This is a genomic window from Kitasatospora sp. NPDC048540, assembly GCF_040651175.1.
Lineage (GTDB): Bacteria > Actinomycetota > Actinomycetes > Streptomycetales > Streptomycetaceae > Kitasatospora.
The window spans coordinates 280046-337184 of record NZ_JBEZIR010000001.1; the positions used below are offsets into that span (position 1 = coordinate 280046).

At 74.0% G+C, this 57139-nt stretch carries 50 protein-coding genes and 1 riboswitch (1 of these 51 only partly in view); of the genes, 36 read left to right on the forward strand and 14 right to left on the reverse strand.

Translation table 11 applies throughout. The annotated features are described in order from the left end of the window. The first annotated feature begins 59 nt into the window (after window positions 1-59). Window positions 60-296, forward strand: coding sequence for a (2Fe-2S)-binding protein (locus AB0D08_RS01455; protein WP_033824705.1), 237 nt, complete (start codon window positions 60-62; stop codon window positions 294-296). 21 nt (window positions 297-317) lie between these two features. Here the strand turns inward: AB0D08_RS01455 and bfr are convergent, their stop codons facing one another. Then, window positions 318-797: a bacterioferritin gene (gene bfr / locus AB0D08_RS01460; protein ID WP_033824704.1), complete on the reverse strand. Its 480-nt coding sequence runs from the start codon at window positions 795-797 to the stop codon at window positions 318-320. A 193-nt stretch (window positions 798-990) separates the two neighbouring features. On the opposite strand from bfr, the gene AB0D08_RS01465 reads away from it, so the two are divergent. Next, window positions 991-1620 carry a sulfite oxidase-like oxidoreductase gene (locus AB0D08_RS01465; protein ID WP_033824703.1) on the forward strand — a complete coding sequence of 210 codons (630 nt, stop codon included), beginning with the start codon at window positions 991-993 and terminating at the stop codon, window positions 1618-1620. Between the two features lie 37 nt (window positions 1621-1657). On the opposite strand, the gene pknB is transcribed toward AB0D08_RS01465, so the two are convergent. The 4 genes from pknB to thiO all read right to left on the reverse strand — a co-directional run bounded on the left by pknB (window position 1658) and on the right by thiO (window position 5679). Then, window positions 1658-3403: a Stk1 family PASTA domain-containing Ser/Thr kinase gene (gene pknB, locus AB0D08_RS01470; RefSeq protein WP_359885927.1), complete on the reverse strand. Its 1746-nt coding sequence runs from the start codon at window positions 3401-3403 to the stop codon at window positions 1658-1660. Window positions 3404-3491: 88 nt separating this feature from the next. After that, window positions 3492-4289, reverse strand: coding sequence for a thiazole synthase (locus AB0D08_RS01475; RefSeq protein ID WP_033824702.1), 798 nt, complete (start codon window positions 4287-4289; stop codon window positions 3492-3494). Between the two features lie 5 nt (window positions 4290-4294). Then, a complete protein-coding gene (thiS, locus tag AB0D08_RS01480; RefSeq protein WP_199520501.1) occupies window positions 4295-4504 on the reverse strand; it encodes a sulfur carrier protein ThiS in 210 nt (69 codons plus the stop codon). Beyond that, entirely contained in the window at window positions 4501-5679 is a 1179-nt protein-coding gene (thiO, locus tag AB0D08_RS01485) for a glycine oxidase ThiO (RefSeq protein ID WP_233289338.1), read from the reverse strand. Before thiO ends, thiS begins: the two co-directional genes overlap by 4 nt. Further along, window positions 5673-5785, reverse strand: a riboswitch (TPP riboswitch). (Overlaps the previous gene by 7 nt.) Window positions 5786-5863: 78 nt before the next feature. Between thiO and AB0D08_RS01490 the strand changes: the two genes are divergently transcribed. The 3 genes from AB0D08_RS01490 to thiE are packed head-to-tail and all read left to right on the forward strand — an operon-like array spanning window position 5864 to window position 8125. Continuing rightward, complete coding sequence (locus AB0D08_RS01490) at window positions 5864-7069, forward strand: FAD-dependent oxidoreductase (RefSeq protein ID WP_359885896.1); 1206 nt, start codon at window positions 5864-5866, stop codon at window positions 7067-7069. Window positions 7070-7115: 46 nt separating this feature from the next. Then, window positions 7116-7481, forward strand: coding sequence for an Rv2175c family DNA-binding protein (locus tag AB0D08_RS01495; RefSeq protein WP_033824699.1), 366 nt, complete (start codon window positions 7116-7118; stop codon window positions 7479-7481). After that, on the forward strand, window positions 7478-8125 hold the full coding sequence (gene thiE, locus AB0D08_RS01500) for a thiamine phosphate synthase (protein WP_033824698.1): 648 nt from the start codon (window positions 7478-7480) through the stop codon (window positions 8123-8125). Before AB0D08_RS01495 ends, thiE begins: the two co-directional genes overlap by 4 nt. A 160-nt stretch (window positions 8126-8285) precedes the next feature. Here thiE and AB0D08_RS01505 read toward each other — a convergent pair whose 3' ends face one another. After that, a complete protein-coding gene (locus tag AB0D08_RS01505; RefSeq protein ID WP_359885897.1) occupies window positions 8286-9392 on the reverse strand; it encodes a polyprenyl synthetase family protein in 1107 nt (368 codons plus the stop codon). A 170-nt stretch (window positions 9393-9562) separates the two neighbouring features. Here AB0D08_RS01505 and metF point away from each other — a divergent pair, with 170 nt between their 5' ends. Both metF and AB0D08_RS01515 read left to right on the forward strand, forming a co-directional pair. Further along, entirely contained in the window at window positions 9563-10477 is a 915-nt protein-coding gene (gene metF, locus AB0D08_RS01510) for a methylenetetrahydrofolate reductase [NAD(P)H] (protein WP_063794515.1), read from the forward strand. 110 nt (window positions 10478-10587) lie between these two features. Next, on the forward strand, window positions 10588-11379 hold the full coding sequence (locus tag AB0D08_RS01515; protein ID WP_359885898.1) for a hypothetical protein: 792 nt from the start codon (window positions 10588-10590) through the stop codon (window positions 11377-11379). A 30-nt stretch (window positions 11380-11409) separates the two neighbouring features. On the opposite strand, the gene AB0D08_RS01520 is transcribed toward AB0D08_RS01515, so the two are convergent. Beyond that, window positions 11410-12837, reverse strand: coding sequence for an FAD-dependent oxidoreductase (locus AB0D08_RS01520; RefSeq protein ID WP_033824696.1), 1428 nt, complete (start codon window positions 12835-12837; stop codon window positions 11410-11412). A gap of 449 nt (window positions 12838-13286) precedes the next feature. After that, window positions 13287-13889 carry a DUF4126 domain-containing protein gene (locus tag AB0D08_RS01525; protein ID WP_359885899.1) on the reverse strand — a complete coding sequence of 201 codons (603 nt, stop codon included), beginning with the start codon at window positions 13887-13889 and terminating at the stop codon, window positions 13287-13289. A gap of 483 nt (window positions 13890-14372) precedes the next feature. On the opposite strand from AB0D08_RS01525, the gene AB0D08_RS01530 reads away from it, so the two are divergent. The 3 genes from AB0D08_RS01530 to AB0D08_RS01540 all read left to right on the forward strand — a co-directional run bounded on the left by AB0D08_RS01530 (window position 14373) and on the right by AB0D08_RS01540 (window position 16488). Beyond that, a complete protein-coding gene (locus tag AB0D08_RS01530; protein WP_359885900.1) occupies window positions 14373-14939 on the forward strand; it encodes an SAV_6107 family HEPN domain-containing protein in 567 nt (188 codons plus the stop codon). 93 nt (window positions 14940-15032) lie between these two features. Beyond that, a complete protein-coding gene (locus AB0D08_RS01535) occupies window positions 15033-15785 on the forward strand; it encodes a methyltransferase domain-containing protein (RefSeq protein WP_033824694.1) in 753 nt (250 codons plus the stop codon). A gap of 319 nt (window positions 15786-16104) precedes the next feature. Then, complete coding sequence (locus AB0D08_RS01540) at window positions 16105-16488, forward strand: DUF3040 domain-containing protein (protein ID WP_033824693.1); 384 nt, start codon at window positions 16105-16107, stop codon at window positions 16486-16488. A gap of 123 nt (window positions 16489-16611) precedes the next feature. On the opposite strand, the gene AB0D08_RS01545 is transcribed toward AB0D08_RS01540, so the two are convergent. The 4 genes from AB0D08_RS01545 to AB0D08_RS01560 form a co-directional block, all read right to left on the reverse strand. After that, a complete protein-coding gene (locus tag AB0D08_RS01545; protein ID WP_033824692.1) occupies window positions 16612-19035 on the reverse strand; it encodes a DUF3488 and transglutaminase-like domain-containing protein in 2424 nt (807 codons plus the stop codon). After that, on the reverse strand, window positions 19032-20369 hold the full coding sequence (locus AB0D08_RS01550) for a DUF58 domain-containing protein (RefSeq protein ID WP_359885901.1): 1338 nt from the start codon (window positions 20367-20369) through the stop codon (window positions 19032-19034). The genes AB0D08_RS01545 and AB0D08_RS01550 overlap by 4 nt, the downstream gene beginning before the upstream one ends. 1 nt (window position 20370) lies before the next feature. Beyond that, window positions 20371-21324 (reverse strand): MoxR family ATPase, encoded by a 954-nt coding sequence (locus AB0D08_RS01555; protein WP_149038591.1) that lies wholly within the window; start codon window positions 21322-21324, stop codon window positions 20371-20373. Window positions 21325-21717: 393 nt separating this feature from the next. Continuing rightward, window positions 21718-22260 carry a carbonic anhydrase gene (locus AB0D08_RS01560; RefSeq protein WP_359885902.1) on the reverse strand — a complete coding sequence of 181 codons (543 nt, stop codon included), beginning with the start codon at window positions 22258-22260 and terminating at the stop codon, window positions 21718-21720. A gap of 521 nt (window positions 22261-22781) precedes the next feature. On the opposite strand from AB0D08_RS01560, the gene rsmH reads away from it, so the two are divergent. From rsmH to AB0D08_RS01635, 15 genes are all read left to right on the forward strand, one after another. Further along, window positions 22782-23750, forward strand: a complete 969-nt coding sequence (rsmH, locus tag AB0D08_RS01565; RefSeq protein WP_033824687.1) for a 16S rRNA (cytosine(1402)-N(4))-methyltransferase RsmH — start codon at window positions 22782-22784, stop codon at window positions 23748-23750. A 154-nt stretch (window positions 23751-23904) separates the two neighbouring features. Next, on the forward strand, window positions 23905-24456 hold the full coding sequence (locus AB0D08_RS01570; RefSeq protein WP_359885928.1) for a septum formation initiator family protein: 552 nt from the start codon (window positions 23905-23907) through the stop codon (window positions 24454-24456). After that, window positions 24453-26519, forward strand: coding sequence for a penicillin-binding protein 2 (locus AB0D08_RS01575; RefSeq protein ID WP_359885903.1), 2067 nt, complete (start codon window positions 24453-24455; stop codon window positions 26517-26519). Before AB0D08_RS01570 ends, AB0D08_RS01575 begins: the two co-directional genes overlap by 4 nt. Before the next feature lie 176 nt (window positions 26520-26695). Then, complete coding sequence (locus AB0D08_RS01580; RefSeq protein WP_233289401.1) at window positions 26696-28228, forward strand: UDP-N-acetylmuramoyl-L-alanyl-D-glutamate--2,6-diaminopimelate ligase; 1533 nt, start codon at window positions 26696-26698, stop codon at window positions 28226-28228. Then, on the forward strand, window positions 28225-29628 hold the full coding sequence (gene murF / locus AB0D08_RS01585; RefSeq protein WP_033825332.1) for a UDP-N-acetylmuramoyl-tripeptide--D-alanyl-D-alanine ligase: 1404 nt from the start codon (window positions 28225-28227) through the stop codon (window positions 29626-29628). Before AB0D08_RS01580 ends, murF begins: the two co-directional genes overlap by 4 nt. Continuing rightward, window positions 29625-30686 carry a phospho-N-acetylmuramoyl-pentapeptide-transferase gene (mraY, locus tag AB0D08_RS01590; protein ID WP_033825331.1) on the forward strand — a complete coding sequence of 354 codons (1062 nt, stop codon included), beginning with the start codon at window positions 29625-29627 and terminating at the stop codon, window positions 30684-30686. Before murF ends, mraY begins: the two co-directional genes overlap by 4 nt. Continuing rightward, on the forward strand, window positions 30683-32116 hold the full coding sequence (murD, locus tag AB0D08_RS01595) for a UDP-N-acetylmuramoyl-L-alanine--D-glutamate ligase (protein ID WP_033825330.1): 1434 nt from the start codon (window positions 30683-30685) through the stop codon (window positions 32114-32116). Before mraY ends, murD begins: the two co-directional genes overlap by 4 nt. A 194-nt stretch (window positions 32117-32310) precedes the next feature. Continuing rightward, window positions 32311-33576 (forward strand): putative lipid II flippase FtsW, encoded by a 1266-nt coding sequence (gene ftsW, locus AB0D08_RS01600; protein WP_233289402.1) that lies wholly within the window; start codon window positions 32311-32313, stop codon window positions 33574-33576. Window positions 33577-33582: 6 nt separating this feature from the next. Further along, window positions 33583-34689, forward strand: coding sequence for an undecaprenyldiphospho-muramoylpentapeptide beta-N-acetylglucosaminyltransferase (gene murG / locus AB0D08_RS01605; RefSeq protein WP_033825329.1), 1107 nt, complete (start codon window positions 33583-33585; stop codon window positions 34687-34689). Then, the gene (locus tag AB0D08_RS01610) at window positions 34682-35461 is read left to right on the forward strand and encodes an FtsQ-type POTRA domain-containing protein (protein ID WP_158515653.1); all 780 of its coding nucleotides are present in this window, start codon (window positions 34682-34684) and stop codon (window positions 35459-35461) included. The genes murG and AB0D08_RS01610 overlap by 8 nt, the downstream gene beginning before the upstream one ends. 362 nt (window positions 35462-35823) lie before the next feature. Next, window positions 35824-37032 (forward strand): cell division protein FtsZ, encoded by a 1209-nt coding sequence (gene ftsZ, locus AB0D08_RS01615; protein ID WP_359885904.1) that lies wholly within the window; start codon window positions 35824-35826, stop codon window positions 37030-37032. Between the two features lie 286 nt (window positions 37033-37318). Further along, complete coding sequence (locus AB0D08_RS01620) at window positions 37319-38107, forward strand: YggS family pyridoxal phosphate-dependent enzyme (protein ID WP_082527183.1); 789 nt, start codon at window positions 37319-37321, stop codon at window positions 38105-38107. A 211-nt stretch (window positions 38108-38318) separates the two neighbouring features. Continuing rightward, window positions 38319-38927 (forward strand): cell division protein SepF, encoded by a 609-nt coding sequence (gene sepF / locus AB0D08_RS01625; protein ID WP_033825327.1) that lies wholly within the window; start codon window positions 38319-38321, stop codon window positions 38925-38927. A 76-nt stretch (window positions 38928-39003) separates the two neighbouring features. Beyond that, window positions 39004-39294, forward strand: coding sequence for a YggT family protein (locus AB0D08_RS01630; protein WP_033825326.1), 291 nt, complete (start codon window positions 39004-39006; stop codon window positions 39292-39294). 49 nt (window positions 39295-39343) lie between these two features. Continuing rightward, the gene (locus tag AB0D08_RS01635; RefSeq protein ID WP_359885905.1) at window positions 39344-40711 is read left to right on the forward strand and encodes a DivIVA domain-containing protein; all 1368 of its coding nucleotides are present in this window, start codon (window positions 39344-39346) and stop codon (window positions 40709-40711) included. Between the two features lie 241 nt (window positions 40712-40952). Here AB0D08_RS01635 and ileS read toward each other — a convergent pair whose 3' ends face one another. Then, complete coding sequence (ileS, locus tag AB0D08_RS01640; RefSeq protein WP_033820612.1) at window positions 40953-44081, reverse strand: isoleucine--tRNA ligase; 3129 nt, start codon at window positions 44079-44081, stop codon at window positions 40953-40955. 597 nt (window positions 44082-44678) lie between these two features. Here ileS and AB0D08_RS01645 point away from each other — a divergent pair. From AB0D08_RS01645 to AB0D08_RS01665, 5 genes are all read left to right on the forward strand, one after another. Continuing rightward, the gene (locus AB0D08_RS01645) at window positions 44679-45188 is read left to right on the forward strand and encodes a TraR/DksA family transcriptional regulator (protein ID WP_233289032.1); all 510 of its coding nucleotides are present in this window, start codon (window positions 44679-44681) and stop codon (window positions 45186-45188) included. A gap of 167 nt (window positions 45189-45355) precedes the next feature. Continuing rightward, window positions 45356-46018: a signal peptidase II gene (lspA, locus tag AB0D08_RS01650; protein ID WP_359885906.1), complete on the forward strand. Its 663-nt coding sequence runs from the start codon at window positions 45356-45358 to the stop codon at window positions 46016-46018. 74 nt (window positions 46019-46092) lie between these two features. Further along, a complete protein-coding gene (locus AB0D08_RS01655; RefSeq protein ID WP_033820610.1) occupies window positions 46093-47031 on the forward strand; it encodes an RluA family pseudouridine synthase in 939 nt (312 codons plus the stop codon). An 11-nt stretch (window positions 47032-47042) separates the two neighbouring features. Continuing rightward, the gene (locus AB0D08_RS01660) at window positions 47043-47498 is read left to right on the forward strand and encodes a GNAT family N-acetyltransferase (protein ID WP_033820609.1); all 456 of its coding nucleotides are present in this window, start codon (window positions 47043-47045) and stop codon (window positions 47496-47498) included. Window positions 47499-47714: 216 nt separating this feature from the next. Continuing rightward, window positions 47715-48173, forward strand: coding sequence for a hypothetical protein (locus tag AB0D08_RS01665; RefSeq protein ID WP_033820608.1), 459 nt, complete (start codon window positions 47715-47717; stop codon window positions 48171-48173). Window positions 48174-48200: 27 nt separating this feature from the next. Here the strand turns inward: AB0D08_RS01665 and AB0D08_RS01670 are convergent, their stop codons facing one another. Further along, window positions 48201-49235: a mechanosensitive ion channel domain-containing protein gene (locus tag AB0D08_RS01670; protein ID WP_359885907.1), complete on the reverse strand. Its 1035-nt coding sequence runs from the start codon at window positions 49233-49235 to the stop codon at window positions 48201-48203. A gap of 404 nt (window positions 49236-49639) precedes the next feature. Here AB0D08_RS01670 and AB0D08_RS01675 point away from each other — a divergent pair, with 404 nt between their 5' ends. From AB0D08_RS01675 to AB0D08_RS01700, 6 genes are all read left to right on the forward strand, one after another. Beyond that, a complete protein-coding gene (locus tag AB0D08_RS01675; protein WP_359885908.1) occupies window positions 49640-50239 on the forward strand; it encodes a GNAT family N-acetyltransferase in 600 nt (199 codons plus the stop codon). 76 nt (window positions 50240-50315) lie between these two features. Further along, entirely contained in the window at window positions 50316-52607 is a 2292-nt protein-coding gene (locus tag AB0D08_RS01680; RefSeq protein WP_033820606.1) for a WD40 repeat domain-containing protein, read from the forward strand. Between the two features lie 100 nt (window positions 52608-52707). Further along, the gene (locus AB0D08_RS01685) at window positions 52708-53253 is read left to right on the forward strand and encodes a hypothetical protein (protein ID WP_359885909.1); all 546 of its coding nucleotides are present in this window, start codon (window positions 52708-52710) and stop codon (window positions 53251-53253) included. A gap of 225 nt (window positions 53254-53478) precedes the next feature. Next, window positions 53479-55818 carry a hypothetical protein gene (locus AB0D08_RS01690; protein ID WP_359885910.1) on the forward strand — a complete coding sequence of 780 codons (2340 nt, stop codon included), beginning with the start codon at window positions 53479-53481 and terminating at the stop codon, window positions 55816-55818. Window positions 55819-55944: 126 nt separating this feature from the next. After that, complete coding sequence (locus AB0D08_RS01695) at window positions 55945-57018, forward strand: hypothetical protein (protein WP_359885911.1); 1074 nt, start codon at window positions 55945-55947, stop codon at window positions 57016-57018. Window positions 57019-57022: 4 nt separating this feature from the next. Next, window positions 57023-57139, forward strand: the 5' portion of a protein-coding gene (locus AB0D08_RS01700) for a hypothetical protein (protein WP_359885912.1). The gene runs 7248 nt beyond the window's last position; only the first 117 of its 7365 coding nucleotides appear in the window; it begins with the start codon at window positions 57023-57025; its stop codon lies beyond the right edge, outside the window.

Sequence of the window (57139 nt, forward strand, 5' to 3'; positions counted from 1 at the left end):
CTTGCTCGCCGTACCGTCGGCACCGTCCAGCACCGCCAGCACCACCGGGAGAGACCGCGATGTACGTCTGCATGTGCCATGCGGTCACCGAGGCCCAGGTGAAGGACGAGATCGAGGCCGGCGCCGTCACTCCGCGCCAGATCGCCAAGGGCTGCAAGGCCGGCACCGACTGCGGTTCCTGCGTGCGGCGGATCCAGGCCCTGCTCGGGGAGCACGGTGCGCGCCCGTGCCCGACATCCAGGCTGGCGGCCCGGCTGGGGCTCGCCGAGCCGGACTCCGCGCCGCTGGCGGCGTAGCGCCCTAGGGGCGGGGGCGGGTCAGGACTCCGGCTGCTCGATCAGCTGGGCCAGGTAGAGCGGCTCGCCGAGCTTCTCCAGCAGTTCGAGCTGGGTGTCGAGGTAGTCGATGTGGTGTTCCTCGTCGGCCAGGATGTCCTCGAAGATGTTGGCCGAGGTGACGTCGTTCTTGGCGCGCATCACCACGATGCCCCGGCGCAGCCGGTCGATCGCCTCGACCTCGACCTGCCGGTCGGCCTCGAACATCTCCTTCACGGTCTGCCCGATCCGGACGTGGAACAGCCGCTGGTAGTTGGGCAGGCCGTCGAGGAACAGGATCCGGTCGGTGAGCGTCTCGGCGTGCTTCATCTCGTCGAAGGACTCGTGCCGGGTGTACTTGGCGAGCTTGGTCCAGCCGTTGTTCTCCTGCATCTTCGCGTGCAGGAAGTACTGGTTGATCGCGGTCAGCTCGGCGGTGAGCTGCTCGTTGAGGAATTCGATGACCTCGGGGTCGCCCTTCATGGCGGTGCCTTCCTTGTCCCATGCGTCGCACGCGCTACCGCGGTTGGTGGCATCGTGGCACCCTTGCGGCCGGTAATTCCAGTAAGTTCACACTCACTCGGACATGTGTCGTATTGTCCGATATCAGCCAATCGGGGGGGCGTGCGCGAGGGGCGCGCGAGGTGCGGCGCCCGCCGTCTGTCACCATGGAGAGATGGGTCAGCACCAACCGGAACAGCCTCAGCCGTCTGACCCGCGGATCCCCCCGGGCCAGCGGCTGCAGCGCGGCTGGCCGGTGCTGCACTACGGACCGGTGCCCCGCTTCAAACCGCAGAGCTGGGACTTCCAGGTGTTCGGCGCGACCGCCTCCGCCGAGAAGCACAGCTGGGACTTCACCGCCTTCCACGCCCTGCCCCGGGTCACCGTCCGCGGCGACCTGCACTGCGTGACCCGCTTCTCGATGCTCGGCAACGAGTGGGGCGGGGTCGCCGCCAAGACCGTCCTCGACCTGGTCCCGCCGGCCGCCGGCGTCACCCATGTGATGGTCTGGGCCGAGTACGGGTACAGTGCCAACCTGCGGCTGGCCGACTTCGCCGACCCCGGCACCGTCTTCGCCACCCACCACAACGACGAGCCGCTCACCCTGGAGCACGGCTTCCCGGTCCGGCTGGTGGTGCCGCACCTGTACGCCTGGAAGGGGCCCAAGTGGGTCCGCGCGGTCGAGTACATGCGGGCCGACCGGCGCGGCTTCTGGGAGGAGCGCGGCTACCACAACCTCGCCGACCCCTGGGCCGAGCAGCGCTACTCGTACCAGGAGGAGCCCGGCGACGGGCCGCTGCGCTGAGCCCGCTCCCCGGCCGCGCGGCCTAGAACAGCGCGGCCTAGAACAGGCTGAAGGAGATCGTCACCACGGTGCCCTGCGGGCGGGGCTGGCCGGCCGGCGGGGTCTGCGAGGAGACCTTGCCGGTACCGAACAGGTTGAGGCCCGCGGTCTGCACCTTGAACCCGGCATCGGTGAGCGCCTTGGTGGCCGCGTCCTTGTCCATCCCGACCACGTTCGGCACCGGGACCTGGCCCTTGCTGACCACCAGCGCCACCGGCGCACCCACCGCGAGCTGCCCGCCCGCCGCCGGGGAGGCACTGATCACCGAACCCTTGGGCACCGCGTCGTCGAACGCCTCGGTCACCGTGCCCGGGGTCAGCCGGGCGTCGGTGAGCGCCTTGCGCGCCGCCTCCAGCGGCTTGCCGGCGATCTCCGGCACCTGGACCCGCTCCGGGCCCCGGGAGAGCACGACCCGCACCGAGTCGCTCTTGCGGGCCCGCTGCCCGACCCCGGGGTCGGTCGAGATCACCTGCCCGGCCTGCACCGACTCGCTGAACTCCTGGACGTACGTGCCGTGCAGCCCGGCCTTGTCGAGCGTCGCCTGGGCCTGCGCCTGGGACTGCCCCAGCACGGCGGGCACCGTGGTGTACACCGCGCCCGACAGCAGGTAGGTAGTCAGGCCGACGGCCGCCAGCAGGGCCGCGATCACGCCCGCCCAGACGAACGGCTTGCGCGAGCGGCGCGGGCGCGGCGGGCGGACCCGGCGCAGCTGAACGGTGTGGTGCGAGGCGGGCTCGTCCACCGGCGGGCGCGGCGGCAGCAGGTCCGGCGGCACCTCCAGCACGCTGGTCCGCTCCACCGGCGGCGAGATCACCGAGGTGACCTCGCCGGTCGAGTACTGCGGGGTCAGCCGGGAGGAGGCCGGCGGTTCGGCGTCCAGCTGGGCCTGGCTCAGCGTGCGCCGGGCCCGCTGCAGGGTGGCCAGCAGCTCCACCGCGTCCCACGGCCGGGCCTCGGGGTCCTGGGCGGTCGCGGCGGCCACTATCGCGTCCAGCTCCGGGCCCACCGCCGGGGCGGACAGCGAGGGCGCCGGGACCCGCTCGTGCAGGTGCTGGTACATCACCTGGGCGGGGTGCTCGCCGGAGTGCGGCTTGGTGCCGGTGAGCAGCTCGTACAGCAGGATGCCGGCCGCGTACACGTCGACCCGCTGGTCGGTCGGGGCCTGCCGGATCTGCTCCGGCGCCAGGTACGAGACGGTGCCGAGCACGGTGCCCGCCTCGGTGGTGCTGGTGACCTCGCCGCCGGCCCCGGAGAGCAGCCGGACCAGGCCGAAGTCGGCGACCTTGACCATGCCGCCCTCGGTGATCAGGACGTTCTCCGGCTTGATGTCCCGGTGCACCAGGCCGGCCCGGTGGGCGGCGCCGAGTGCGGCCAGGATCGGCTCCATCACGTCCAGCGCGGCCCGCACCGACAGCGCGCCCCGGTCGCGCAGCACGTCCCGCAGGTTGGAGCCGGGCACGTACTCCATCGCCAGGAAGACGGTCTGGCCGTCGGCGCCCTGGTCGAAGACGTTGACCACGTTGGGGTGGGCCAGCCGGGCGATGGCCTTGGCCTCGCGGATGAACCGGGCCGTGAAGTCGCTGTCGCCGACCAGCGACGGGTGCATCACCTTCAGCGCCACCACCCGGTCCAGCCGGGTGTCCAGCCCCCGGTAGACCGTGGACATCCCACCGGAGGCGACCCGCTGCTCGATCCGGTACCGGCCGTCGAGCAGCGTTCCGATCAGGGGGTCGCGCAGCGTCATGTCCACCAGAGGAGTGTAGAGGCGCAGGCCCCGGGCGGGCCCGGGGCCCGCCCGTCACGGGCCGGTCTGTGCCGAAGTTGAGACCCGGTCAGAACGCCGGGCGCTCCCGCACGTCCAGTTCGGCCCGGCCGGCCATCGCCGAGGAGGCCTCGGCGTGGAACCGGCGCGGGATCCGCCCGGCCCGGTGGGCGAGCCGCCCGGCCTCCACGCCCCGGCGCATCGCCTCGGCCATCAGCACCGGGTCCTGGGCCCGGGTCACCGCGGAGGCCAGCATCACCGCGGCGCAGCCCAGCTCCATCGCCAGTGCCACGTCGGAGGCGGTGCCGGCGCCCGCGTCCAGCACCACCGGGACGCCCGCGTTCTCCACGATCAGCTGGAAGTTGTGCGGGTTGCGGATCCCGAGGCCGGAGCCGATCGGCGAGCCCAGCGGCATGATCGCCGCGCAGCCCACGTCCTCCAGCTTGCGGGCCAGCACCGGGTCGTCGTTGGTGTACGGCAGCACCGTGAAGCCGTCGTCGACCAGGGTCTCGGCGGCGTCCAGCAGCTCGATCGGGTCGGGCAGCAGGGTCCGCTCGTCCGCGATCACCTCCAGCTTCACCCAGTCGGTGCCGAGCGCCTCGCGGGCCAGCCGGGCGGTCAGCACCGCCTCCCCGGCGGTGAAGCAGCCGGCCGTGTTGGGCAGCACCCGGATGCCGTTGCGGGTCAGCACGTCGAGCACCGACCCCTGGGTGCCGGGGTCGACGCGGCGCATCGCGACCGTGGTCAGTTCGGTCCCGGAGACCAGCAGCGCCTGCTCCAGCACGTCCAGGCTGGGGGCGCCGCCGGTGCCCATGATCAGCCGGGAGGTGAAGGCCGTCCCGGCGATGGTGAGAACGTCGTCCGCCACGGTGCTCAGCCGCCCTGGACGGCGGTGAGGATCTCCACCCGGTCGCCGGCGCTCAGCACCGTCGCGGGCCACGACCCGCGCGGCACCACCGTCTCGTTGAGCGCCGCGGCCACCCCCGAGGGCGCCTTGCTCAGCTGGGCCACCACCTCGGCCAGCGTGGTCGAGGCGGGCAGCTCGCGGGGCTCGCCGTTGACGGTGAGCGGAATCTGGTTCATGACGGGACCTCTGCGGTGAAGCGGCTGGGGGAGAAGGGGGCGGCGAGTTCGGGCAGCACACCGGTGGCCAGCTGCTCGGCGATCAGATCGGCGGTCACCGGGGTGAGCAGCACGCCGTTGCGGTAGTGGCCGGTGGCGGCGGTGAGGCCGGGCAGCGCGGTCGGGCCGAGCAGCGGGGCGTTGTCGGGCGAGCCGGGCCGCAGCCCGGCACCGGTCTCCGCCAGCGGCAGCTCGGTGATGCCGGGGATCAGCTCGTGGGCGTCGCGCAGCAGCTCGTACACCCCGCCGGCGGTGACGGTGGTGTCGTGGCCCAGCTCCTCGCTGGTCGCCCCGATCACCAGCTCGCCGTCGGCCCGCGGCACCAGGTAGATGTGCTGCCCGCGCACCACGGCCCGCACGTTGCGGGACAGGAACGGCGCGTACGGCTCTGGGATCCGCAGCCGCAGCACCTGGCCCTTGACCGGGCGCACCGGCGGCAGCACCCCGGCGGGCAGGCCCGGCAGCAGGTGGCTGCGGCAGCCCGCCGCCAGCACCAGCTGCCCGGCGGTGAGCCAGGAGCCGTCGGCCAGCCGGACCCCGGTGGCCCGGCCGTCCTCGACCAGCAGCGCGGCGGCCTCGGACCGGTGCAGCACCACGCCCTCGCGTTCGCACGCGGCCAGCAGGGCCTTCGCCAGCCGCCGGCCGTCCACCTGGTGATCGCCCGTCACCTGGAGGCCGCCGCGCACCCCCGGGGCCAGCATCGGCTCGAGCTTGCGGCACTCGCGGCCGGTCAGCCAGTGCGACTCCAGGCCGAGCCGCTGGTGGAAGGCGAGCAGCTCGCGCAGCTCCTCGCGGTCGTCGGAGTCCAGCGCCACCGCCAGCGTGCCGGTCCGCCGGTAGCCGGTGTCCAGGCCGGTGGCGGCGGTCAGCTCCGCCGTGAAGCCGGCGTACCGCTCGTTGGACGCCATCCCGAGGCGCAGCAGCGGCTCCTCGCCGTACTGCAGCTCCGTGACCGGCGCCAGCATCCCGGCCGCGACCTGCGCCGCCCCGCCGCCCGGCGCCGGGTCGACGACCGCCACCGCCAGTCCGCGCTGCGCCGTCCGCCAGGCCACGCCCAGGCCGATGATCCCGCCGCCGATCACCAGCACGTCGGGCGTGCGCGCCGACGGCGTCCCGGCCACAGATGTCCGTGCCAAAGTCGGTAACTCCCTTCGCCGGCATGACCCGGATCAGGTTCGGACGGTCGCAGGCCGCACCAGCCCGCCTCTCAGCCCGGTGCACCGGGCTCCCGTGTGAGGTGCCCGTCCACCATAACGCCGGGCGCCGCCCATCCCGAAGGTGCGTACGGAGGGTGGACACCCCGCTGGATAGGCTGACCCGGTGGTCGAACTGAAGAGAACCGGACGAGTGGTCGTGGTCGGGGCGGGCATGGCGGGCGCACAGGCCGCCCTGGGCCTGCGGCGCGGAGGCTGGGAGGGCCGGATCTCGCTGCTCGGCGACGAGCCGCACCGCCCCTACGACCGGCCGCCGCTCTCCAAGAACGTGCTGCTCGGCCAGGCCGACAGCACCGCCTTCGACATCGACTGGGACCACCTCGGCATCGACCTGCTGCCCGGCCGCCGCGCCCTCGCCCTCCACCCCGGGGTGCTGCACACCGACGGCGGCGAGCTCCCGTACGACGGCCTGCTGATCGCCACCGGCGCCGCACCCCGCCCGCTGCCCGGCGCGCCCGGCGCCCGCCTGCTGCGCACCCTGGACGACGCGCTCGCGCTGCGGGACCGGCTGCGCCCGGGCCTGCGGCTGGTGCTGGCCGGGGCCGGCTGGATCGGCGCGGAGACCGCGACGGTGGCCCGGCAGCTCGGCTGCGAGGTGACCGTGGTCGAGGCGGGACCGGCGCCGCTGGCCGGCGCGCTGCCCGAACCCGTCGGCGCGGCGATGGCCGGCTGGTACGCCGCCGCCGGGGTCGACCTGCGCTGCGGGGTCGGCGTCCTGGCGGCCGAGCCCGCGGCGGTGGTGCTCACCGACGGCACCCGGCTGGCCGCCGACGAACTGCTGGTCGGCATCGGTGCCCGCCCCGCCACCGGCTGGCTGGCCGGGTCCGCGGTGGAGCTCGACCCCGCCGGCGCGATCCTGGTCGACGACCGGCTGCGCACCACCGCCCCCGGCGTCTGGGCGGCGGGCGACTGCGTCTCCTACCCCTCGGCCCGCTCCGGCGCCCGGCTGGCCGTCCAGCACTGGGACCACGCGCTGCAGTCCGGCGGCGCCGCGGCCGCCGCGATGCTCGGCGCGGACGTCCCCTACGACCCGGTGCCGTACTTCTGGTCCGAGCAGTTCGGGCGCATGGTCCAGTACGCCGGCCGGCACGCCGGTGCCGACGAGCTGATCCACCGCGGCTCGCCCGAGGAGGCGTCCTGGTCGGTGCTGTGGCTGCGTCAGGGAGCGCTGGTCGCGGCCCTGTCGGTGGACCGCCCGCGCGACCTCAACCAGGCCAAGCGGCTGATCGACCGGGGGGTGGTGCTCGACCGCGCCCTGGCCGCGGACCCGTCCGTCCAGCTCAAGGCGGCGGCCGCCGGACCGGGGGCCTGACCGAGAGGTGGTGCGCGGGGGCCTCGGGAGGTGGCAGGCTGGGGGCGTGAGCAAGATTGATCCCAAGATTGAAGCCCTTGTCCCCGCGTGGCTCTACCTGCCCGACATCTCGGAGCTGTGGGGGGTGCAGATCACCGAGGTCCGGGACCAGGTGAGGAACCGGACCCTGCTGGCCGTCCGCCGTGGCGAGAACAACTCGCTGCAGGTGCCCGCCGACTTCATCGAGCCCACCGGACCGGTGAAGCACCTGGTCGGGACGTTGACCGTGCTGCGCGACTGCGGGCTCAACGACGAGGAGATCCTCGAGTGGATGTTCACCGAGGACCCGTCGCTGCCCGGCAGCCCGATCCAGGCGCTGCGGGAGAACCGGGGCACCGAGGTGAAGCGCCGCGCCCAGGCGATGCTGCTGTGACGGCCGCCGCCCGCACCGCGCTGGCGGACGCCCGGCTCTACCTGTGCACCGACGCCCGCCGCGAGCAGGGCGACCTGCCCGAGTTCCTGGACGCGGTGCTGGCCGGCGGGGTGGACATCGTCCAGCTGCGGGACAAGGGGCTGGAGGCCAGGCAGGAGCTGGAGTACCTGGAGGTCTTCGCCGACGCGGCCCGCCGCCACGGCAAGCTCTTCTCGGTCAACGACCGTGCCGACGTGGCGCACGCGGCCCGGCCGCAGGTGCTGCACCTCGGGCAGGACGACCTGCCGGTGCCGGCGGCGCGGGCGATCCTCGGGCCCGACGTGCTGATCGGCCGCTCCTGCCACGCCGAGTCCGAGGTCGACACCGCACTGACCGAGGCCGGCGTCGACTACTTCTGCACCGGCCCGGTCTGGCCCACCCCCACCAAGCCCGGCCGTCACGCGCCGGGGCTCTCCCTGGTCTCGTACGCGGCGAAGCAGCCGACCGACCGGCCGTGGTTCGCCATCGGCGGCATCGACCTCACCAACCTGGACGAGGTCCTCGCCGCCGGCGCCGACCGAGTGGTCGTCGTCCGCGCCATCACGGCAGCCGACGACCCGGGCGCAGCAGCCGCCGAACTCGCCCGCCGCCTCCGCAACCGCTAGCCCGGCTGCGCTCGGCGACGCCGCGCCTATTTCAGGGGCGCGGGGAACTGCGCGAAACGGCAGGGCACCACCTGCAACTCGCCCACCGACCCCGGCGGAACGGTGATCCGCTTCCGATCTCGCGCAGTTCCTCGCGCCCCTTTGGGTGCCCCCCGGGGGCTTAGTACTTGCGGGTGGTGGCGGCTTCGGCGAGGGAGAGGAGGACGGTGCGGGTGGGGCCGGGGGCGAGGGGGGCGGCGTCGAGGGCGGACAGGGACTCCCGCATCAGCTCGTCGATCCGCTTCTCCACCAGATCCGCCGCCCCGCTGCGCTCGACCAGCGCCCGCAGCACCGGCACCTCCTCGGCCGTCAGGTCCGCCGCGCCGAGCCGCTCGTCCAGGTGCCGCGCGTCCGCCGCGGGAAGGCCCCGCATGGCGTGGGCGACCAGCAGTGTCCGCTTGCCCTCGCGCAGGTCGTCGCCGGCCGGCTTCCCGGTGACCGCGGGGTCGCCGAAGACTCCGAGCAGGTCGTCGCGGAGCTGGAAGGCCTCGCCGAGCGGCAGGCCGAAGGCGGCGTAGGCGGCGACCAGCTCGGGGCCGGCCCCGGCGAGGACGGCGCCGACCTGGAGCGGGCGCTCGATGGTGTACTTCGCGGACTTGTAGTGCAGGACGGTCCGGGCCCGGTCGAGGGCGTCGGGGTCGGCGGAGTCGCCGGCCACCGGTTCGAGGACGTCGAGGTACTGGCCGACCATGACCTCGGTGCGCATCAGGTCGAAGCCGGGCTTGGCGGCCCGGACGGCCTGCGGCGGCAGGCCGCAGTCGTTGAACAGCTCGTCGCACCAGATCAGCAGCAGGTCGCCGAGCAGTACGGCCGCGGAGGCGCCGTACTGTTCGCGGTCTCCCCGCCAGCCGCTGCTGCGGTGCAGCGCCTCGAAGCGGCGGTGCACGGAGGGCAGGCCGCGGCGGGTGTCGCTGCGGTCCATCAGGTCGTCGTGGACGAGCGCACTCGCCTGGAGCAGTTCGAGGGCGGCGGCGGCCCGGGTGATGCCGGGGTCCCGGTCGCTGCCGCCGGCGCCGCGCCAGCCCCAGTAGCAGAAGGCCGGGCGCAGCCGTTTGCCGCCGTCGAGCAGGAAGTCGCGCAGGGCGTCGGCGACCGGGCCGAGCTGGGGGGAGATGCCGTCCAGCAGGGCCGTGCGGCCGTCCATGAACTCGGCGAGGGCCGTGTTGACGCGGGTCCGTACGGCTTCCGCGTCGATGGGGTGGCTGGGCAGACCGGTGGGCGAACGCACGGGGAACTCCGGATCGATTGGCTGACAATCAGACTATCGGGGTGTCCGGAGGCCTTCTCACCACGGCGCCCGGCACCCCCTTCCCAGGGGGGCCGAAACAGTCTCGGGGGGTGTCTCACTTGGTGGACCTCGTTTGGTCGCGCTCTCCGCATCCCGGCTAACCTGCGAGCATGGCACTAGGGATTCCCTCCACCAGGACCGACCGTGCGCAGACCGTGCGCGATCTGCTGGCGGCAGGTGACCGCTCGTTCTCCTTCGAGTTCATGCCCCCGCGCAGCGAGGAGGCCGAGCGCCGGCTCTGGGACGCGATCCGGCGGGTCGAGTCGCTCGATCCCAACTTCGTCTGCATGACCTACGGCGCCGGCGGCTCCTCGCGCGGCCGCACGGTCAACCTGGTCGGCCGGATCGCCACCGAGACCACCCTGACCCCGGTCGCCCACCTCACCGCGGTCGACCACTCGGTCGCCGAACTGCGCAACATCATCGGCCAGTACGCCGACGAGGGCGTGCGCAACGTCCTCGCGGTGCGCGGCGACCCGCCCGGCGACCCGATGGGCGAGTGGGTCCGCCACCCGGAGGGCGTCACCTTCGCGTACGAGCTGGTCGAGCTGATCAAGGGGATCGGCGACTTCTGCGTGGGGGTGGCCGCCTTCCCGCAGATGCACCCGCGCTCGGAGAACTGGGACGACGACATCCGGCACTTTGTCGCCAAGTGCCGGGCCGGTGCGGACTACGCGATCACCCAGATGTTCTTCGAGGTCGAGGACTACCTGCGGCTGCGCGACCGGGTCGCCGCGGCGGGCTGCGCGACGCCGATCATCCCGGAGATCATGCCGGTCACCAACATCCGGCAGCTGGAGCGCTTCCCGCAGCTGTCCGGCTCGGACTTCCCGCCCGAGCTGGTGGAGCGCTTCCTGGCGGTCGCCGACAACCCCGACGCGGTCCGGGCGATCGGCATCGAGCACGCCACGACCATGTCCGAGCGGCTGCTCGCGGAGGGCGCGCCCGGTCTGCACTTCATCACGCTGAACCACTCCACCTCCACCCTGGAGATCTACCAGAACCTCGGCCTGCACCAGCGCTGATCGCCCGCCCCCCGGCAGCCCCGCGCGGGGCTGCCGGGGATGTGGGTCTGCGGGCCGGGAGCGGGTACAGTCGCCCGCAACCGCGCGGTACGCGACTGGAGGTAGCGGGGATGGGCATCGGATACCTGCTGCTGTACGTCGCGTTGGCGCTGGTGGCGCTCTGGCTGGTGGCCGAGCTGCTGCTGCAGAACCGCGCCCCGCTGCTCTGGCGGGCGCTCGCGCTGGCCGGATTCCTCTGCGTGGTCGCCGGGATGCGGCTGAGCTCGGTCCTGGTGATAGGGGCCGGCGCGGCCGTCTTCGCGGTCGGGCAGACCTTCGTCACGCTGGCGGTCAAGCGCGGCCGCCCGGTCGGCTGGTCGCTGCGCGGGGCCGACGGCTCCCTGCCGGGCCCGCTGGCCAAGGTCCCGCTGCTCGGCGCCGTCACCGGCGGCGCCGCGGCGGTGGCCGCCGTCGAGGCGGTGGCGCCGGTCGGCGAGGTCGGCCCGGTCGAGGCCGACGAGGCCGAGGCCCCGTACGCCTACGAGGAACTCCAGGAGATCGGCCCGGACGACGGCGTCTACACCGCGCAGCAGCCCGCCGCCTACCAGCAGGACCCGCAGCAGCCGCAGGCCTACGCCTACGACGCCTACGGCCAGCCGCAGTACCAGCAGCAGGCCGCGCAGAGCTGGGAGTACCAGCCGCAGCAGCAGGCGTACGGGTACGACGTGTACGGGCAGCCCGTCTACCAGCAGCAGTACCAGGACCCGTACCGCCAGCCGCAGTACCAGGACCCCTACGCGGCGCAGCAGCAGCCCGCGCAGGGGTGGGAGTACCAGCAGCAGCCGTACCAGGGCATCCCGCAGCAGCCGCAGGCCTCGCCCGAGTACCAGCCGCAGCCCTGGGACTACCAGCAGCAGGGCTGAGCCGGGCCCGGGGACGGGCGCCGGGGCGGGTCAGGCCGGGCCGATCAGGCCCGCCGTGATCGAGGCGGACATGCCGACCCGGGCCAGCCCGCCGCCGGGGTGCGCGTCCGCGCCGACCAGGTACAGGCCGGGGACCGCCGAACGGTTCGGGGCACCGAGGTAGGCGCCGCCGGCCCCGGCGAGCGCGGGCGGCGGCATCGGACCGCTGATCCGCGTTTCGCGCCGCCGGACGCGCCCGCGCAGGTCCAGGCCGGCCGCGGCCAGGTGGGCGAGGAGCCCGTCGGTGTACGACTCCAGCTCGGCCGGACCGGGCTCCCCCTGCTCGGGGACGGTCACGGTCAGGGTGACCGCCTCGTGGCCGCCGGCGGGCACCAGCGAGGCGTCGTCGGGCCGCAGCACCTGGACGGTCGGCCGCTCGGGCAGGGCGCCCGCCCCGAACACCTCGTCCCACTCGCGCGCCGGGTCGGCGGCGTGCACCACGGTCCGGTGCGGGGTACCGGCGGGCCGCGCGCCGTCGAGGGCGAGGAAGACCGTCAGCAGCCGGGCCCCGGCCGACGGGACCGGCCGGGCCGAGCGGCCCGGGACCAGCCTGTCGTGCCCGCCGGCCGCCACCACCAGGTCCGCGTCGAGCGGCTTCCCGTCCGCCAGCACCCCGCTCACCCGGCCGCCGTCGGTCAGCACCTCGGTCACCGGAGTACCGAAGCGGAACTCCACCCCGCGCAGCTCGCACCGCCGGTACACCGCCCCGGCCAGCGCCCGGATGCCCCCTTCGACGTACCAGACGCCGAAGGACTGCTCCATGTACGGCAGCACGGTGGCCCCGGCGGGGGCCTCGCGCGGGTCCAGACCGAAGCGCAGCGCGTACTCGTGCAGCAGTTGGGCCAGGCCTGGGTGCCCGCCCAGCTCGTGGCGGGCGACCTCGGCCAGGGTGGCCCCGGGGCGGCGGCGCAGCCGGGCCAGGCCGCGCCGGGGTGCGGCGGGGTACGGGTCGGCGCGCAGCGGCGTGGTGTCGTCCGGGAGGGGTTCCTCCAGCAGGGGACGGCGGGTGGCCTCCCAGACCGCCCGGCCCCGGTTCATCACCTCGGCCCAGGCGGCGCCCGAGCCCGCGCCGAACGCGGCGTCCAGCGCCTGGCCGACGCCGCCACGGGAGGCGTTGGGCAGCAGCAGGTCGGTGCCGTCGGGGAACAGGTGCCGACTCTCCGGGTCGACCGGCGCGAGCGCGACCAGCTGCTCCAGCGGCTCCTTGCCGGTCTTCAGCGCGAGGTCGCGGTAGACCGCGGGCAGCGTGAGCAGCGTCGGGCCGGTGTCGAAGCGGAAGCCGTCGAGCTCGTGCCGGCCGGCCTGCCCGCCGTAGGTGCCGGAGTCCTCGCAGACCGTCACCCGGTGCCCGAGGGTGGCCAGCCTGGCGGCGGCCGCGAGCCCGCTCATTCCCGCGCCGATGATGACGATCCGTGCCATGGCAGAAGATCCTAGGCCGTACCGGACCGCACCCCGGCCGGGCACCCGGGCGGCCGGCCTGCGACCGCCCTCCCGGCGGGCGCGCGAGGCACCCCGCCCTGCGGGGCCACAGGGGCCCTCTCTCACGCATCCCCGGCCATGCGCCCCGGCCTGCGGCCGGGAGCCGCCCGGCGGTGGACGCATCGGTGAAGCGCCCCGGGCCGCCCGGTACGAGGGCACGATGCCGATCCGTGCGGCCGGGCGCGAGGCGGCGGCTCCGCCCCACGGAGGTCGGTTCCGCCACCGGCCGTGTCCAGCGGCCGGCGGCAGACGGCGGACCGGTGCGCGGCGGTGGGCGCCAGCCGGGCGGCCGGCGAAGTGCCCCCGCCCCGGGCCGTACCCGGGCGATGCGTCGGTCCGTCCGGCCGGTAGGACGGGGGCGTCTCCCGGCGGGAGCTTCCGGACGCGCCCTACGCCACCGCGGCGGCCGTGCGGCCGGCCCGGCGCTCGCGGCGGCGCTGCAGGAAGCGCCGGATCCGGGAGACCGCGAACAGCACCAGCAGCACCCCGAGCGCCATCAGGACCGCGGCGATCGAGGCGGCCGCCCACGGGTGGAAGACCGCCAGGGTGACCAGGCCGGCCACCGAGAGGTCCTCCAGCAGGCTGACGATGATGTTGGAGGCGGGCTCCGGCGAGGTGTTGACGGCCATCCGCAGCGAGGCCTTGGTCAGATGGCTGACCAGCGCGGTGGTGCCGCCCACCGCTCCGGCGGCGACCTCGCCCAGCGAGCCCGGGTCGTGCGAGGCCATCAGTGCGGCCACGGTGGCGCCCGCGGCCGGGCGGATCACGGTGTGCACGGCGTCCCAGACGGTGTCCACGTACGGGATCTTGTCGGCCACGGCCTCGCAGAGGAACAGCGCGCAGGCGGCCAGCAGCACATCGGTGCGCTCCAGCGCGGGCGGCACGCTGTCCGCCCCGCCGAAGCGGCCGAACAGGCCCAGCAGCAGCACCACGGCATAGGCGTTGATCCCGCTCGCCCAGCCGCTGGTGAAGACCAACGGAATGATGCTCAACTCTGTGCTCCCCTTCACCCGCCGCCGCACCGGCCCCCGGCCGGCCGGGCCACACCGTACCCGTACCGGGCCCGGCGCTGTCAGGACGCCGCGGGCGGCGGCGCGGTTGCACCCGGGCCCGGTCCCGTCCGGGCGGGCCGGAACTGAGTACGGATACTCAGTCCCGCACTTGAGTACCCCGACGGATGCTGTCCCACCTGCGAGGACGGCAGAGTGTGCGGGGCGCGGCCGGTCCTGGGGGGACGGCGGCGCGGGGGGAGATTCGGGGCGACGCGGCGTGCGGCCGCGCGCCCCGACTCGGCCTGCCGGGCGGCGGCGCCCGGTCGACCCACGGGGGAGTCGACCGGGCCCCGCCGCCCGTGCGCCCGTCCCGGGCAAGGCTGGTTCGCGGGCCGACGGCCATCCGACTTGTCAGTGGCGCGGTTCACGATGGTCCTGCACGGGTCAATCCGGCCCGGGCACCCGCCTCGGACCGGGGGAGCCATGACCGTCAGCCGTCCTGAGCCCGTCGCCCGCCGCTCTGTCGCCGACCAGCCGTCCGCCCTTCCGCTGCCCAGCGCGTACCCGCCCGCCGTCCAGGTCCCGAGGGCCCGCGGCGCCGATGTCCATCCCGTGCGCCGCCGGGCCGCCGCCCCGCCGGCCGCGCTCGACCTGCTGCGGCACGCCCACCGCACCCTCGACCAGGCCCGCGCCCTCCAGGACCCGCTGGAGCGCTACGCCACCGCCCACCTGGCCGCGCTGCGCTCCACGGCGGCGGTGCTGGCCGTCCGCGGCCGGCCCGAACGGCAGCCGCGCCGGCGGCAGGCCATCCGCAGCGCCTGGGAGCTGCTGCCCCAGGTCGCACCCGAGCTCGCCGAGTGGGCGGTGTACTTCGCGGCCGGGGCCCGGCGCCGCGCGGCCGCGGAGGCCGGCATCGCCGGTGCCGCCACCGCCCGGGACGCGGACGACCTGATCCGCAACACCGCGCTGTACCTGCGCCTGGTGCAGCGCCTGCTCGGGCTCTCGCCGGCCCCGCCGGCGCAGCCGCTCCCGCTGGAGGAGGCCGGCTGAGCCGACCGCCTCCGGGCCGGGTCCGCGGCGCCTGCGGCCCCTCGGTCTAAGGTGGAGCCGTCCGGCCGAACCACACGCCCGAGGAGCCCACCCGTGTACCCGACGCGTCCCCGCAGTGCCCTGCGTACCGCTGTGGTCTGGGAGGTGGTGCGGGCGGCCCTGGAGCGGCGGGCCGCCGAGTTGGACCAGCCGGTGCTGGACGTCCTCGACACGGGCGGCGGCACGGGCAACTTCGCCGTGCCCGTGGCCCGGCTCGGCCACCGGGTGACGGTGGTGGACCCGAGCCCCGACGCGCTGTTCGCGCTGGAGCGCCGGGCCGCCGAGGCCGGGGTCACCGAGCTGGTCCGGGCCGTGCAGGGCGACACCCAGACCCTGCCGGAGCTGGTCGAGGGCGGTTCGGTGGACGCGGTGCTCTGCCACGGCGTGCTGGAGATGGTGGACGACCCGGCGGAGGCCCTGGGCAGCCTCACCGGGACGCTGCGCAAGGGCGGCCTGGTCTCCCTGCTCGCCGCCAACCGCAACGGCGCGGTGCTGGCCCGGGCGCTGGCCGGGCACTTCGCCGAGGCCGAGGCCGTGCTGGGTGCCACCGACGGCCGCTGGGGCCCGGGCGACCCGATGCCGCGCCGGTTCACCGGGGAGGAGCTCGCCGAGCTGGCGGGCGCGGCCGGGCTGCGGGTCGCCTCGGTGCACGGTGTCCGGGTCTTCGCCGACCTCGTCCCCGGTGTCCTGGTGGACACCGAGCCCGGCGCCATGGAGGCGCTGCTGAAGCTGGAGCTGGCCGCGTCCGAGCAGCCGGCCTTCCACGCCGTCGCGACCCAGCTGCACCTGCTGGGCGAGCTGGTCTGAGGAAGCGGCCGGCCGGACCGGCGACGGCCGGACGGATCCCCGTCGCCGGGCGGTCCACCGGGCGTCGGCGGCAGGTCACCGGGATGTTTGCGCGCCGCCGGGCACTTGTCCGTGTCCTTCGGCGTTGGGCAGCGTGCGGGCCCACTGCCGAAGTGGCCCGAGCCACGCAGGATTGACCACGCCGAAGCAGGCCGCTGGACCGTATGATCTGGGTAAAGCCGGAAAGCATGACACCCGGACCCTTGGGGCATATGGACCACACAGGGCCAGCCAGGGGTGGCGGACCGGTCGCCCCGCGACCGACGAGTAGGAGGACTCCGTGCCGCTCTCGGAGCACGAGCAGCGACTGCTCGAGCAGATGGAGCGAGCGCTGTACGCCGAAGATCCCAAGTTCGCGTCAGCGCTTGAGGGAACCGGGCTGCGCACCTACACCCGTCGGAGGGTCTATCTGGCCGCCGCAGGGTTCGTGGCGGGCATCGCTCTGCTGATGGGCGGCATGGTCGCTCAGCTGATCTGGGTGAGTGTGGTCGGGTTTCTGGTGATGCTGGGTTGTGCGGTCCTCGCCGTCACCGCGTGGAGGCGGGGCCCGGTCGGGTCCGGTGCGGGCCCGAGAACGGCCTCACCACCGCGCCGCAAGGCCGGTGTCATGGATCGTATGGAGCAGCGCTGGCAGCGTCGCAGGGACGAGCACGACGGCCTGTAGACCAGGGCCGACGGGCACGGAGTCCGGGCGGATCGCCGGCTGGACCGGAGCAGGAGAGCCGAGAGGGCGGGCAGTCGGAAGACTGCCCGCCCTCTGCTGTGCCTGCCCCCGGGGGCCCGCCCGTCAGCGCCTGCGGCGCAGCGGCGCGACGGCCCTGGCGGCCAGTGCGCGGACCGCCTGGGCGGCCCGGCCGGTCCGCTCCCGGACCGCCTGACGGGCCGCCATGACGCGGTCGGCCGCCCGCCACCAGATCCGCAGCATGGAGGCCGGCAGGAGGACCGCGCGGGCCCGTCCGACGCGTCCGGCGCCCGCCTTCAGGCCCTCCCGGGCGGTGCGGACGTCCGGACCGAGCGGGGCCAGCGGGCCCAGCTCGCGGGCGTACATGACCTGCTCGGTGGCGAGTGCCACCCGCCCGGCCGCCTCGGCCGCCGCGGTGCCGAGGTCACCGGTCTCGGTGAGCCGCTGCACGGTGCGGCGCGGGGTCCGCGCGTCGTCGGGCGGGATGCCCAGGTCCCAGGCCGAGTCGATCAGTTCCTGCCAGGCGGCCAGCACCTGGGCGTCGGTCAGGTCGGCCCGTTCGGCGCCGGCCCGGTAGCGGCCGGTGCCCAGGCGCCGGCTGCGGATCCTGGCCCGCCAGACCATCGGCGTGGCGAGCAGGGCCAGCAGCAGGGCGCCCAACGCGAGCGAGGCCAGCACCGCCGGGTCCTGCCACCAGCCCGGCTGGACCGTCCCGGCCGGCGCGCTCTGCCGGTCGTCGCCGCACTCGCCGGCCCGCCGCAGCTTGGCGTCGCAGGACGCGTCGGCGGACGGCGCCGCGGAGGCGGTGCCGGTCGGGGCGGCGGTCGGCTCCTGGGTCGGGGTGGCCGGCTCGGGCGCGTTCTTGTCCCGGGTGTAGACCGGTGCCGAGCCGCGGCTCGGGGTGGGCTCGAACCGGGTCCACCCGCTGCCGGGGAAGTACAGCTCCGGCCAGGCGTGGTAGTCCATGCTGCGGACCTGCCGGTTGCGGCCGCCCATCTCCTGGCCGGGGGTGAAGCCGATGGCCACCCGGGCCGGGATGTTCAGCGTCCTGGCCATCGCCGCCATGGTGGCGGCGAAGTGGACGCAGAACCCCTGCCGGTCGTCCAGGAACTTCCGGATCGCGTCGGGCCCGGTGCCCGCGTCGACCTTGGTCGAGTAGGTGAACTGGCCGCTGGTGAACCAGGTCTGCAGGGCGAGCGCCCGGTCGTAGGCGTTGTTCCGGCCGGCCGTGACCTGCTGCGCGGTGGCCTTGACCTCCGGCGGCAGGTTGTCCGGCAGCCGCAGGTAGCGGTCGGTGATGTCCTTGGGCGCCTGGCCGGCCGCCCGCAGCTGGTCGGCGGTGGGCTGCACGTTCAGGCTGGTGACCTCGTACGGCAGGCCGTTGGACTTCTGGCCGTTCTCGCCGCTGACCATCCGGGTGACCGGGTCGAAGCGCCAGCGGCCGGCCACCTTGACCGACGTGGCCGGGTACGGCATCGGCAGCCAGTCGCTGGCCAGGCTGTCGGTGACCTTGACGCTGGTGTGCACCGTGTCCGGCGTGACGCTGGAGGACAGGCCGTCCGGCGGCGGGAAGACCGGCGGGACCGCGACCGGATCCTGGTCGCCGAACTTCCACTCCACGCCGTCGAACTCGTCCAGGGCGGCGACCCGCAGGTACATCTCGGCCGCGTCGGGACCGTCGGTGACGTAGTCGAACAGGACGGTGTTGTCCCGGTTGTTGAGGCCCGCGGTGAGCGCGACCACCGGGCTGAGCGACTTCACGCCGCCGCCCGGGCCGCTGCCGCCGCCACCGCCGCCGTTCCCGTACCCGCCGACCAGGCCGAGCCCGACCGGTCCGACCACCAGCGGCACCAGCAGCGCCACCGCCAGCGCGACCACCCCGGCCTGCCGGCCGCCGTGCGTCACGGTGGCGCCGGACGCGGTGCGCCCGGTGCCGTGGAAGACCCGGCCCCAGCGCGAGATCCGGTCCTGGCCCTCGGTGTGCAGCAGCGCCAGGTAGCCGCCGCCGGCCAGCAGGAACCACAGCCAGGCCGTGCCGGTGTCGCCGGCCAGGCCGGTGCCCACCGAGTACAGCGCCAGCAGCGGCAGCCCGGCCGCCGCCGCCCGCCGGTAGGTCACCGCGAGCGCGTCCACCAGGACGGCGATCAGCGCCACCGAGCCGACCACGATCAGCCGCAGCCCGGCCGTCGCGGGCGCGGGGATGGCGTAGTCCTGGATGTCGGTGCCGCCCTGGGCGAGCACCGAGCCGAGCGCGTCCAGCGCCCGCGGACCGGGCAGCAGGCCGCCGGCCATCGAGGACTGCACGAAGCCCAGCATGACCAGGTACACCACGGCCAGCAGCTGGAGCGGGAGCACCAGTATCCGGGGTATCGGCAGCCGCCTCAGGCCCGCGCCGATCGCGCCGACCGCCGCGACCAGCAGCACGGCGTGCATCGACCAGCCGTCCGGTTCCAGCACCGGGAGCAGGCTGAACATCACGAGCGTGGTCGCCAGCGCGGCGAACAGGGTCAGCTTCGCCCTGGTGGTCATGGGCCGACCTCGTCTCGGTAGGGGGAGCTGTGTCCGGTACGGCCGGAGCCTTCGGTACGGTCGGCGGTCCGCCACAGCCGGGCGACCGAGTCGCCCGCCCGGACCGGCAGGACCGTCCAGCCTGCCAGCCGCAGGCGCTTGATCTGCTCGTCCAGCGCGGAGTCCGGGCCCTCGGGCAGCAGCGCCCGCAGGCCCGACCAGCTGCCGGTGTCGAGCAGGAAGACCACCGCGCCGGCGGTCCGGCGGCGCAGCCGGCTGAGGCGGGTGACCTGCTCCTCGTCCAGCGATCCGAGGATCGCCACCAGCAGGCCCTCGCCCCCCAGGCGCAGCGCGTCCTCGGCGCGGGACAGCCCGCCGCCGTCGGAGCACTCGACCACGGCCAGCGAGTCCAGCAGCAGGCCGGTGGCCTCGCCGACGGTGGACACCGCGATGCCGGGGGCCGGCACCGCGGTGCCGGTGTCGGTGAGCAGCCGGGTCTGGTAGCCGCGCTCGGCCAGGTGGACCCCGACCGAGGCGGCGCAGCTGACCGCCCATTCGAAGGAGGAGGCCGGGCCGCTGCCGCGGTGGCCGATCTCCCGGGTGTCGAGCAGCACGGTGGCCTTGGCCTTGAGCGGCTGCTCCTCGCGGCGCACCATCAGCTCGCCGTAGCGGGCGGTGGACTTCCAGTGCACCCGGCGCAGGTCGTCGCCGTGCCGGTACTCGCGCGGGATCACGTCGTCGTCGCCGGCCAGCGCCAGCGCGTGGGCGCTGCTCTCGCCCTGGCCGGACCACTCGCCGGGCAGCCGCACCGGCGGCAGCGCCTGCACCTGCGGCACCACGGTCAGCACGTCGGAGGCGGCGAAGGACCTGGTCAGCTGGCACATCCCGAACGGGTCCGACAGCCGCAGCTGCAGCGGCCCGAGCGGGTAGCGCCCGCGCAGGTCCGAGCGGACCCGGTAGGAGACCTCCCGGAACCCGCGCGGCTCGACCCGGTCCAGTACGAAGCGCGGGCGAGGCCCGAGCACGTACGGGACCTTGTCCTCCAGCAGCAGCAGCCCGGTGGGCACCCGGGAGACGTTGTCCAGGCGCAGGTGCACCCGGGCCTCCTGGCCGGCCGCCGCCCGGTGCGGGCTGAGCCGGCGGCCGCTGGCCACCCGGTAGCGGGTGCGCAGCAGCAGGGTGGCGGAGGCCAGCGGCAGGGCCGCCAGCAGCACGCCGATCTGGAACAGGGCGTCCTGACCGAAGACGAACGAGCACAGCGCCGCGGTGGCGCCGGCGGCGAGGAACGACCGGCCGCGGGTGGTCAGGCCCCGCAGGCCGGCCCGGATCCCCGAGGGGTTGTCCGGCCCCGGCATGTCAGCGGCCCTGCGGGCGCGGGATCGGCAGGCGCGCGACCAGGTCGAGGACGACCTGCTCGGCCGTGCGGCGGCTCAGCTGGGTCTCGGCGGTGGGCAGCAGGCGGTGCGCCAGCACGGGGACGGCCAGCGCCTGGATGTCGTCCGGCAGCACGTAGTCGCGGCCGTCCAGGGCGGCGGCGGCGCGGGCGGCCCGCACCAGGTGCAGGGTGGCCCGGGGGGAGGCGCCCAGGCGCAGCTCCGGGGAGGTGCGGGTGGCGCCGACCAGGTCGACGGCGTAGCGGCGGACCGCGTCGGAGACGTAGACGGTGCGGACCAGCTCGACCAGCTTGAGGATGTCGTGGGCGTGCGCGACCGGCTGCAGGTCGTCCAGCGGGTTGGCGCCGCCGTGCAGGTCGAGCATGGCGAACTCGGCGTCCGCGCTCGGGTAGCCGATCGAGATCCGGGCCATGAAGCGGTCGCGCTGGGCCTCGGGGAGCGGGTAGGTGCCCTCCATCTCCACCGGGTTCTGGGTGGCGACCACCATGAACGGCGAGGGCAGCTCGTAGCTGGTGCCGTCGATGGTGACCTGGCGCTCCTCCATGGACTCGAGCAGCGCGGACTGGGTCTTGGGCGAGGCCCGGTTGATCTCGTCGCCGACCACGATCTGGGCGAAGATCGCGCCCGGCCGGAACTCGAAGTCGCGCTGGTGCTGGTCGAAGACGTTGGTGCCGGTCACGTCGGACGGCAGCAGGTCGGGGGTGAACTGGATCCGGCGCACGGTGCAGTCCACCGACCGGGCCAGCGCCTTGGCCAGCATGGTCTTGCCGACGCCCGGGACGTCCTCCAGCAGCAGGTGGCCCTCGGCCAGCAGCACGGTCAGCGCGATCCGCACGGCCTCCGGCTTGCCCTCGATCACGCTCTCCACGGAGCCCCGGATCCGCTCGGCCACCGCGGCGAGCTCGGTCAGGCCCATCCGCTCGCGGCGTGCGTCGAGGCCCGCCGGCTGCGGTGCGCCTGCTGCGCTCTGTCCGTTGAAGGTCGTCACCCGTTGCTCCCAAAGGCCATTCTCACGCCGGGGCCTCGTCACGGCCCGGCCCACCCCGATGACACGGCCCGCAGCGCGTCCGGTTCCGGTCGGAACCCTACGGCGGCGGGATCGTGGCCGGACCGCCCCAGGTGGTTCGGGGACCGGTCCGCAGGCGCATTCTCCACTGTCGGCCGGGCAGAAGTCACCCTTGGGACCGGGCCGCCGCCCGGTGCGCGGCCGCCGCGGGGCGACACGGGTGCCCCTGTCCCGGTTCGTCCGCACAGCAGGCGGCGGCCCGGACGCCATCGGCCGGACCGCGGGTGGGAGGGGCGGGGAGGGTCAGGGGCGGACTTCCCGGAGCAGGCCGGTGTGGACGTCGAAGACGAACCCGCGGACGTCGTCGGTGTGCGGGAGGAAGGGCGAGGTGCGGACCCGCTGCATCGACTGGCGGACGTCGCCGTCCAGGTCGACGAAGGACTCCACCGCCCACTGCGGCCGCTGGCCGACCTCCAGCTCCAGCTCCCGGCGGAAGTCCTCGGTCAGGCCGAGCAGGCCGCAGCCGGTGTGGTGGATCAGCGCCACCGAGCGGGTGCCCAGGGCGCGCTGGCTGATGGTGAGCGAGCGGATGGTGTCGTCGGTGACGACCCCGCCCGCGTTGCGGATGATGTGGGCGTCGCCGAGCTCCAGGCCGAGCGCGGCGAACAGGTCGAGGCGGGCGTCCATGCACGCGACCACGGCGACCTGCTGGACCGGGCGGGCGTCCATGCCGCCGTCGCGGAAGTCGACGGCGTAGCTCCGGTTGGATCCGACGAAGCGGTCGATGACCGACTCGGCGGGGTTGGCAGCGGCGGTCGGCGTGGGCCGGTCGGGGGTCACTGTCATGGGGACGACGGTAATGGGATCCGGGCCCGCGCGGGACGGGTGATCGCCGTTCGAATCCGCGCCGTGACCGGGCCCCGAGCGGAATGCGAGTCGCCGCTCGCGGGTTCGCCCCGGATTGCCCCGGTTGGTCCCGGCGCGGGCCGCCGCCGTGCGCCGATCGGCCACGGTCACCCGGACGACCGCCCCGACCTGCGAATATCCATACCTCCGCCCGGGTGGCGCGCCGGTGCGGACCGTTGACTCGGCGGTGGCCCGCGATAGGCTGGCGCCGCCCCGGAGCACAGTCCGCGCAGATCGTCAACTGTGTCTCCCCGGCCGGTCGCTGCGGCCCCCGCGCCGCCCGCGGCCTCCACCCGCTCCTGGCCTCCCGGCACACCTTCCCCGGTGCCTGGCGGCCCCTCCTTCCCCGGGCGAGCGGGCGGGGACCACGGGCGGCGTGCTGCCGCCGCGGCCCGGTGGGCCAGAATGGGAGCAGCCGTCCGGCCCCGGACGGACGCACCGAGGAAGGGCGCCACCGCGCAATGACGAACGACGCTCCGGCACCCAAGCACGTCCCGGTGATGCTGCAGCGCTGCGTGGACGCGCTGGCGCCCGCCATCGCGGCGCCCGGCGCGGTGGTGGTGGACGCCACCCTCGGGCTCGGCGGCCACAGCGAGGCGCTGCTGACCCAGTTCCCCGAGGTCCGGCTGGTCGCCGTGGACCGGGACCCGGCGGCGCTGAAGCTCTCCGGCGAGCGGCTGGCCCCCTTCGGCGAGCGGGCCACCCTGGTGCACGCCGTCTACGACGAGATCCCGCAGGTGCTGGCCGACCTCGGCATCCCCGAGGTCCAGGGCGTCCTGTTCGACCTGGGCGTCTCCTCGATGCAGCTGGACGAGGCCGAGCGCGGCTTCGCCTACGCCCAGGACGCCCCGCTCGACATGCGGATGGACCAGACCCGCGGCCTGAGCGCCGCCGAGGTGCTGAACACCTACACCCACGGCCAGCTGGCCCGGATCCTCAAGGTCTACGGCGAGGAGCGGTTCGCCGGGAAGATCGCCTCGGTGATCGTCCGCGAACGCGAGAAGGAACCGTTCAGCACCAGCGCGCGTCTGGTCGAGTTGGTACGCAACGCCATCCCGGCAGCCACCCGGCGCACCGGCGGGAACCCGGCCAAGCGCACCTTCCAGGCGCTGCGGATCGAGGTCAACGGCGAGCTGGAGGTGCTGGACCGGGCCATCCCGGGCGCACTCGACTCGCTGGCCGTCGGAGGGCGGATCGTGGTGATGTCCTACCAGTCGCTGGAGGACCGCCTGGTCAAGCAGTACCTGGCGGCCGGGGCCACCAACACCGCGCCGCCCGGCCTGCCGATCATCCCCGAGGAGCACCAGCCCCGGCTGAAGCTGCTCACCCGGGGCGCCGAGCTGGCCACCGAGCAGGAGATCGAGGAGAACCGGCGCGCCGCCCCCGTACGGCTGCGGGTGGCGGAGAGGATCAGGGCAGCCCGGGGCTGACCCGACAGGTGCGTGACGGGCAGCCGGGGAACGGGACGGGCCGGGCAGGACGGGACGAGCCAGGGAAACGGGACGAGGGAGGGCGGCGGTGCCGGTGGCCGGCCAGGGGGCCTGGGGGAGCGGTCGGCTCCCGGGGCAGAGCGGCAGGGCGCGGATCACCGTGCGCCCCGGCGCCCGCCAGATCCGCGGGCGCACCCCGTTCGCCGTCCTGGTGGTCGCCCTGCTGACCGCCGGGCTGCTCGGGCTGCTGATGCTCAACACCGCGCTCAACGAGAACTCCTTCGAACTCTCCCGGCTCAAGCGGCAGACCACCGAGCTGACCGACCGCAAGCAGTCGCTGCAACGCGAGATCGACCAGTTCTCCGCCCCCGACGCGCTCGAACGGCGGGCCCGCGACCTCGGCATGGTGCCCGGCGGCGACCCGGTGTTCCTGACCGACGACGGCACCGTGCTCGGCAAGCCCGCCCAGGCCCAGGACGGCCCGCCGGTCAAGCGCACCGACAACGGCCTGTGGCAGCAGGCCCCGGCCGCCGCGCCCGCCTCCCCGCTGCCCTCCCCGCAGGCGTCCGCCCCGGCGCCGTCCGGGCAGGGCGGCGCGCCCACCCCGCCGGCCGCGGTGGGCGGCGGGGTGGAGATCGCCCCGCTGCCGCCCGCGGCCGCCCCGTCCGCCACCCCGTCAGCGCAGGCCGGAGGTACGCCGCGATGAGCACGCCCCGCCAGCCGTCCCGAGGCTCGGGGGACCGGCGCCCGGCCGGGCCCGCCCGGCCCGGCGGGCAGCGTCCGCGCGCCCCGCGGCCCCGGCCGTCGGCCGAGCCCCGCCGTCCCGCCGCCCGCCGCCCGCCGGCCCGGCGTCCCGCGGCCCGTCCGCAGCCGCGCCCGATCAGGCTGGCCGACCCGCGCCGCCGGCTGCGCCTGGTGACGGTCGCGCTGGCGCTGGTGTTCACGGTCTTCGCCGGCCGGCTGGTGCAGCTGCAGCTGCTCGACTCGGACGCGCTGGCCGCCGCCGCGGGCGCCAACAAGTACGTCCGGATGGAACTGCCCGCCGAGCGCGGCTCGATAACGGCCGCGGACGGCACGGTGCTGGCGACCACGGTGGACGCCTACGACATCGTCGGCGACCCGACCCTGCTCACCCCGGCCGCGCTGCACCTGGCCGACGGGCCCGAGCAGGCCGCCGCGCTGCTCGCACCGATCCTCGGCCAGCCCAAGGAGAAGCTCGCCACCGCGCTGCACCTCAACCCGAAGAACCCGAAGAGCCAGTACGCGCCGCTCGCCTACCGGCAGACCCCGGAGGTCAAGAACAGGATCAACGAGCTGCGCACCTCGCTGGCCAAGCAGGCCGACACCGCCGCCTGCCGCGGCCAGCGCCAGCTGCTCGGCAAGCCCGCCGAGCAGGGCGGACGCCAGTACCTGGACGCCGGCTGCACCAATCCGCTGGCCGCCCTCGCCTCCACCGAGTCGACCCGCCGGGTCTACCCGGCCGACGGGCTGGCCGCCAACCTGGTTGGCTTCGTCAACTCGGAGGGCGTCGGCACCGGCGGGCTGGAGCTGCAGTACCAGAAGGAGCTGGCCGGGCAGAGCGGCCGCAGCACCTACGCCTCGGCCGGCGGGCGGATGGTGGCCACCGCCGGCGGCAGCCGGCAGGAGCCGGTCCCCGGCTCCGACCTGCGGCTCACCCTGCACCCGGACATCCAGTGGGCGGCCCAGCGGGCGATCACCGACCAGGTGGCCAACGCCGGGGCGGAGAAGGGCTACGTGGTCGTCCAGGACGTGAAGAGCGGCCAGATCCTGGCGATGGCGACCTCGCCCGGGTTCAACCCCAACGACCTGTCCACCGCCAGGTCCGAGCAGCTCGGCAACGCGGCCCTCCAGGACGCGTACGAGCCCGGCTCCACGGCCAAGCTGATGACCATGGCGGCGGTGCTGGACACCGGCAAGGCCACCTGGGACACCCACGTCACCGTGCCCAACACCCTGCAACGCTCCGACCAGGTCTTCCACGACGACGTCGACCACGAGACCTGGTACCTGACGCTGGCCGGGGTGCTCGCCAAGTCCTCCAACATCGGCACCATCGAGGCCGCCGAGACGCTCGGCGCCGACCAGGCGGAGTCCAACAAGGTGCTGGCCGGGTACCTGGACAGGTTCGGCATCGGCAGGCCCACCGGGCTCGGCTTCCCCGGCGAGACCCGGGGCATCCTGGCCAAGCCGGAGGACTGGAAGGGCTCGCAGCAGTTCACCATCCCGTTCGGCCAGGGCCTGTCGGTCAACGCCCTGCAGGCCACCTCGGTCTTCTCCACCATCGCCAACGGCGGGGTCCGGGTGCCGCCCAGCCTGCTGGCGGGCACCACCGGGCCGGACGGCCGCTACACCGCGGCCCCGGCCCCGGCGGGCTCCCGGGTGGTCGGCGAGCAGACCGCCAGGACCCTCACCGAGATGCTGGAGTCGGTGGTCACCGACGAGCAGGGCACCGGCACCAAGGCGGCCATCCCGGGCTACCGGGTGGCCGGCAAGACCGGCACCGCCAACCGGGTGGACCCGAAGACCGGCAAGTACTCCGGGTACACCGCCTCCTTCATCGGCTTCGCGCCGGCCGACCAGCCCCGGGTGACCGTCTCCTGCGTGATCCAGAACCCGGTCAACGGCCACTTCGGCGGCCAGCTCTGCGGCCCGGTGTTCAAGCAGGTGATGGAGTTCACCCTCAAGTCCCTGCAGGTACCGCCGAGCGGCAGCGAAGCACCCAACCTGCCCGTCGACTGGAAACCCTGATGCCCCACACCCCGGAACCCGGCCACGGCACGCCCGCCCAGCAGCCCTCGGCGCCCGGCGCCCGGCCGCAGCGCCCGCGGGGGAGCAGAGCCGCCGAAAAAGGCGATAGCCTGCCCGCCGTGCCGAAACCCGATCAAATCTCCGCGAGTCCGCCCCGTCCCACCGAGGAGGCGGCGATGCCGTTCGCCGAGGTCGCCCGACTGCTGGGCCTGGAGCCCGCCGACGGGCCGCAGGTCACCGGCATCACCCACGACTCCCGGGCGGTGCGGCCCGGCGACGTGTACGTGGCCTTCCCCGGTGCCAACCACCACGGCGCCGCCTTCGCCGCCGCCGCGGTCGCGGCCGGCGCCGCCGCGGTGCTGACCGACGCCGCCGGGGCCGAGCTGGCCGCGGACTGCGGGGCACCGCTGCTGGTCGTGGAGAGCCCCCGGGCGGCCATGGGCGAGCTGGCGGCGGCGGTCTACGGCCGTCCCAGCGAGCGGCTGCTGATGATCGGACTGACCGGCACCAACGGCAAGACCACCACCTCGTACCTGGTGGAGGGCGGGCTGCGCGGCGCCGGCCGGCTGCCCGGGGTGATCGGCACCGTCGAGATGCGGGTCGGCGACGAGCGGATCAAGAGCGAGCGCACCACCCCGGAATCCACCGACCTGCACGGCGTCCTCGCGGTGATGCGCGAGCGCGGCGCCGAGGCGGTGGTGATGGAGGTCTCCAGCCACGCCCTGGTCTTCGGCCGGGTCGACGGCGTGGTCTACGACGTGGCGCTGTTCAACAACCTCACGCCGGAGCACCTGGACTTCCACCCCGACATGGAGGACTACTACCGGGCCAAGGCCCGGCTCTTCCAGCCGGACAAGGCCCGCCGCGGCGTGGCCAACCTGGACGACGCGTACGGGCGCCGGCTGGCCGCCGAGGCACCGGTCCCGATGACCACCTTCTCCGCGCAGGGCGACCCGGACGCCGACTGGCGGGCCGAGGACGTCCAGCTCGGCCCGGCCGGCTCCACCTTCAAGGTGGCCGGCCCCGACGGCGCCGAGGCCGACGCCTCGGTGCCGCTGCCCGGCCCGTTCAACGTGGCGAACGCGCTCGGCGCGATCACCGCGCTGGTCACCGCCGGCATTCCGCTGGCCGACGCGGTCGCCGGGGTGGCCGCCGTCCCCGGTGTCCCCGGCCGCCTGGAGCGGGTGGACGCGGGCCAGCCGTACGTCGCCGTGGTCGACTACGCGCACAAGCCGGACGCCCTCAAGGCGGTACTGGAGTCGCTGCGCGAGGTCACCAAGGGGCGGCTGCACGTGGTGGTGGGGTGCGGCGGCGACCGCGACCCCTACAAGCGCGGCCCGATGGGCGCCATCGCCGCCCGGCTCGCCGACACCGCCGTCCTGACCAGCGACAACCCGCGCTCCGAGGACGCGCTGGCGATCCTGGTCGCGATGCTGGGCGGCGCCGCGGACGTGCCCGAGGCGGAGCGCGGCGAGGTGCTGGTGGCACCGGACCGGGCCGAGGCCATCGCACTGGCGGTGGCCCGCGCGCACGCCGGTGACGCCGTCCTGGTGGCCGGCAAGGGCCACGAGCTGGGGCAGTACGTCCGGGGCGAGGTGCGGCCGTTCGACGACCGCGAGGTGCTGCGCGAGGCGATCGTGCGGACGAACCGACCCGAGCCGGAGAGCGCCGCCGGGTCGGGAGTGAACGAAGGAGTGGTGGCCAAGTGATCGCACTGACTCTGGCGGAGGCCGCCGCGGCGGTGGGCGGCACCCTGGACGGCGCCGACCCGGCGGCCGCGATCACCGCGGCGGTGGTGGTCGACTCCCGGCTGGTCGAGCCCGGCGGGCTGTTCGCCGCGGTGCTCGGCGAGCGCGTCGACGGCCATGACTACGCCGCGCGCGCGACGGCCTCCGGTGCGGTCGCCGTGCTGGCCTCCCGCCCGGTCGGGGTGCCCGCGATCCTGGTGGACGACGTGGTGACCGCGCTCGGCCGGCTCGCCCGCGCCGTGGTCGAACGGGCCCACGGCACCGCCTTCGTGGCGCTGACCGGCTCGGCCGGGAAGACCTCCACCAAGGACATGATCGGCCAGCTGCTGCAGCGCCGCGGCGAGACGGTCTTCCCGCCCGGCTCGTTCAACAACGAGATCGGCATGCCGCTGACGGCCCTTCGGATCACCGGCTCCACCAAGCACCTGGTGCTGGAGATGGGCGCCCGCGGCAAGGGCCACATCGACTACCTGACCGGCATCGTGCCGCCCACCATCGGGGTGGTGCTCAACGTCGGCACCGCGCACGTCGGCGAGTTCGGCTCCAAGCAGGCCATCGCCGAGGCCAAGGGCGAGCTGGTGGAGGCGCTGACCGGCGACGGGGTGGCGATCCTGAACGCCGACGACCCGCTGGTGCGGGCGATGTCCGAGCGGACCAAGGCCCGGGTGGTGCTGTTCGGCGAGAGCCGCGAGGCCGAGGTCAGGGCCCAGGACGTTCGCCTGGACGACACCGGACGGCCATCGTTCACGCTTGTCACCCCGGCCGGTTCCGCACCCGTGAAGCTGCGCCTGTACGGTGAGCACCACATCTCGAACGCCCTCGCCGCCGCTGCGGTGGCGGTGGAGCTCGGGATGTCCGTCGACGACGCCGCCGAAGCCCTCAGCGAGGCGGGCGCGCTGTCCCGCTGGCGCATGGAGGTCGTCGACCGGGCCGATGGTGTCACCGTCGTCAACGACGCCTACAACGCGAACCCCGACTCGATGCGGGCCGCGCTGCGGGCCCTCGCGACGATGGCGGGCCGCGGCCCGGGGCGCCGCCGTACCTGGGCGGTGCTCGGAGAGATGCGGGAGCTCGGCGAGGAGAGCCTCGACGAGCACGACGCCATCGGGCGGCTCGCGGTCCGGCTCGACGTCACCAAGCTGGTGGCGGTCGGCGGACGCGAGGCGGCCTGTATGGAACTGGGCGCGAGGAACGAAGGTTCGTGGGGTGAGGAGTCGGTGCTGGTGTCCGACGCGGACGCGGCGGTCGAGCTGCTGCGCAGTCAGCTTCAGCCGGGGGACGTGGTGCTGGTGAAGGCCTCCCGCTCGGTGGGTCTGGAGAAGGTGGCCGAGGCTCTGCTTTCGGACGGAGCCGCCCGGTGAAGCAGATCCTCTTCTCAGGCATGATCGGCCTGGTGCTGTCGCTGCTCGGCACACCGGCCCTGATCAAGCTGCTGGCCAAGCACGGCTACGGCCAGTACATCCGCGACGACGGCCCCAAGGCCCACCACAGCAAGCGCGGCACCCCCACGATGGGCGGCATCGCCTTCATCCTGGCGACACTGATCGCCTACGGTGCGACCAAGGCGATAACGGGCGAGTCGCCCACCGCCTCCGGCCTGCTGGTGCTGTTCCTGACGGCGGGTCTGGGCCTGGTCGGCTTCCTGGACGACTACATCAAGGTGGTCAAGCGCCGCTCGCTCGGCCTGCGGGCCAAGGCGAAGCTGGCCGGCCAGTCCCTGGTGGGTCTCGCCTTCGCCATCCTGGCACTGCAGTTCAAGGACGACCGCGGGCTCGCCCCGGCCTCGCAGCACCTCTCGTTCGTGCGCGACTTCGGCTGGTCGGTCGGCCCGGTGCTGTTCGTGATCTTCGCGTACTTCATGATCGCCGCGATGTCGAACGGCGTGAACCTGACGGACGGTCTGGACGGCCTGGCCACCGGCGCCTCCGTGATGGTCTTCGGCGCCTACACCTTCATCGGCGTCTGGCAGTACAGCCAGAGCTGCGCCTACGCGATCACCGCCACCGCCAACTGCTACGACGTCCGCGACCCGCTGGACCTCGCCATCGTCGCCGCCGCGCTGATGGGCTCCTGCTTCGGCTTCCTGTGGTGGAACACCTCGCCCGCCAAGATCTTCATGGGTGACACCGGCTCGCTCGCCCTCGGCGGCGCCCTCGCGGGCCTCGCCATCTGCTCCCGCACCGAGCTGCTGCTCGCCCTGCTGGGCGGCCTGTTCGTGGTGATCACCCTGTCGGTGATCATCCAGGTCGGCTCGTTCCGGATGACCGGCAAGCGCGTCTTCAAGATGGCCCCGCTCCAGCACCACTTCGAACTCAAGGGCTGGAGCGAGGTGCTGATCGTGGTCCGGTTCTGGATCATCCAGGGCCTGTGCGTCGCGGTCGGCCTCGGACTCTTCTACGCAGGATGGGTAGCCGGATGACCCCGAACCCCGAGTGGCCGGGCCTGCCGGTCGTGGTGGCCGGCCTCGGCCTCTCCGGGATCAGCGCCGCCAGGGTCCTGCACGGCCTCGGCGCGCTCGTCACCGTGGTGGACGGCAGCGAGGGCCCCGCCCAGCAGGCCAAGGCCGCCGACCTGGCGGCCGAGGGCATCACCGTCCGCCTCGGCGACGGCGAGACCCTGCCCGAGGGCACCCGGCTGGTCGTCACCTCGCCCGGCTGGCCGCCGAGCAGCCCGCTGTTCACCGAGGCCGCGCTGGCCGAGGTCCCGGTCTGGGGCGACGTCGAGCTGGCCTGGCGGCTGCGCCGCCCGCTGCCGGCCACCGGCGAGCCGGCCCCCTGGCTGGCCATCACCGGCACCAACGGCAAGACCACCACCGTCCGGATGCTCGCCTCGATCCTGCGCGCGGCCGGCAAGCGCACCGCCGCCGTCGGCAACGTCGGCGTCTCGGTGCTGGACGCGGTGCTCGCCGAGGAGCCGTACGAGGTCCTCGCGGTCGAGCTCTCCAGCTACCAGCTGCACTGGGCGCCCAGCCTGCGCCCGCACTCGGCGGCCGTGCTCAACCTCGCCCCCGACCACCTCGACTGGCACGGCTCGATGGAGGCGTACGCCGCCGACAAGGGCCGGATCTACGAGGGCAACCAGGTCGCCTGCGTGTACAACCTGGCCGACCCGGTCACCGAGGAACTGGTCCGCGGCGCGGACGTCGAGGAGGGCTGCCGGGCGATCGGCTTCGGCCTCGGCGCCCCCGGCCTCTCCCAGTTCGGCGTGGTCGACGGCCTGCTGGTCGACCGGGCCTTCGTCCCCGACCGGCAGAAGAACGCCGCCGAGATCGGCGCCGTCGAGGACGTCAACCCGCCTGCCCCGCACAACATCGCCAACGCGCTGGCCGCGGCCGCGCTGGCCCGCGCCTACGGCGTCGACGCCAAGGCGGTCCGCGAGGGCCTGCGCGCCTTCCGGCCGGACGCCCACCGGATCGCCGAGGTCGCCGTGGTCGACCGGGTGACCTGGATCGACGACTCCAAGGCCACCAACACCCACGCCGCCGCCGCCTCGCTGGCCGCCTACCGGCCGGTGGTGTGGATCGCCGGCGGACTGGCCAAGGGCGCCACCTTCGACGAGCTGGTGCTCGGCGCGGCGGACCGGCTGCGGGCCGTGGTGCTGATCGGCCAGGACCGCGCGCTGATCCGCGAGGCGCTGACGCGACACGCCCCGGATGTGCCGGTGTTCGAGGCCGCCGCGGGCCAGACTGGCGCCGAGGCGATGGCCGAGGTGGTCCGGGTGGCCGCCGGCCTCGCCCAGCCCGGTGACACCGTCCTGCTGGCCCCGGCCTGCGCGTCGATGGACATGTTCACCGACTACGGGCAGCGCGGCGACCAGTTCGCCGCCGCCGTACGGGAGCTGGAGAAGTAGCGGCGCGCACGGGCGGACCGGCCGGCCCACGGGCGGGCCGGCCGCCCGCGGCCGACGGGGGCGGGCGGCGGACGAGGCGAGGGCGGGGAGACGTGGCGGGCGACGGCAAGGCGGGCACCACAGCCCCACCCGAGCGGTCCTCACCGCTCAGACTGATCTCGGCGACCACCACCACCTTCAAGTCGGCCGGGCCGATCGCCCGCGCCCGGGCCTTCCGGGCCGGCTTCCGCTACGCCCTGGACCGGCCCCTGACGCCGTACTACCTGATCCTGGGCTCCACCCTGCTGCTGGTCGTGCTCGGCCTGGTGATGGTCTTCTCCGCGTCGCAGAACGTGGTCACCGAGAACCACCTGCCGATGACCTTCTTCTTCCGCAAGCAGCTGGTCGCCCTGCTGCTCGGCGCCGCCATCGCGGTGCTGCTGGCCCGGGCCCCGGTCAAGGGCCTGCGGGCACTGGCCTACCCGGTGCTGTTCGGGGTGCTGGCGGGCCTGGTGCTGGTCGCGGTGCCCGGCATCGGCACCCAGGTCAACGGCAACCGGAACTGGATCAGCCTGGGCTTCTTCCAGATCCAGCCCTCGGAGTTCGCCAAGCTCGCCCTGGTGCTGTGGGGCGGCGATCTGCTGGCCCGCAAGCAGAAGACCCACATGCTCGACCAGTGGAAGCACCTGCTGGTCCCGCTGGTGCCGGGCACCGTGCTGCTGATGCTGCTGATCATGGTCGGTGGCGACATGGGCACCACCATGGTCCTGATCGGGATGCTGTTCGGCCTGCTGTGGATGGTCGGCGCCCCGATGCGGCTGTTCGCCGCGACCCTCGGCATCGCGGTGGTCGCCTGCACCGCACTGATCATCACCGTGCCGCACCGGCTCGACCGGCTCGGCTGTGTCGGCGTCACCAAACCGGACCCGAACCTCAACTGCTTCCAGGCCCTGCACGGCCTGTACGCCTTCGCCGCGGGCGGCCCGTTCGGCTCCGGACTCGGCGCCGGCGTGGAGAAATGGGGCCAGCTGCCGGAGGCCCACACCGACTTCATCTTCGCCGCGACCGGCGAGGAACTCGGCCTGGTGGGGACGCTGTCGGTACTCGGCCTCTTCGCGGCACTAGGGTATGCGGGTATCCGTGTGGCTCTCGGCACCAAGGACCCGTTCGTCCGCTACGCCGCGGGAGCGGCCACCACGTGGATCATGGCGCAGGCCGTGGTCAACCTGGGCTCCGCACTGGGACTCCTGCCCATCGCGGGCGTCCCGCTCCCGCTGTTCTCGTACGGCGGCTCCGCCATGCTGTCGGCCATGTGCGCCATCGGCGTGCTGCTCTGCTTCGCGCGCAGCTCCCCGGGGGCGAAGGCGGCCATGGCCGCCCGGAGCTCGAACTCCCGGCTCAGGCCCGTCCTGGCCCGGGTGCTGCCACGACGACGGACCACAGCGCGCAAGGCCACCCGGCCGCCGCGCAGGGAGCGGTGAATTTCGGTGCATGTCGTACTCGCCGGCGGCGGAACCGCCGGCCACATCGAGCCGGCCATGGCCCTCGCGGACGCCCTCCGCAGGCACGACCCGTCGATCGGGATCACCGCGCTCGGCACCGAGCGCGGCCTGGAGACCAGACTGGTCCCCGAGCGGGGCTACAGCCTGGAGCTGATCCCGGCCGTCCCGCTGCCCCGCAAGCCCACGCCCGAGCTGATCACCGTCCCGGGCCGGCTGCGCGGCACCGTCCGGGCCGCCCAGGAGATCATCGAGCGGGTCAAGGCGGACGCCGTGGTCGGCTTCGGCGGCTACGTCGCGATGCCGGCCTACCTGGCCGCCAAGCGCGCCGGGGTGCCCATCGTGGTGCACGAGGCCAACGCCCGCCCCGGCCTGGCCAACAAGATCGGCGCCCGGTACAGCGACTTCGTCGCCGTCTCCACGCCCGACTCCAAGCTGCGCGACTCCCGGTACATCGGCATCCCGCTGCGCCGCACCATCGCCACCCTGGACCGCAACGCGGTCCGCCCGGAGGCCCGGCACTACTTCGGGCTCGACCAGCGGCTGCCCACCCTGCTGGTCTCCGGCGGCTCCCAGGGCGCCCGCCGGCTGAACGAGACCATCCAGGCCATCGCCCCCCGGCTCCAGCAGTACGGGGTGCAGATCCTGCACGCGGTCGGCCCGAAGAACGAGCTGCCGCAGATCGACGACATCCCCGGGATGCCGCCGTACCGGGCCGTGCCGTACGTGGACCGGATGGACCTCGCCTACGCCGCCGCCGACCTGATGCTGTGCCGGGCCGGCGCGATGACCGTCGCCGAGCTGGCCGCCGTCGGCCTGCCGGCCGCCTTCGTCCCGCTGCCGATCGGCAACGGCGAGCAGCGGCTGAACGCCCAGCCGATGGTCAAGGCTGGCGGCGGCCTGCTGGTCGACGACGCCGAGCTGACCGCGGACTGGGTGCTGCAGAACGTCCTGCCGGTGCTCACCGACCCGCGCAAGCTCTGGGACATGAGCCGGGCGGCCGCCGAGTTCGGCCGCCGGGACGCCGACGAGCTGCTGGTCGGCATGGTCTACGAGGCGATCGATGCCGCCCGGGGCGGCCGCCGACGTGGCTGACGCGCCGGTCCTCGACGGCTCGCCGCGGGACGAGGAGGACGCCGAGGAGCACGCTCCCCGGATCCGGCTCTCCCGGCGGGGCGTCGTGGTGCTGTGCGTGCTGGCCGCCCTGGTGGCCGGCACGCTCGGCTGGCTGGTGTTCCTCTCCTCGGCCCTGGACGTGCGCGAGGTCGCCGTCCAGGGCCTGCAGAGCGGGCACCTGAGCGAGGACGAGGTGCGCCGGGCGGCCGGGGTGCAGGACGGCCGGCCGCTGGCCCGGGTGGACCTGGCCGCGGTGGAGAAGCGGGTCGCCGCGGTGCCCAGGGTGGCCGGCGTCGAGGTGTGGCGCGGCTGGCCGCACACCCTCCGGGTGAAGGTGACCGAACGGCGGCCGGTGGCCGCGGTCCACACCGACCGGGGGACGTACCTGCAGGTGGACGCGGGCGGCAAGGAGTTCGCCGACGAACCGCAACCCCCGGACGGCGTACCGGTGGTGGAGCTCCAGCTCAGTGCGCAGGCGAACGAGGCGCTGGGCGTGATCGACCGGCCGGCCCTGGTGCGGGCCGCCGTCACGGTGGCCGCGGGCCTGCCGGCGGAGGTCGCCAAGCGGGCCGGCGCGGTCCAGGTGCACTCCTGGGACGACATCCGGCTCCAGCTGCGCGACGGGGTGACGGTGCGTTGGGGCAGTCCGGAGCGGACCGCGCGCAAGGCCGTGGTGCTGACCGCGCTGCTCGGCCGGAAGGCGTCGAATTATGACGTGAGTGCGCCGGACGCACCGGCTGTGTCGGGATGATCCGGTAAGTTCTGTGCCTGAGGGCGGTATTGACGGGGTCGGGACCCCGGTCCGACTCTTGGTGGTCACCCCGGTTTCGCCGAGGGGTCGATGATCACATAGGCTCAAAAGAAAAAAGGGAAGCTCGGCGTGTTCGTTGAACACGTGCCGTCCCGCAACCTACTGTCCTGTTTCACCAGGCTGTGTCAGACAGTGATGTGACACAGGCGCAGCGGTAACCCTAAACCTCAAGTTCAGGGTTCGGGTCGGTGGTCGGCATTTCGGACAATCCGTTCGAAAGCGCGCTCCCCACCCATCGACATCCGTCGGCCTTCACCAACACAGGGAGCCGACCCGGAAATTCGAGGCGAGAGGCCTTCGACGTGGCAGCACCCCAGAACTACCTCGCAGTCATCAAGGTCGTCGGAATCGGCGGCGGTGGTGTCAACGCCATCAACCGGATGATCGAGGTCGGGCTCAAGGGCGTCGAGTTCATCGCGATCAACACCGATGCGCAGGCCCTCCTCATGAGTGACGCCGACGTGAAACTCGATGTGGGCCGTGAACTCACCCGGGGCCTCGGCGCCGGCGCCAACCCCGATGTCGGCCGCAAGGCCGCCGAGGACCACCGCGAGGAGATCGAGGAGGTCCTCAAGGGGGCCGACATGGTCTTCGTCACCGCCGGCGAGGGCGGCGGCACCGGCACCGGCGGCGCGCCCGTCGTCGCCAACATCGCCCGCTCGCTCGGCGCGCTGACCATCGGTGTGGTCACCCGCCCCTTCACCTTCGAGGGCCGCCGCCGGGCCAACCAGGCCGAGGACGGCATCGCCTCGCTGCGCGAGCAGGTCGACACCCTGATCGTGATCCCCAACGACCGGCTGCTGTCCATCTCGGACCGCCAGGTCAGCGTGCTGGACGCGTTCCGCTCGGCCGACCAGGTGCTGCTCTCCGGTGTCCAGGGCATCACCGACCTGATCACCACCCCGGGTCTGATCAACCTGGACTTCGCCGACGTCAAGTCCGTGATGTCCGACGCCGGCTCCGCGCTGATGGGCATCGGCTCGGCCCGCGGCGAGGACCGCGCCAAGGCGGCCGCCGTGATGGCGATCTCCTCGCCGCTGCTGGAGGCGTCCATCGACGGCGCCCGCGGCGTCCTGCTCTCCATCTCGGGCGGTTCCGACCTCGGCCTGTTCGAGATCAACGAGGCGGCCCAGCTGGTCAGCGAGGCGGCCCACCCCGAGGCGAACATCATCTTCGGTGCGGTCATCGACGACGCGCTCGGGGACGAGGTCCGGGTCACCGTGATCGCGGCCGGCTTCGACGGCGGCCAGCCGCCGGCGATCGTCCGCGAGCCGGTGGTGAAGTCCGCCTCCACCCCGGCCCCGGCGGCCGCGCCCGAGCGCCCCGCCACCCGCCCGTCCTACGGCGCCATCGGCTCGGTGACCGCCCGCGGCGAGGAGGGCGCCCGCCAGTCGGAGAGCGCCCCGGTCACGGCGACCGCCTCCCCGGTGCCGCCGCAGGTGCAGCCGGCCCGTCAGCCGTACGTGGAGAGCCCGGCCGAGGAGCTGGACGTCCCCGACTTCCTGAAGTAGCCCCGGCCGTCCTGACGGACGGTCCGGCCCGGTGCTCACTCCGTCCCCGCCCGACCGGCGGGGCCGCGGGGTGGGCACCGTGGTGTTGCGAGCCCGTCGGCCGCCCCTGCGGCGGCCGGCGGCATCGGGGGGACCCGCCGGTGTGGCGGGGCGATAGGTGGACCGCAGGACCACCGAATTGGTGCGATCATCTGTCTGCACCCTTGAGCCGGTCGGTCACCACTCCTACTGTCGCGAGCAACGCCGGCCGGCTCGCGAGCCACGTCTGGTTGGGCCCTGAACTCTGATGACGAACGACCTCTACGGACCGTTCCCGGGAAGCAGCGCGTTCCTGGCCGGCCTGACGCAGCAGCAGCGCGCCCGCTACGAGCAGCTCGGCACCAACCTGGAGGTGGTCGAGCGGCGGATCGCCGACGCCTGCGCGGCGGCCGGGCGGGAGCGCTCCGAGGTGTCGCTGGTGGTGGTGACCAAGACCTACCCGGCCGAGGACACCGCGCTGTTGGCCGCCCTCGGCGTCACCGACGTCGCGGAGAACCGGGACCAGGACGCCGCGCCCAAGGCCGATCGCTGTGTGGAGCTGCCGCTGACCTGGCACTTCGTCGGTCAGCTGCAGACCAACAAGGTGCGCTCGGTGGTCCGTTACGCGGACCTGGTGCACTCGGTCGACCGGCCCAGGCTGGTCGGCTCGCTCTCCGCCGCCGTCCTCAAGGCCGAACGGGCGCCGCTCGGCTGCCTGGTGCAGGTGGCCCTCGACAAGGAGGCCGGCGAGGGGGAGCACCGGGCCGGGGTCGCGCCGGCCGAGGTGCCGGAACTGGCCGCCCTGATCGCCGACACGCCCGGGCTGCAACTGGCCGGTGTGATGACCGTCGCTCCGCTCTCCGGCCCGCTGGCCGGCGATCCGGCGGCGGCCTTCGGGCGGCTGGCGGAAATCGCAAGCGCCGTACGCGCGGCCCATCCTGCTGCCACGATGGTTTCGGCAGGGATGAGCGGCGATCTGGAACAGGCCGTGGCGGCCGGAGCGACACATGTACGCGTCGGGACGGCGGTACTCGGAGTGCGGTCACCGCTCGGGTAACGTCACCGGGTAGTAGATCAGACTGCAGGACAAAATAGGACAGAACCTAGCAGCTTTTCAGAGCGCTAGCGAACCGTGGATCGCACCTCCGCAACCCCCATGCTCCCGGCCTGACGGGCCGTCAGCCCGATGGCCCGTGAGCGGGTGGCGGAGACCGCAGGTGAAGACCGTGGTCGGAGCCGATCCACCACAGAGCGGAGGAGACAGGAGCATGGCCGGCGCAATGCGCAAGATGGCGGTCTACCTCGGCCTCGTGGAGGACGAGACGTACGACGGCCAGGGGTACGACCCCGACGACGACTACGACTCGGACCCCGAGCCGATCCGGACCGGCCGCACCGAGGACCTCAGGTCCGCGGCCGCCACCCAGCCCGCCCCGGCGCCGGTCGCCCACATCGCCCCCCAGCCGGTGCCGGCCGCCGTGCCGATCCGGCAGGAGGCGCCGCGGATGGCTCCCGTGTCGTCCATCACACCCGACCGACGCCACAACGTGGAGAAGAGCGCCCCGGTGATCATGCCCAAGGTAGTGAACGAACGAGAGCCCTACCGCATCACCACACTTCACCCTCGAACCTACAACGAGGCCCGTACCATCGGGGAACAGTTCCGTGACGGGACCCCTGTGATCATGAATTTGACCGAGATGGACGACACCGACGCGAAGCGCCTCGTAGACTTCGCCGCTGGACTCGTCTTCGGTCTGCACGGCAGTATCGAGCGCGTGACCCAGAAGGTGTTCCTCCTGTCTCCTGCTAACGTCGATGTCACGGCGGAGGACAAGGCTCGGATCGCCGAGGGTGGGTTCTTCAACCAGAGCTGACCCGGCCACGACTTTATGTGTGGATCGAGCAACAGTGTGTGACTGACGGAATGTTGGCGGGGGAGAGGGAGACGAGATGGGGATCGTCGGCGCGGTGCTCTACTGGGCGCTGACCGTCTTCCTGCTGATCCTGCTCTTCAGACTCGTCATGGACTGGGTCTTCCAGTTCGCCCGCTCGTGGCGACCCGGCAAGGCCATGGTCCTGGTCCTGGAGGCCACGTACACTGTCACGGATCCGCCACTCAAGCTTCTTCGGCGGTTCATCCCGCCGTTGCGTCTCGGGGGCGTGGCGCTCGACCTGTCCTTCTTCGTTCTGATGATCATTGTGTATGTCCTGATCTCGCTCGTGCGGTCCCTGTCGGTGTGAGCGATGCGACAGGATTCCGGAGTGCCGACGATCACGTTGAGGTGAAGAGATGCCATTGACCCCCGAGGACGTTCGGAACAAGCAGTTCACGACCGTCCGGCTGCGCGAAGGCTATGACGAGGACGAGGTCGATGCCTTCCTCGACGAGGTCGAAGCCGAGCTGACACGCCTGCTGCGCGAGAACGAGGACCTGCGCGCCAAGCTGGCGGCGGCCACCCGTGCTGCCGCGCAGAACCAGGCCAACATGCGCAAGGAGCAGCAGCAGCCCCAGGACGCCCGACCGGGCGCCCCGGTGCCCGCCGCCATATCCGGCCCGCCGGTGCCCGGCCAGCAGCAGGGCCCCGGTCCGCAGCAGATGGGCGGCCCGCAGCAGCAGATGGGCAACCAGCCCCTCGGCCTGCCGTCCGGCGCCCCGCAGCTTCCGGCCGGTCAGGGCGGCCCGATGCAGCAGCAGATGGGTCAGCCGCAGCTCGGCCAGCAGATGGGCCAGCAGCAGATGGGTCAGCCGCAGCTCGGCCAGCAGATGGGCCAGCAGCAGATGGGCCAGACCATGGGCGGCCAGCAGCAGCTGGTGCAGCCGATGGGCGGTCAGATGCTGCAGCCGATGGGCAACCCGATGCAGCAGATGGGCCAGCAGCAGATGGGCCAGCCCATGGGCGGCCAGCAGCTGCAGCCGATGGGCGGCCCGATGGGGCAGCAGCTCGGCGGCCCGCTCGGCGCACCCATGCCGCAGCAGCAGCAGGGCCCCGGCGGCGACAGCGCGGCCCGCGTGCTCGCGCTCGCCCAGCAGACCGCCGACCAGGCGATCTCCGAGGCCCGGTCCGAGGCCAACAAGATCGTCGGCGAGGCCCGCAGCCGCGCCGAGGGTCTGGAGCGGGACGCCCGCGCCAAGGCCGACGCCCTGGAGCGGGACGCGCAGGAGAAGCACCGCGTGGCGATGGGCTCGCTGGAGTCCGCCCGCGCGACGCTGGAGCGCAAGGTCGAGGACCTGCGTGCCTTCGAGCGCGAGTACCGCACCCGCCTGAAGTCCTACCTGGAGACCCAGCTGCGCCAGCTGGAGTCGCAGGCGGACGACTCGCTCGCCCCGCCGCGGATCCCCGCCACCGCTTCGCTGCCGCCGGCCGCGTCGTCGATGGCGCAGACCGGTGCGTCCTCGATGAGCAGCGCCACCCCGAGCTTCGGCGGCCAGCCGTCGTTCGGCGGCGGCCAGTCCTTCGGCGGACAGAGCTCCTTCGGCGGCGGCAGCGGCCAGCCCTCCTTCGGTGGCCAGTCGGGTGTCGGCAACGGCGCTCCGCAGATGGCTCCCGCCGGGATGACCCAGCCGATGGCGGCGGTCCGTCCGCAGCCTCCGCAGCCGATGCAGCAGGCGCCGGCGCCGATGCGCGGCTTCCTCATCGACGAGGACGGCGACAACTAAACAGCACCACCGTCGAGGGCGCCCCTTCTGTGACCACGGTCACGGCGGGGGCGCCCTCGTGCGTGGCCCTGCGGGGCGGGGGAGGCGGGCGGTGGGACTGCGCGAGCGGGTGGGGGCGCGGGGCGTTCGTTGCGCTCCTGGGAGAGGGCGGGTGCCCCCGGGGGTGGGGCGGCGGGGAAAAGGCGGTGGCCGCCGACTCCCGTGGGGGAGAGCGGCGGCCACCGGTGGTGCGGGGGCGGGGTCAGGCCTTGCGGAGCTGGAAGGTGAGGCCGAGGGACTCGTCGGTGAAGGTCTCGGACTCCCAGTCGGCGGGGCCGGTGGCGAAGTCGGTGGCGAGGACCTCCTCGGCGACCAGGCCGCCGTGCTCGGTGATGGCCCCGGCGGTCTCCTCGTCGGCGGACTGCCAGCGCAGCACGATCCGGTCGGCGACGTCGAGGCCGGAGTTCTTGCGGGCCTCCTGGATCTGGCGGATGGCGTCGCGGGCGACACCGAGCCGCTTGAGCTCCGGGGTGATCGTCAGGTCGAGGGCGACGGTGGCGCCGGCCTCGTTGGCGACGGCCCAGCCCTCGCGCGGGGTCTCGGTGATGATCACCTCGTCGGGGGTCAGCGCGATGGACTCGCCGTCCAGCGTCACGGTGGCGGTGCCGGTGGCGCGCAGGTCGGCCGCGAGGGCGGCGGCGTCGGCGGCGGCGACCGCCTTGGCGACGTCCTGGACACCCTTGCCGAAGCGCTTGCCGAGTGCCCGGAAGTTGGCCTTGGCGGTGGTGTCGACCAGCGAACCACCGACCTCCGCCAGCGACTCCAGCACCGAGACGTTGAGCTCCTCGGTGATCTGCGCCCGCAGGTCGGCCGGCAGCTCGTCCCAGCCCTGGGCGGCGATCAGGGCGCGGGACAGCGGCTGGCGGGTCTTGACCCCGGACTCGGCGCGGGTGGCGCGGCCGAGTTCGACCAGGCGGCGGACCAGCGCCATGTGCCTGGACAGCTCGGTGTCGATCAGGGTCTCGTCCGCCACCGGCCAGGTGGCCAGGTGTACCGAGGCAGGGGCGTCGGGCGCGACCGGGACGACCAGGTCCTGCCAGACCTGCTCGGTGATGAACGGGGTCAGCGGTGCCATCAGCCGGGTGACCGTCTCCAGCGCCTCGTGCAGGGTGGCGAGCGCCGCGGCGTCGCCCTGCCAGAAGCGGCGGCGGCCGCGCCGGACGTACCAGTTGGACAGGTCGTCGACGAAGCCGGAGAGCAGCTTGCCGGCTCGCTGGGTGTCGTACGACTCCAGCGCGAGGTCGACCTCGCGGACCAGGGTGTTCAGCTCGGAGAGCACCCAGCGGTCGAGCTGCGGACGGTCGGCCGGGCGGGGGTCGGCGGCGGACGGCGACCAGTCGGCGGTGCGGGCGTACAGGGCCTGGAAGGCGACGGTGTTCCAGTAGGTCAGCAGCGTCTTGCGGACGACCTCCTGGATGGTGCCGTGGCCGACCCGGCGGGCCGACCAGGGGGAGCCGCCGGCGGCCATGAACCAGCGCACGGCGTCGGCGCCGTGCTGGTCCATCAGCGGGATCGGCTGCAGGATGTTGCCCAGGTGCTTGGACATCTTGCGGCCGTCCTCGGCGAGGATGTGCCCGAGGCAGACCACGTTCTCGTACGCGTTCTTGTCGAACACCAGGGTGCCGACCGCCATCAGCGTGTAGAACCAGCCGCGGGTCTGGTCGATCGCCTCGGAGATGAACTGCGCCGGGTAGCGCTTCTCGAACAGCTCCTTGTTCTTGTACGGGTAGCCGTACTGGGCGAACGGCATGGAGCCCGAGTCGTACCAGGCGTCGATCACCTCGGGCACCCGGACGGCGGTGCCGGAGCACTGCGGGCAGCCGAAGGTGACGTCGTCGATGTACGGGCGGTGCGGGTCGAGGGCGTCCTGGTCGGTGCCGGTCAGCTCGCCCAGCTCGGCCAGCGAGCCGACGCAGGTGAGGTGGTCCTCCTCGCAGCGCCAGATCGGCAGCGGGGTGCCCCAGTAGCGGTTACGGGACAGCGCCCAGTCGATGTTGTTGTTCAGCCAGTCGCCGAAGCGGCCGTGCTTGACGTTCTCCGGGTACCAGTTGGTGGCCTCGTTCTCCCGGATCAGCGCGTCCTTGACCGCGGTGGTGCGGATGTACCAGGACGGCTGCGCGTAGTAGAGCAGCGCGGTGTGGCAGCGCCAGCAGTGCGGGTAGCTGTGCTCGTACGGCAGATGGCGGAAGAGCAGACCGCGCGCCTGGAGGTCGGCGACCAGGGTCTCGTCGGCCTTCTTGAAGAAGACGCCGCCGACCAGCGGGACGTCCTCCTCGAAGGTGCCGTCGGCGCGGACCGGGTTGACCACCGGCAGGCCGTACTTGCGGCAGGTCGCCAGGTCGTCCGCGCCGAAGGCGGGGGACTGGTGGACGATGCCGGTGCCGTCCTCGGTGGTGACGTAGTCGGCGTTGAGGACGTAGTGCGCGTCCTCGATCGCGACCAGGTCGAACGGCCGGGTGTACGCCCAGCGTTCCATCTCGGCGCCGGTGAAGGACTCGCCGGTGGTCTCCCAGCCCTCGCCGAGCGCCTTGCCGACCAGCGGTTCGGCGACGACCAGCTGCTCGGTGCCGTCGGTGGCCACCACGTAGGTGACGTCCGGGTGCACGGCGGCGGCGGTGTTGGAGACCAGGGTCCACGGGGTGGTGGTCCACACCAGCAGCGCGGCCCGGCCGGCCAGCGGGCCGGAGGTCAGCGGGAAGCGGACGAACACCGAGGGGTCGACCACGGTCTCGTAGCCCTGGGCCAGTTCGTGGTCGGACAGGCCGGTGCCGCAGCGCGGGCACCAGGGGGCGACCCGGTGGTCCTGGACCAGCAGGCCCTTGTCGAAGATCTGCTTGAGCGACCACCAGACGGACTGGATGTACTCCGGGTCCATGGTCCGGTACGCCTCGTCGAGGTCGACCCAGTAGCCCATCCGCTCGGTGAGCTTGGCGAACTCGTCGGTGTGCCGGGTGACCGACTCGCGGCACTTGGCGTTGAACTCGGCGATGCCGTACGCCTCGATGTCCTGCTTGCCGGAGAAGCCGAGTTCCTTCTCGACGGCCAGCTCGACCGGCAGGCCGTGGCAGTCCCAGCCGGCCTTGCGGGCGACGTGGTAGCCCTTCATGGTCCGGAAGCGCGGGAAGACGTCCTTGAAGACGCGGGCCTCGATGTGGTGCGCGCCGGGCATGCCGTTGGCGGTGGGCGGGCCCTCGTAGAAGACCCACTCGGGGCGGCCCTCGGACTGCTCCAGGCTCTGCCGGAAGACCTTGTTGTCCTGCCAGAAGCTCAGGATCCGGTGCTCCAGCGCGGGCAGGTCGACCTGCGCGGGGACGGCGTTGTAGGTGGTCATGGGGGGCGTCTACCTCCGGCGGATGCGTGGACTGGCTTCCGACGGAGGGACGAGACGGCGTGCCGTCCCGCGGTACCACCCTCCTTGACCGCGATGGTGCCTGCGGCCCTCTTGTTTTAGGGCTTGCTGCCGGGTCTACCGGGCCCAGGGCCCCTCTTCCGGCGGCTCCGGGGTGATCTTCCCGCCGCGCACACCCCCGGGCTCACACCGTCCCCGGGTCGCTCTCGGCTGCGTACGTCGGTACTCGTCCCATCAGCGCCTCGCAGGCCCCAGTGTATCGGCCCCGGCAACCCGGTTTCGCAGCGTTCGCTACGCGCCGTGAGATTAGCGGATGACGATCTGGGCACAACTTGGGCAGCAACGGGGTGCGGGTCGAGCGGTCACGGCTGCCCGAGTGGGTTCCACGGAGCGTATCGGTATGTCCCGTTGTGGCCGGATTCGATGGGGATTATCGTTCCGGCACCGGAGACCGCCGGGAACCGGCGGTTCGAATTATTCGTAAATGAGGTCGAAGCCATGGCTGAGAAGGCAACAGGTGCGGGTACCGCCACCAAGCGGGCGCGCAAGGCTGTGGCAGGCGACCCAGGGGAGGGGACCGTGAGCACTACACGGCGTAAGACCAGCACCACCACCGGCCATTCCGCGACCACCAGCCGCACCCACGTGCCGGCCGCCACCGGCGCCCGGGGCGGCGGCGCCGAGTCGGTCGACCCGGCCGAGCTGCCGGTCCGCCCGGGCGAGGAGCCGTGGACCACGGCCGAGGTGGCCGAGCTGCACGCCGAACTGAACGCGGACCTGGAGCGGCTGGTCGCCGAGATCGAGGCCTCCGAGGCCGCCATCACCGGCCTGATGCGCGACTCCAACGACGGCGCGGGCGACGACCAGGTCGACGCCGGCACCAAGAACATCAACCGGGAGAGCGAGCTCGCGCTCGCCAACAACGCCCGCGACAGCCTCGCCCAGACCGAGCGGGCGCTGGCCAGACTCGAGGGCGTCGGCTTCGGCATCTGCGAGTCCTGCGGCCAGGCGGTCGGCAAGGCCCGGCTGCAGGCCTTCCCGCGGGCGACGCTCTGCGTCACCTGCAAGGCCAAGCAGGAACGCCGCTGACCCCCGGCCCGGGAGACGGGAGACGGGCGGTCCGGCTGGTCATTGCCGTACGCTCGTCCCCGTAACGTCGGCCCACCCGGCCGGTCCACTTTGTACAGGCAGCGGAGCGGATCATCAGCACTCCAGGTTCCCCCCAGACCCAGGACGACGCCGTCCCGACCGCGCGTGTGCCGCACGAGCCGGAGAGCGCCCTGGACGAGATCGCCGAGCCCGCCGACGGCGCAGCCGCCGAGCCGGGCGGTGCCACCGCGGTCGGTGCCACCGCAGCCGGCGGAGCGCGGGCCGCGGTCCGCCGCCGCCGGATCGGCGTCCTGCTGGCCGTCGCCCTGCTGGCGTACGTGATCGACCTGGTCTCCAAGCTGCTGGTGGTCGCCCGCCTGGAGCCCGACCACTCGGTGATCCGGGTGATCGGCGACATCATGACCTTCCAGGTGATCCGCAACCCCGGCGCCGCCTTCGGCATGGGCCAGGCGATGACCGTGGTGTTCACCGCCATCGCCGCCGCCGTCATCGTGGTGATCTGGCGGATCGCCCGCCGGCTGTACAGCCTGCCCTGGGCGGTCGCGCTCGGCCTGCTGCTCGGCGGCGCCCTCGGCAACCTCACCGACCGGCTGTTCCGCTCGCCCGGTGTCTTCCGCGGCCACGTCGTCGACTTCGTCTCGGTGCAGCACTTCGCGGTCTTCAACCTCGCCGACTCGGCGATCGTCTGCGGCGGCATCCTGGTCGTCCTGCTCTCCTTCCGCGGCTCCAACCCGGACGGCACCAGCCACCAGCCGGCCAAGGCCAAGGACGACACCGCGGCCGCCGGCACCACCGACCGCACCGAGTAGCGACCGGACCCGGCCGCGCCGGGGCCCGCGCCCGCGGGTCGGGCGGGCACTCGCGGTCCGGCATACTCGTACGGGTGAGTACCGCAGCGCAGACCCGTAGCCTCCCCGTACCCGACGGCCTGGAGGGCGAGCGACTCGACGCCGCCCTGGCCCGGATGTTCGGCTTCTCCCGGACCAAGGCCGCCGAGCTGGCCGCCGACGGCAAGGTGACGCTCGACGGGGCGGTGGCCGGAAAGTCGGACCGGGTGACCGCCGGCGCCTGGCTGGAGGTCGAGATCCCCGCCCCCGCCTCGCCCGTGCAGATCGTCGCCGAGCCCGTCGAGGGCATGCGCATCGTGCACGACGACGACGACATCGTGGTCGTCGACAAGCCGGTCGGCGTCGCCGCCCACCCCAGCCCCGGCTGGACCGGCACCACCGTGATCGGCGGCCTGGCCGCCGCCGGCTACCGGATCTCCACCTCCGGCGCGGCCGAGCGCCAGGGCGTGGTGCACCGCCTGGACGTCGGCACCTCCGGCCTGATGGTGGTCGCCAAGTCGGAGCGCGCCTACACCGACCTCAAGCGGCAGTTCCACGACCGGATCACCGAGAAGAAGTACCACACCCTGGTCCAGGGCCACCCGGACCCGATGAGCGGCACCGTCGACGCGCCGATCGGCCGCCACCCGAGCTCCGACTGGAAGTGGGCGGTGACCCGGGACGGCAAGGCGTCCGTCACCCACTACGACCTGATCGAGGCCTACCGGGCCGCCTCGCTGCTGGACATCAAGCTGGAGACCGGCCGCACCCACCAGATCCGGGTGCACATGTCCGCGCTGCGCCACCCCTGCGTCGGTGACCTCACCTACGGTGCCGACCCGACGCTCGCCAAGCGGCTCGGCCTGGCCCGCCAGTGGCTGCACGCCGTCCAGCTCGGCTTCGAGCACCCCTCGGACGGCGAGTGGGTGCAGTTCAACAGCGAGTACCCGGCCGACCTGCAGAAGGCCCTCGACATCATCTCCTCCGAGAGCTGAAGGAGGGCGGCATGACCGAGATCCGTGAGGCCGCCGGCGGCGCCGACCTGGACCTGGTGCGCGGCGTGCGGTACGAGGTGTTCGTGGTCGAGCAGAGCGTCCCCGAGGAGCTCGAGTACGACGACCTCGACGCCACCGCGGTGCACCTGCTCGCGGTGGCCGCCGACGGCCACGCCCTCGGCACCGGCCGGCTGATCCACGGCGCCGACGCGCTCAAGCTCACCGGCGTCGAGGGCCGGGTGCTGCTCGGCCGGCTCGCCGTCCGGCAGGAGGCCCGCGGCACCGGGCTCGGCGCGCGGCTGGTCCGGGCGATCGAGCAGGCGGCCCGCGAGCGCGGCGCCGTCGAACTGGAACTGCACGCCCAGGTCCAGGCCCTCGGCTTCTACGAGCGGCTCGGCTACGCAGCGGAGGGCCCGGTCTACCAGGACGCGGGCATCCCGCACCGGACGATGACCCGGGTGCTCTAGGCCGTGTCCGACAGGTCCCGCCGGGCGCACGGCGGTGGGTGCCCGCCTGGACGCACCGGCGAAACGCCCGAGTACGACCCGGTACGAGGGCGCTTCGCCGGCACGTCCGGCCGGGCGTGCAGCGCCGCGCGCTGATCCGGCGCGAGTTGCCGGACACGGCTCGGCCCCGTACCCGCCTGCCGGACCGCTCCCCGCCTCCCTCTACCCTGCCTGCTCATGACCAAGGCGAGAAAGATCGAGGCGGGGCTGGCCGCCGCCGCGCTGCTGGCCGGTGCCGGTGTGTGGTGGGCCGCCACCGGCGGCCTGTACGGCTGCTCGGCGGCGGACCGGCGGCTCGGCCCGCGGCTGGTGTCCGAGCAGGTCCTGCCCGCGCACCCGGCAGGGCTCGAACCGGTCGGGCCGCCCGAGGCCGGCGGCTGCGACGAGGACGACCGGCACGTGGAGGTCCGGCAGCGGTACCGGCCGTCCGTCCCGATGGCCGAGGCGGCGGACCGTTACACGGCCGAGGTGCGACGGCAGGGCTGGCAGCCGCAGCCCGAGCGGCCCGGTGCCGGGCGGTGCTACGCCAGGGAGGCCGCCGGCACCGTGGTGTTCCTCGATTTCGGGCCCTCGGACGACGGCACGGAGCTGGTCGCGCACCTGATCGCCGACCCGTACCGCGGGGTTTGGTGCTGAGGCGGGGTGTGGTGCTGAGGGGTGTGGTCAGGGGCCGTCGTCCGGCGGGCCGTCGCCGGTGCGGATCCGGGGGAGTGCGGCCGGGTGGCGGTCCCGCAGATGGGCGACCAGCCGTTCGCGGATCGCGAAGCGCAGCTCCGCCGCGTCGTCCGGGGTGGCGGCGGTGGCCGCGGCCCGGACCACCAGGGTGCTCGGGGTGGTGTCGACCACCTGGAGGTACCACTCCCGGCCGTCCCAGCCGGGGCTGAGGGACAGTCCCCGGCGGAACTCCTCGCGCAGCTCGTCGACGGCCGTGGTGTGGTCGACGTGCAGCAGTACCCAGGCCAGCAGACCGGGGTCGCGCCGGGTCCAGTTCTCGAACGGCTTGCCGACGAAGTAGGAGACCGGGACGACCAGACGCCGGTGGTCCCACAGCTGCAGCACCAGGTAGGAGAGGGTGATCTCCTCGACCGTGCCCTGCTGGCCGTCGACCACCACGGTGTCGCCGATCCGGACGGTGTCGCTGAAGGCGATCTGCAGTCCGGCGAAGAAGTTGCCCAGGGTGGACTGGGCCGCGATGCCGGCCACGATGCCGATGATGCCCGCCGAGGCCAGCAGGCTCGCGCCGATGGTGCGCATCGCGGTGAAGGTCAGCAGCATCGAGGCCAGCGTGACCACCCAGACCAGCGCGTCGAGCACCCGGCGCAGCAGGCCGAGCTGGGTGTGCACGCGCCGGATCCGGGACGCGTCCTCGGTGACCGTCTCGTACCGGCCGAGGACCGCGCCGAGGACGGCGGCCAGCCCCCGGACCGTCAGCCAGCCCAGTGCGGCGATGAGGACCAGCAGCAGCGCGTGCCGGACCCGGTCGTCGGTCAGGTCGAGCAGGTGTTCCACCGGGCGCAGGGCGAGCAGCAGGGTGGCCAGCAGGACGAGTTGGAGCGGCGCCCGGCAGCGGCGCAGCAGCGGCCACAGCGGTGCGTCGGGGTGCCTGGCCGCGGCCCGCTGGAGGGCCTGGTCGACCACCCACCCGGCCGCCAGGGTCACGAGGCCGACGGCGAGCAGACTGACGAGGGGCCAGAGCACGGGAACACCTCGGGCGGGTAGTTTCCTGGGTTTTTCGCACCATACCGTCAGTTTTCGTCCGGGCCGGGCCACCCGGGACGGTGGCGCGGGCCGGAGGGTGACCGGGTCACCTTTGCGGGTGGCGCCGGGGTGAGCCGCTGCCCGGCGTAGGGGGAGACCGGGTCCGGCGGCCGCGTGCGGACGGCGGTCGAGCGGATCGTTACCAGTCGGTAACAGGTGCGTGAAGTCCTCGGGCGGCCGTCGGCGGCGGGTGGCGGGCGGCCGGTGCGGACACTCCGGCGGGGTACGGTGGACGGGCCGGGCGCTTCGTGTCCGATCCGTGGCGCACGCGGCGCCGGGTGCGCCCGGAGTGCAGGTCACCCCCGCCGGGCGGCGGGTTGATCTTCGCGCGTAGAGGTGATCTGATGGCCGCCCCGGCGCGTCGAAGGGGGCTGACCGTGCGCCCACTGAACACGCTTCCCGTGCCGGTTCTGACGGACGATCAGGTGATGATCCGCCGCCCCGAGGCCCGCGACGCCGCCACCGTGCTGGCCGGCACCCGCGACCCGCTGGTCCGCGAGTTCATGCAGGGCGTGATCCCGCATCAGGACCTGGCGTCGGCCGAACGCTGGATCGCCGAAGTCCCCCCACTGCTCTGGGCCGAGGGCCGGGCGGCCTACTTCTCGGTGGCCCTCGGTGACGGCCCGTCGGTCGGCTGGGCCGAACTGGTCGACCTGCGGCCCGCCGAGGCCGCCGCCGAGGCCGCCGTCTGGCTGCTGCCGGAGGCACGCAGCATGAAGGTGGCGAGCTCCGCGCTGCGCCTCGTCTGCCGGTTCGGCTTCGAGCAGTTGGGGCTCCGGCGGATTGACGCGTACGCTGCGGTCGATAACATGCCGGTTCAGGTGGTTGGTGCGTATATCGGGTTCCGCCGTGCGGGCTTCCGTTCGGAGCTGTTCCGCAGTTCCAGGACCCAGAGGCTGCACGACGCCGTGTACGCCACCCTTGTACCCGAGGACCTTTGCTGACGCCGGTTCAGGATCGCGCGCGGGGGGCGTTTCGCGGCGAGCGTACCGACGGGACACCCGTCGAGAGGAGAGCGAAATGTCGCAGGAAGCCGGAACTCCGGTCGACGAGACGGTGCCCGAGGGGACGGCGCCCGAAGCGCCGGGGGGCCCGGGCCTGCTGCTGACCACCGGGGACGAGACGCTGCCGGCCGGGTACGTCGAACTGGCCGTCGGCGCCGACGGCACCGTCCGGGCCGGCCGCCGCACCGCCGACACCCTGGTGGTACGCACCGGGCGGATCGACCCGGCGCTGCTCAAGCGCATCCTGTCGGCGCTGCGCAAGGCGCGCCCGGGCCTCGACCCGGCCGACCCGGGCCTCGCCGCACCCTCCGCCGCCCGCCGGCTCGCCGTGTTCGGCGTACTGCCGGCCGGGGACACGGTCTGGGACGACGCCACGGCCGCCCCGCTGCCCGGCGTCGGCAACGCCCTGGAGGCACTGGCCGCCCAGCTGATCGACCCGGCCGCGGCCGGCCGGCTGCCCAGCGCACTGATCGCACTCGACGAACCCGACCCCGCGCCCGCCGAACCCAGCTCCCGCCCCGCCGCCGTCATCGGCACGGTGGCCGGCCGGCCCGCCTACGCGCTGGCCGAGCCCGGCCTCGGTTTCGGCCTGGCGGCCCTGGAGGGCTCGGTCCCGCTGGGCGGCTCCGACACCGACGCCGGCGTGCTGCCCACCGCCGTCGCGCTCGGCGCGGCGGGCGGCCACGAGCTGTTCGCGGTCGGCGGGGAGGACGGCGCCGTCCAGGTCTGGGACGCCGCCACCGGCGCCCTGCTGCACGGCACCGCCGGCGGCGAGGGCGCACAGGCCGTCACCGCCGGTACGGTGCAGGGCGTCCCGCTGGTCTTCTCGGCCGGCCGCGAGGGCGAGGTCCAGGCCTGGCACGCCGAGGACGGCCGGGCGCTCGGCCTGCTGCCGGTCGCCGGGCGCGGCGCCACCGCGCTGTGCCACGCCCGCTGCGCCGACCTCGACCTGGTGGCGGCGGCCGGCGACGACGCGGTGGTCCGGGTCTGGGACGCCGCCACCGGCGAGCAGCTCCACCTGCTGGTCGGCCACACCGACCGGGTGACCGTGCTCGCCGTCCTCGCGCTGGGCAACCAGGCGCTGCTGGCCTCCGCCGGGCTGGACGGCTCGATCCGGCTCTGGGACCTCGCCACCGGGCAGCCGGTCGCGGTGCTGACCGGCCACTCCGCCACGGTCACCGGGCTCGCCTTCCTCACCTCGGACGCCGATCCGCTGCTCGCCTCCTGCGCCCTCGACGGCACCATCCGGACCTGGGACGTGTTCACCGGCAAGGCCCTCAACGGCTGGACCTCCGAGCGCCGTTGGCTCACCGGGGTGGCCGCGGTCCGCCCGGCCGGGCGGCTGGTGCTGGCGACCGGCGACGAGAGCGGCCGACTGGCCTTCTGGGACCCGGACAACGGTGCCGCCCTCGGCGAGTGCACCCCGGACGGGTCCGGCTACCCGGTCAACGCGCTGGCCGCCGGCGAACTGGACGGCCGCCCGGTGCTGGCGGCCGGCTACGGCGACGGCACCCTGCGCCTGTGGGACGCGACCCTACGGACCGAACTGCTGGTCACCGCCCCGGACGGCGGCCCGGTCACCTCGGTCGCGCTGTGCCCCACCGAGGGCCGGACCCTGGTGGTGTGCGGTACCGCCGTCGGCGCGGTCCGCTGCCTCGACCCGCGGGACGGCGTGCCGCTGTCCGTCCCGACGCCGCACACCGGCGCGGTCACCGGACTGGCGTTCGCCGACCCCGCCGAGGACGGCGACGCGCTGCTGGTCTCGGTCGGCGCGGACGGCACCGTCCGGGTCCGCGACGCCGTCACCGGCCGCCCGCTGCTGCGGCTGGCGGCCGACCCGCGCGGGGTGACCGCGCTGGCCGTCGGCGCGGTCGCGGGACGCCGGATGCTCGCCACCGGCGGGGCGGACGGCGTGGTACGGCTCTGGGACGCCCTGGACGGCCGCCCGGGACCCGAACTGACCGGCCTCGCCGGAGCCGTCGAGACGCTCGCGTTCGGCCTGCTGGGCGACCGTCAGGTGGTCCTCGGCGGCGGCGCCGCGGGCGGCGTCCTGCTGTGGGACGCCCAGGACGGCAGCCGGGCCGCGGAGTTCGCCGGGAGCGACGCCGCGGTGCGGAGCATGGTCCTCCAGAACCTCGACGGCGAGGCCCTGTTGGCGGCGGGCGACCAGCGTGCCACCCTGCGACTGTGGCACGTCTCCAGCGGCACGCTGCTCAACGAGGCCGGGCTGGACCGGATCCCGCTCGCCATCGCCTTCGGCGAGGCCGGGCTGCACGTGGTGGGCCCGGGCGGCGCGACCGTGCTCTGACCGGGGACGGCGTTTTGTGATCGTTTAGAGGTCCGGGACAGAGTGGGACCGGGCCGGACGGGACCGGGCGGGAGCCTGGGGGGAGAGGGTGGGCAGCACCGTGAGCGGAAAATCGTTCCAGATCGATCTCGACGAGGTCGAGGCGGCGGCCAAGGCGATCCGGACCATGCTCGACGACATGGAGGCGCCGACCGCCAGGCTGGAGGCCGTGATCAAGCAGATCAAGCCGACCGCCTACGGCACCGACGCCGTCGGCAAGTCGCTGACCGGCGGCGGTTCGTCCGTCGGCGGGATTCCCGAGCACCAGCAGCAGGTCTTCGACGGGGTGAAGAAGTACCTCGCGAACTCGGCCCAGCTGGCGGCCAACCTGGAGCTGATGTGCCAGCAGTACCGGCAGACCGACGACGCGCAGGCCACCGAGCTGCGGCGGCTGAACGGCTCCCGCGCCGACGGTGACCCGGTCCCCGTCACCCCCGCCCACATCACCCCCCGCGTACCGCAGAAGGACCCGGTCACCCTGACCACCTCGGGTGAGCCCGCGCCGGAGTTCCACAACCCGGACAAGCCCGACCTGGAGTACAACGAGCGCGACTCCGACCCGGATCCGGAGCCGCACGCTCCGGCCGGCGGGCACATGCTCCTCTAGTGCCACGTCGAGGGCCGCAGCATCCGGGACGCCCGGCCGCTGCGGCCGCTCCGGCCCCGAATCCCCCGTCCGGCTCCAGCCAGGCCGACGCGGGGCCGGAACCCGCGGAATGACGCCCGCCCGGCGGACGTTCCGTCAGCAACGACTCGAAACACCGTATTTCTCCCCCCGTCACACCGCCCGCCCCAGGCCAGCCGGCCAGCCAGCCGAAAAGAGCGACCCGTCATGATCGAGCTCCCGCCCGACCTCGCCGAGGTACTCAAGGTCGTCCAGAGCAACGAACACGGCTCCGGCATCCTCTTCCCCGACGCCGACGAAGAGCTGCTGGCCGAGCTGGCCGATGCCTGGGACGCCTGGAACAAGGCCGCCGAGCCCGCCGTCCGCACCATCGTCGCCAGCGCGAACCGCGCGATGTCCAACATGTCCGGTGCCGCCGCCGACAGCTTCGAGCGCTACCTGCGCAAGTACGCGGGCAACGACCAGTCGCACGCGGCCACCACCCTGGACGCCGGGGCCGCGATGGCGCAGTCGCTGCGCGGCGCCCACGAGGCGGTCAGCCAGACCAAGACCGAGATGGTCCGGGAGCTCCAGTACGCCAAGGACTACATGGAGCAGAACCCGGCGGGCAAGCACGACGACATCGCGCAGTCCGAGGGCATCAAGACGGCGGCGGACACCTACAACACGTACGTGGGGCAGGTCGGTTCCAGCGTCGACACGATGCTGCGGCAGAGCGCCGGGCACGTCGAGCGGATGACCAGCGCCGGACAGGTCGCCACCCTCGGCGGTTCCGGCGGGTCCGGTGGCTCCGGCGCCACCCCGCGCACCCTGCCGGACGGCGTCCTCGACCCGACCACCCTCCAGCACCCCACCGGGCTCGACTCGATGACCCTGGCCGGCGGAGTCCCGTACGGCGGCGGCCCCGGTGCCGCGATGCCGGACGCACCCGGCGCGCTGGGCGGTCCCGGCGGCCCGGGATCCGGCTTTCCGGACGGCTCCGGCGGGGCGGGGGGCTTCGGCGGGGGCGGGATGCCGGGCGGCCAGTTCGGCGGCGGTGGCGGCGGCTCGGCGAGCCCGTACAAGCCCCAACTCGCCTCCCTGCAGCCGTTCCAGGCGCCCTCACCAGTCGGCCGGACGATACCCGGTGCGGGCACCTTCGGCACCGGCGGTGGCGGTGGCGGGGGTGGTGGCGGGATGCCGGTGTTCAAGCCGAGCAGCTCGCCCGGCCTCGGCCTGGCCGGGCTGACCGGCAGCACCGGTGGCGGTGGAGGCAACGGCAGCACGTACAACCCCCCGAAGCTGAACCCGTGGTCGGGCGGACCCGGGGGCTCGCCCACCGCCCCGGCGTCAGTGGGTCCCTCGTTGGGCGGCTCCCCGTTCGGTGGCGGTTCCCCGTTCGGTGGCGGCTCGCCGTTCGCCGGGGGCGGGCCGCTCGGCGGGCGCGGGTCGCTCGGCGGCGCTCCCGGCGGCAGCCGGCCGACCAGCCCCTCCCGGTACACCCCCATCGGGGCGACCCCGGGCAAGATCGGCACCGTCGCCGGCACCGGCGGCACCGGCGGTGCGCGCGGCGTCGGCGTGGGCGGCGGTGGCACCGCGGGCGGCGCCGGACGAGGGCTCTCCGGCTCCGGCGGCGGCGTCGGGCGCGGCGGCTCGGTCTCCGCCGCCGGCGGCCGGATCGTCCCCGGGAAGTCGGGCCTGTCGGTCGCCTCGGGCGCCGGCGATGGTGTGCGCTCCGGTTCCGGCTCCGGGCTCGGCGGCACGGCCGGCGCGTCCGGCCGCGGCGGCACCGGCACCGGCACGACCGGCACCGGCACCTCCCGCACCACCGGACCCGGCGGCATGGGCGGCGCCCACGGCCCCGGCGGCATGCCGGGCGCCGGCGGCGGCAAGGGCGGCCGCAGCACCGGCAACCGCTTCGTGCGGCCCAGCCGCTTCGGCGAGAACGGACCGGAGGACGAGGAGGAGCTGGCGCTCTCCGACGCCGGCGTCGACGGACAGGCCGGCCACTTCGAGCACAACGACCGCCGCTGGCGGCGGATGCGCCGGCAGTGGCTCGACTCCGCCCGCACCGACGCGGCGGACGCACCGCCGCCCGCCGAGGAGGCCCAGGCCGCCCCCAACGAGAACGTCCTGCTCAACCAGCTCGCCACCGCCCTGCTCGGCCCCGACGCCGCACCGGCCGACAGCGACGCCCCCACCGACCCGGCCGCGGCCGCCACCGACGGCGCCGCCGACCGGATGGCGGACCGCACGGCGGAGGGTTCGGGTGACCGGGCCGCCGCCGGCTCGGCGGACCGCAACGGCGAGCGGACCGGGTCCGGCGACGACGACGCCTACCTGGACCGGGCCCGCTCGGTCGCCGCCCGCCGCGGCCGCCCCGACGAGGCGGCGCCCGCTGCGGACGCCCGCCCGGCCGGGGAGGCCGCCCGGCCAGCCCCGCTCCGGGAGGAGGGCGGCTACCAGGTGCCCAGCCCGTTCCTGCGGGCCGCACTCGCCCGGCTGGCCACCGGCGGGGCCGAGGGCGGAAGCCCGGCGGCCACGCCGAACGCGGCGGCCGGCCGGTGAGCCGGCCGCCCGCCCCGCGGGCCTCCAGGCCGCCGGGCGGGCGGCCGCACCGCCCGTTCCCCACCACCCGACACCACCGTCCCGGTCACCCCGCCGGAACCCGAACCCCCCTGAACTGGAAGCGCCATGGATGAGCAGGCACGCACGGAGCCGGTCCGCGCGACCATGCGCGACAGCGTCGAGGCCGTGACCGAACCCCGGCTGATGGCGACGGAACAGGTCGAGCCGGTGGAGCAGCTGCGCCGGATGGACGTGGCGGAGCCGGTGGAGCAGTTGCGCCGGATGGACGTGGCGGAGCCCATGGCGCAGTTGCGTCCGATGGAGCGGGCGGAGCCGATGGAGCAGTTGCGTCCGATGGAGCGCGGCGAGCCGCTGCATCCGGTGGAGACGGCGCAGTTGCGTCCGATGGAGCGGGCGGAGCCGATGGAGCAGCTGCGTCCGATGGAGCGCGGCGAGCCTATGCATCCGGTGGAGACGGCACGGCTGGCGTCGCGGGACGCGCTGCAGCCGGAGCAGGCCCACCTCGCCTCGCAGGACGCGCTGCGACCGACCGAGGCCGCCCATGTCATGCCGCGGGAGGGCGAGCTGAGCCCGACGGAGGGTGTCCGGCGTGGCGCGTCCGGCCCGGGCCTCGCCGCCACGCGCGGCGCCGCGGCGACCGATCCGGACGGCGGCGAGGCGGCCAAGCGCCGCGCGCCGGCCGCCGAGCAGGCACCGCAGGGCTCCGGCGGCTCCGGGGGATCGGCCGGTACCGGCTTCAGGGTCGACCCCGCCCAGTACCAGGCCGCGGTCAGCCCGCTGCTCGCCGCCGCCGACCAACTCTCCCAGCTGGTCACCGGTCTGACCGCGTTCCTGGACCACACCCAGTCCACGGCCCCCTGGGGCAACGACGAGTCGGGGAAGAAGTTCGCCGAGGGGGAGAAGGGCTACCTGAAGTACAGCACCGAGACCCTCAAGGGCCTCAAGGGCATGCCCGGTGCGGTCAAGTACATCGCGGACGGCCTGAAGGCGATGGCCGACAACTACCGCTACGCCGAGGACGCCACCACCGACGTCTTCAAGAGCGACGGCGGCGGGGAGGTGGCGGCCGCACCGCAGGTCGGGACGTACTCCGCGCCCGTCAACCCGACGATCCCCACCGGCGCCCTGGGCAGCATCGCCCACGGCCGCCCGAGCACGCACACCACCGGAAGGGCTTGATCACATGGCAGTCGAGCTGCCCGAGCCCCTGCAGTGGGTGCTCCTCCTCCTGGCCGGCACCCGCTGGCCGGAGGCCGACGAAGACATGCTCCGCGACATGGCGGAGCGCTGGCGCAGCGGC

Excerpts from the sequence above, each read along its gene's own strand:
- AB0D08_RS01660 (WP_033820609.1), top strand. The coding sequence starts at position 47,043 with ATGACCGAGATCCGTGAGGCCGCCGGCGGCGCCGACCTGGACCTGGTG.
- AB0D08_RS01560 (WP_359885902.1), bottom strand. The coding sequence starts at position 22,260 with ATGACAGTGACCCCCGACCGGCCCACGCCGACCGCCGCTGCCAACCCC.
- AB0D08_RS01620 (WP_082527183.1), top strand. The coding sequence starts at position 37,319 with ATGACGAACGACCTCTACGGACCGTTCCCGGGAAGCAGCGCGTTCCTG.
- bfr (WP_033824704.1), bottom strand. The coding sequence starts at position 797 with ATGAAGGGCGACCCCGAGGTCATCGAATTCCTCAACGAGCAGCTCACC.
- thiS (WP_199520501.1), bottom strand. The coding sequence starts at position 4,504 with ATGAACCAGATTCCGCTCACCGTCAACGGCGAGCCCCGCGAGCTGCCC.
- AB0D08_RS01530 (WP_359885900.1), top strand. The coding sequence starts at position 14,373 with ATGACCGTCAGCCGTCCTGAGCCCGTCGCCCGCCGCTCTGTCGCCGAC.
- AB0D08_RS01520 (WP_033824696.1), bottom strand. The coding sequence starts at position 12,837 with ATGGCACGGATCGTCATCATCGGCGCGGGAATGAGCGGGCTCGCGGCC.
- AB0D08_RS01695 (WP_359885911.1), top strand. The coding sequence starts at position 55,945 with ATGGATGAGCAGGCACGCACGGAGCCGGTCCGCGCGACCATGCGCGAC.
- metF (WP_063794515.1), top strand. The coding sequence starts at position 9,563 with ATGGCACTAGGGATTCCCTCCACCAGGACCGACCGTGCGCAGACCGTG.
- AB0D08_RS01455 (WP_033824705.1), top strand. The coding sequence starts at position 60 with ATGTACGTCTGCATGTGCCATGCGGTCACCGAGGCCCAGGTGAAGGAC.
- AB0D08_RS01630 (WP_033825326.1), top strand. The coding sequence starts at position 39,004 with ATGGGGATCGTCGGCGCGGTGCTCTACTGGGCGCTGACCGTCTTCCTG.
- AB0D08_RS01665 (WP_033820608.1), top strand. The coding sequence starts at position 47,715 with ATGACCAAGGCGAGAAAGATCGAGGCGGGGCTGGCCGCCGCCGCGCTG.
- AB0D08_RS01555 (WP_149038591.1), bottom strand. The coding sequence starts at position 21,324 with ATGGGCCTGACCGAGCTCGCCGCGGTGGCCGAGCGGATCCGGGGCTCC.
- AB0D08_RS01680 (WP_033820606.1), top strand. The coding sequence starts at position 50,316 with ATGTCGCAGGAAGCCGGAACTCCGGTCGACGAGACGGTGCCCGAGGGG.
- murD (WP_033825330.1), top strand. The coding sequence starts at position 30,683 with ATGACCCCGAACCCCGAGTGGCCGGGCCTGCCGGTCGTGGTGGCCGGC.
- AB0D08_RS01550 (WP_359885901.1), bottom strand. The coding sequence starts at position 20,369 with ATGCCGGGGCCGGACAACCCCTCGGGGATCCGGGCCGGCCTGCGGGGC.
- AB0D08_RS01465 (WP_033824703.1), top strand. The coding sequence starts at position 991 with ATGGGTCAGCACCAACCGGAACAGCCTCAGCCGTCTGACCCGCGGATC.
- AB0D08_RS01675 (WP_359885908.1), top strand. The coding sequence starts at position 49,640 with ATGGCCGCCCCGGCGCGTCGAAGGGGGCTGACCGTGCGCCCACTGAAC.
- ileS (WP_033820612.1), bottom strand. The coding sequence starts at position 44,081 with ATGACCACCTACAACGCCGTCCCCGCGCAGGTCGACCTGCCCGCGCTG.
- pknB (WP_359885927.1), bottom strand. The coding sequence starts at position 3,403 with ATGACGCTGCGCGACCCCCTGATCGGAACGCTGCTCGACGGCCGGTAC.
- AB0D08_RS01515 (WP_359885898.1), top strand. The coding sequence starts at position 10,588 with ATGGGCATCGGATACCTGCTGCTGTACGTCGCGTTGGCGCTGGTGGCG.
- AB0D08_RS01545 (WP_033824692.1), bottom strand. The coding sequence starts at position 19,035 with ATGACCACCAGGGCGAAGCTGACCCTGTTCGCCGCGCTGGCGACCACG.
- AB0D08_RS01635 (WP_359885905.1), top strand. The coding sequence starts at position 39,344 with ATGCCATTGACCCCCGAGGACGTTCGGAACAAGCAGTTCACGACCGTC.
- AB0D08_RS01580 (WP_233289401.1), top strand. The coding sequence starts at position 26,696 with ATGCCGTTCGCCGAGGTCGCCCGACTGCTGGGCCTGGAGCCCGCCGAC.
- sepF (WP_033825327.1), top strand. The coding sequence starts at position 38,319 with ATGGCCGGCGCAATGCGCAAGATGGCGGTCTACCTCGGCCTCGTGGAG.
- rsmH (WP_033824687.1), top strand. The coding sequence starts at position 22,782 with ATGACGAACGACGCTCCGGCACCCAAGCACGTCCCGGTGATGCTGCAG.
- AB0D08_RS01690 (WP_359885910.1), top strand. The coding sequence starts at position 53,479 with ATGATCGAGCTCCCGCCCGACCTCGCCGAGGTACTCAAGGTCGTCCAG.
- AB0D08_RS01575 (WP_359885903.1), top strand. The coding sequence starts at position 24,453 with ATGAGCACGCCCCGCCAGCCGTCCCGAGGCTCGGGGGACCGGCGCCCG.